General features: G+C 43.7%; 50 protein-coding genes and 1 pseudogene (2 of these 51 cut by a window edge). 16 read left to right on the top strand and 35 right to left on the bottom strand.

Annotated elements, in window-relative coordinates:
- From VIA_RS04095 to VIA_RS04085, 3 genes are all read right to left on the bottom strand, one after another.
- Positions 1 to 973: the 5' portion of an SLC13 family permease gene (locus VIA_RS04095; protein ID WP_004411288.1), read on the bottom strand. Its footprint begins 416 nt before the window's first position; only the first 973 of its 1,389 coding nucleotides appear in the window; it begins with the start codon at positions 971 to 973; the stop codon falls past the left edge of the window.
- A gap of 159 nt (positions 974 to 1,132) precedes the next feature.
- Entirely contained in the window at positions 1,133 to 1,984 is an 852-nt protein-coding gene (locus VIA_RS04090; protein WP_004411286.1) for an alpha/beta fold hydrolase, read from the bottom strand.
- A 103-nt stretch (positions 1,985 to 2,087) separates the two neighbouring features.
- On the bottom strand, positions 2,088 to 2,678 hold the full coding sequence (locus VIA_RS04085; RefSeq protein ID WP_004411285.1) for a TetR/AcrR family transcriptional regulator: 591 nt from the start codon (positions 2,676 to 2,678) through the stop codon (positions 2,088 to 2,090).
- A gap of 236 nt (positions 2,679 to 2,914) precedes the next feature.
- Here VIA_RS04085 and VIA_RS04080 point away from each other — a divergent pair, with 236 nt between their 5' ends.
- Entirely contained in the window at positions 2,915 to 3,937 is a 1,023-nt protein-coding gene (locus tag VIA_RS04080; RefSeq protein WP_004411284.1) for an acyltransferase, read from the top strand.
- A 41-nt stretch (positions 3,938 to 3,978) separates the two neighbouring features.
- On the opposite strand, the gene VIA_RS04075 is transcribed toward VIA_RS04080, so the two are convergent.
- From VIA_RS04075 to VIA_RS04050, 6 genes are all read right to left on the bottom strand, one after another.
- A complete protein-coding gene (locus VIA_RS04075) occupies positions 3,979 to 4,506 on the bottom strand; it encodes a hypothetical protein (protein ID WP_004411283.1) in 528 nt (175 codons plus the stop codon).
- A 16-nt stretch (positions 4,507 to 4,522) separates the two neighbouring features.
- Positions 4,523 to 4,909 carry an MAPEG family protein gene (locus VIA_RS04070; protein ID WP_004411282.1) on the bottom strand — a complete coding sequence of 129 codons (387 nt, stop codon included), beginning with the start codon at positions 4,907 to 4,909 and terminating at the stop codon, positions 4,523 to 4,525.
- Between the two features lie 181 nt (positions 4,910 to 5,090).
- The gene (locus VIA_RS04065) at positions 5,091 to 5,273 is read right to left on the bottom strand and encodes a hypothetical protein (RefSeq protein WP_004411281.1); all 183 of its coding nucleotides are present in this window, start codon (positions 5,271 to 5,273) and stop codon (positions 5,091 to 5,093) included.
- Positions 5,274 to 5,362: 89 nt separating this feature from the next.
- On the bottom strand, positions 5,363 to 5,770 hold the full coding sequence (locus tag VIA_RS04060) for a hypothetical protein (RefSeq protein WP_004418475.1): 408 nt from the start codon (positions 5,768 to 5,770) through the stop codon (positions 5,363 to 5,365).
- Positions 5,771 to 5,933: 163 nt separating this feature from the next.
- Positions 5,934 to 6,698: a carbohydrate deacetylase gene (locus VIA_RS04055; RefSeq protein ID WP_004411280.1), complete on the bottom strand. Its 765-nt coding sequence runs from the start codon at positions 6,696 to 6,698 to the stop codon at positions 5,934 to 5,936.
- 54 nt (positions 6,699 to 6,752) lie between these two features.
- Positions 6,753 to 8,084, bottom strand: a complete 1,332-nt coding sequence (locus tag VIA_RS04050) for a 6-phospho-beta-glucosidase (protein WP_004411279.1) — start codon at positions 8,082 to 8,084, stop codon at positions 6,753 to 6,755.
- Positions 8,085 to 8,206: 122 nt separating this feature from the next.
- Here VIA_RS04050 and VIA_RS04045 point away from each other — a divergent pair, with 122 nt between their 5' ends.
- Positions 8,207 to 9,088 carry a LysR substrate-binding domain-containing protein gene (locus tag VIA_RS04045; protein ID WP_004411277.1) on the top strand — a complete coding sequence of 294 codons (882 nt, stop codon included), beginning with the start codon at positions 8,207 to 8,209 and terminating at the stop codon, positions 9,086 to 9,088.
- 9 nt (positions 9,089 to 9,097) lie between these two features.
- Here the strand turns inward: VIA_RS04045 and VIA_RS22475 are convergent.
- The 8 genes and pseudogenes from VIA_RS22475 to VIA_RS04010 all read right to left on the bottom strand — a co-directional run.
- Positions 9,098 to 9,205 (bottom strand): annotated as a pseudogene (locus VIA_RS22475) (RNA polymerase sigma factor SigZ); the annotation flags it as partial.
- Between the two features lie 57 nt (positions 9,206 to 9,262).
- Entirely contained in the window at positions 9,263 to 9,952 is a 690-nt protein-coding gene (locus tag VIA_RS04040) for a glutathione S-transferase family protein (RefSeq protein ID WP_004411275.1), read from the bottom strand.
- Between the two features lie 110 nt (positions 9,953 to 10,062).
- The gene (gene sigZ / locus VIA_RS04035; protein WP_004411273.1) at positions 10,063 to 10,635 is read right to left on the bottom strand and encodes an RNA polymerase sigma factor SigZ; all 573 of its coding nucleotides are present in this window, start codon (positions 10,633 to 10,635) and stop codon (positions 10,063 to 10,065) included.
- Positions 10,622 to 10,915, bottom strand: coding sequence for an ArsR/SmtB family transcription factor (locus VIA_RS04030; RefSeq protein ID WP_004411272.1), 294 nt, complete (start codon positions 10,913 to 10,915; stop codon positions 10,622 to 10,624). The genes sigZ and VIA_RS04030 overlap by 14 nt, the downstream gene beginning before the upstream one ends.
- A gap of 425 nt (positions 10,916 to 11,340) precedes the next feature.
- Positions 11,341 to 12,942, bottom strand: a complete 1,602-nt coding sequence (locus tag VIA_RS04025; protein ID WP_004411271.1) for a BCCT family transporter — start codon at positions 12,940 to 12,942, stop codon at positions 11,341 to 11,343.
- Positions 12,943 to 12,951: 9 nt separating this feature from the next.
- On the bottom strand, positions 12,952 to 14,289 hold the full coding sequence (dddP, locus tag VIA_RS04020; protein WP_004418477.1) for a dimethylsulfonioproprionate lyase DddP: 1,338 nt from the start codon (positions 14,287 to 14,289) through the stop codon (positions 12,952 to 12,954).
- Between the two features lie 531 nt (positions 14,290 to 14,820).
- Positions 14,821 to 15,840: an aldo/keto reductase gene (locus VIA_RS04015; RefSeq protein ID WP_004411268.1), complete on the bottom strand. Its 1,020-nt coding sequence runs from the start codon at positions 15,838 to 15,840 to the stop codon at positions 14,821 to 14,823.
- Positions 15,841 to 16,045: 205 nt separating this feature from the next.
- Positions 16,046 to 16,930: a LysR family transcriptional regulator gene (locus tag VIA_RS04010; protein ID WP_004411267.1), complete on the bottom strand. Its 885-nt coding sequence runs from the start codon at positions 16,928 to 16,930 to the stop codon at positions 16,046 to 16,048.
- Between the two features lie 217 nt (positions 16,931 to 17,147).
- Between VIA_RS04010 and VIA_RS04005 the strand changes: the two genes are divergently transcribed.
- Positions 17,148 to 18,653, top strand: coding sequence for an aldehyde dehydrogenase family protein (locus VIA_RS04005; protein WP_004411266.1), 1,506 nt, complete (start codon positions 17,148 to 17,150; stop codon positions 18,651 to 18,653).
- A gap of 43 nt (positions 18,654 to 18,696) precedes the next feature.
- On the top strand, positions 18,697 to 20,037 hold the full coding sequence (locus VIA_RS04000; RefSeq protein ID WP_004411265.1) for a lyase family protein: 1,341 nt from the start codon (positions 18,697 to 18,699) through the stop codon (positions 20,035 to 20,037).
- A gap of 52 nt (positions 20,038 to 20,089) precedes the next feature.
- On the opposite strand, the gene VIA_RS03995 is transcribed toward VIA_RS04000, so the two are convergent.
- A complete protein-coding gene (locus VIA_RS03995) occupies positions 20,090 to 20,836 on the bottom strand; it encodes an SDR family oxidoreductase (protein ID WP_004411264.1) in 747 nt (248 codons plus the stop codon).
- A 117-nt stretch (positions 20,837 to 20,953) separates the two neighbouring features.
- Between VIA_RS03995 and VIA_RS03990 the strand changes: the two genes are divergently transcribed.
- Positions 20,954 to 21,838: a LysR family transcriptional regulator gene (locus VIA_RS03990; protein WP_004411262.1), complete on the top strand. Its 885-nt coding sequence runs from the start codon at positions 20,954 to 20,956 to the stop codon at positions 21,836 to 21,838.
- 68 nt (positions 21,839 to 21,906) lie between these two features.
- Here the strand turns inward: VIA_RS03990 and VIA_RS03985 are convergent, their stop codons facing one another.
- Positions 21,907 to 22,452, bottom strand: a complete 546-nt coding sequence (locus tag VIA_RS03985) for a TetR/AcrR family transcriptional regulator (protein ID WP_004411260.1) — start codon at positions 22,450 to 22,452, stop codon at positions 21,907 to 21,909.
- 307 nt (positions 22,453 to 22,759) lie between these two features.
- Here VIA_RS03985 and VIA_RS03980 point away from each other — a divergent pair, with 307 nt between their 5' ends.
- Positions 22,760 to 23,707 carry an NAD(P)-dependent alcohol dehydrogenase gene (locus VIA_RS03980; RefSeq protein ID WP_004411259.1) on the top strand — a complete coding sequence of 316 codons (948 nt, stop codon included), beginning with the start codon at positions 22,760 to 22,762 and terminating at the stop codon, positions 23,705 to 23,707.
- A 662-nt stretch (positions 23,708 to 24,369) separates the two neighbouring features.
- On the opposite strand, the gene VIA_RS03975 is transcribed toward VIA_RS03980, so the two are convergent.
- Complete coding sequence (locus VIA_RS03975) at positions 24,370 to 25,740, bottom strand: L-serine ammonia-lyase (RefSeq protein WP_004411257.1); 1,371 nt, start codon at positions 25,738 to 25,740, stop codon at positions 24,370 to 24,372.
- 13 nt (positions 25,741 to 25,753) lie between these two features.
- On the bottom strand, positions 25,754 to 27,295 hold the full coding sequence (locus VIA_RS03970) for a sodium:solute symporter family protein (RefSeq protein WP_004411256.1): 1,542 nt from the start codon (positions 27,293 to 27,295) through the stop codon (positions 25,754 to 25,756).
- A 348-nt stretch (positions 27,296 to 27,643) separates the two neighbouring features.
- On the opposite strand from VIA_RS03970, the gene VIA_RS03965 reads away from it, so the two are divergent.
- From VIA_RS03965 to VIA_RS03950, 4 genes are all read left to right on the top strand, one after another.
- Positions 27,644 to 28,939 (top strand): MFS transporter, encoded by a 1,296-nt coding sequence (locus tag VIA_RS03965; RefSeq protein WP_004411255.1) that lies wholly within the window; start codon positions 27,644 to 27,646, stop codon positions 28,937 to 28,939.
- 127 nt (positions 28,940 to 29,066) lie between these two features.
- Complete coding sequence (locus VIA_RS03960) at positions 29,067 to 30,083, top strand: nuclear transport factor 2 family protein (protein WP_004411254.1); 1,017 nt, start codon at positions 29,067 to 29,069, stop codon at positions 30,081 to 30,083.
- Positions 30,084 to 30,282: 199 nt separating this feature from the next.
- Complete coding sequence (locus VIA_RS03955; protein WP_004411253.1) at positions 30,283 to 31,359, top strand: porin; 1,077 nt, start codon at positions 30,283 to 30,285, stop codon at positions 31,357 to 31,359.
- 214 nt (positions 31,360 to 31,573) lie between these two features.
- On the top strand, positions 31,574 to 32,593 hold the full coding sequence (locus tag VIA_RS03950) for a LacI family DNA-binding transcriptional regulator (protein WP_004411252.1): 1,020 nt from the start codon (positions 31,574 to 31,576) through the stop codon (positions 32,591 to 32,593).
- A gap of 317 nt (positions 32,594 to 32,910) precedes the next feature.
- Here VIA_RS03950 and VIA_RS03945 read toward each other — a convergent pair whose 3' ends face one another.
- From VIA_RS03945 to VIA_RS03930, 3 genes are all read right to left on the bottom strand, one after another.
- Positions 32,911 to 34,296: a hypothetical protein gene (locus VIA_RS03945; protein ID WP_004411251.1), complete on the bottom strand. Its 1,386-nt coding sequence runs from the start codon at positions 34,294 to 34,296 to the stop codon at positions 32,911 to 32,913.
- A gap of 5 nt (positions 34,297 to 34,301) precedes the next feature.
- On the bottom strand, positions 34,302 to 39,233 hold the full coding sequence (locus tag VIA_RS03940; RefSeq protein WP_004411249.1) for an AAA domain-containing protein: 4,932 nt from the start codon (positions 39,231 to 39,233) through the stop codon (positions 34,302 to 34,304).
- Between the two features lie 646 nt (positions 39,234 to 39,879).
- Positions 39,880 to 40,725 carry an alpha/beta fold hydrolase gene (locus tag VIA_RS03930; protein ID WP_004418485.1) on the bottom strand — a complete coding sequence of 282 codons (846 nt, stop codon included), beginning with the start codon at positions 40,723 to 40,725 and terminating at the stop codon, positions 39,880 to 39,882.
- Positions 40,726 to 40,793: 68 nt separating this feature from the next.
- On the opposite strand from VIA_RS03930, the gene VIA_RS03925 reads away from it, so the two are divergent.
- On the top strand, positions 40,794 to 41,729 hold the full coding sequence (locus VIA_RS03925; protein WP_004411245.1) for a LysR family transcriptional regulator: 936 nt from the start codon (positions 40,794 to 40,796) through the stop codon (positions 41,727 to 41,729).
- A gap of 69 nt (positions 41,730 to 41,798) precedes the next feature.
- On the opposite strand, the gene VIA_RS03920 is transcribed toward VIA_RS03925, so the two are convergent.
- Positions 41,799 to 42,116 carry a helix-turn-helix transcriptional regulator gene (locus tag VIA_RS03920; RefSeq protein ID WP_004411244.1) on the bottom strand — a complete coding sequence of 106 codons (318 nt, stop codon included), beginning with the start codon at positions 42,114 to 42,116 and terminating at the stop codon, positions 41,799 to 41,801.
- A gap of 153 nt (positions 42,117 to 42,269) precedes the next feature.
- On the opposite strand from VIA_RS03920, the gene VIA_RS03915 reads away from it, so the two are divergent.
- The 4 genes from VIA_RS03915 (at position 42,270) to VIA_RS03900 (ending at position 45,781) form a co-directional block, all read left to right on the top strand.
- Positions 42,270 to 42,593 carry a hypothetical protein gene (locus tag VIA_RS03915; protein ID WP_004411243.1) on the top strand — a complete coding sequence of 108 codons (324 nt, stop codon included), beginning with the start codon at positions 42,270 to 42,272 and terminating at the stop codon, positions 42,591 to 42,593.
- 219 nt (positions 42,594 to 42,812) lie between these two features.
- The gene (locus tag VIA_RS03910) at positions 42,813 to 43,925 is read left to right on the top strand and encodes a permease (RefSeq protein ID WP_004411242.1); all 1,113 of its coding nucleotides are present in this window, start codon (positions 42,813 to 42,815) and stop codon (positions 43,923 to 43,925) included.
- Positions 43,926 to 44,083: 158 nt separating this feature from the next.
- Positions 44,084 to 44,353: a DksA/TraR family C4-type zinc finger protein gene (locus VIA_RS03905; protein ID WP_004411240.1), complete on the top strand. Its 270-nt coding sequence runs from the start codon at positions 44,084 to 44,086 to the stop codon at positions 44,351 to 44,353.
- Positions 44,354 to 44,617: 264 nt separating this feature from the next.
- Complete coding sequence (locus VIA_RS03900) at positions 44,618 to 45,781, top strand: amino acid permease (protein WP_004418488.1); 1,164 nt, start codon at positions 44,618 to 44,620, stop codon at positions 45,779 to 45,781.
- A 103-nt stretch (positions 45,782 to 45,884) separates the two neighbouring features.
- On the opposite strand, the gene VIA_RS03895 is transcribed toward VIA_RS03900, so the two are convergent.
- The gene (locus tag VIA_RS03895) at positions 45,885 to 46,532 is read right to left on the bottom strand and encodes a glutathione S-transferase family protein (protein ID WP_004411236.1); all 648 of its coding nucleotides are present in this window, start codon (positions 46,530 to 46,532) and stop codon (positions 45,885 to 45,887) included.
- Between the two features lie 126 nt (positions 46,533 to 46,658).
- Between VIA_RS03895 and VIA_RS03890 the strand changes: the two genes are divergently transcribed.
- Complete coding sequence (locus tag VIA_RS03890) at positions 46,659 to 47,489, top strand: LysR family transcriptional regulator (RefSeq protein WP_004411235.1); 831 nt, start codon at positions 46,659 to 46,661, stop codon at positions 47,487 to 47,489.
- A gap of 94 nt (positions 47,490 to 47,583) precedes the next feature.
- Here VIA_RS03890 and VIA_RS03885 read toward each other — a convergent pair whose 3' ends face one another.
- The 9 genes from VIA_RS03885 to VIA_RS03845 all read right to left on the bottom strand — a co-directional run.
- Complete coding sequence (locus tag VIA_RS03885) at positions 47,584 to 47,940, bottom strand: YibL family ribosome-associated protein (RefSeq protein WP_004418490.1); 357 nt, start codon at positions 47,938 to 47,940, stop codon at positions 47,584 to 47,586.
- A 200-nt stretch (positions 47,941 to 48,140) separates the two neighbouring features.
- Complete coding sequence (locus VIA_RS03880) at positions 48,141 to 49,559, bottom strand: alginate export family protein (RefSeq protein ID WP_004411232.1); 1,419 nt, start codon at positions 49,557 to 49,559, stop codon at positions 48,141 to 48,143.
- A 98-nt stretch (positions 49,560 to 49,657) separates the two neighbouring features.
- Positions 49,658 to 51,244: a PTS transporter subunit EIIC gene (locus VIA_RS03875; RefSeq protein WP_004411230.1), complete on the bottom strand. Its 1,587-nt coding sequence runs from the start codon at positions 51,242 to 51,244 to the stop codon at positions 49,658 to 49,660.
- A 3-nt stretch (positions 51,245 to 51,247) separates the two neighbouring features.
- Positions 51,248 to 52,654, bottom strand: coding sequence for a Sapep family Mn(2+)-dependent dipeptidase (locus tag VIA_RS03870; protein ID WP_004411229.1), 1,407 nt, complete (start codon positions 52,652 to 52,654; stop codon positions 51,248 to 51,250).
- Between the two features lie 59 nt (positions 52,655 to 52,713).
- The gene (gene rpiA / locus VIA_RS03865) at positions 52,714 to 53,418 is read right to left on the bottom strand and encodes a ribose-5-phosphate isomerase RpiA (RefSeq protein ID WP_004411227.1); all 705 of its coding nucleotides are present in this window, start codon (positions 53,416 to 53,418) and stop codon (positions 52,714 to 52,716) included.
- 2 nt (positions 53,419 to 53,420) lie between these two features.
- Positions 53,421 to 55,415: a transketolase gene (gene tkt / locus VIA_RS03860; protein ID WP_004411225.1), complete on the bottom strand. Its 1,995-nt coding sequence runs from the start codon at positions 55,413 to 55,415 to the stop codon at positions 53,421 to 53,423.
- An 11-nt stretch (positions 55,416 to 55,426) separates the two neighbouring features.
- Positions 55,427 to 56,380, bottom strand: coding sequence for a transaldolase (gene tal / locus VIA_RS03855; RefSeq protein ID WP_004418494.1), 954 nt, complete (start codon positions 56,378 to 56,380; stop codon positions 55,427 to 55,429).
- A 4-nt stretch (positions 56,381 to 56,384) separates the two neighbouring features.
- Positions 56,385 to 57,119 carry an HAD family hydrolase gene (locus tag VIA_RS03850; protein ID WP_004411221.1) on the bottom strand — a complete coding sequence of 245 codons (735 nt, stop codon included), beginning with the start codon at positions 57,117 to 57,119 and terminating at the stop codon, positions 56,385 to 56,387.
- A 20-nt stretch (positions 57,120 to 57,139) separates the two neighbouring features.
- Positions 57,140 to 57,671 carry the end of an iron-containing alcohol dehydrogenase gene (locus VIA_RS03845; protein WP_004411219.1) on the bottom strand. 626 nt of this gene lie beyond the right edge of the window, so the window shows 532 of its 1,158 coding nt (coding positions 627-1,158); the start codon falls outside the window, past its right edge; the stop codon is at positions 57,140 to 57,142.

Raw genomic sequence — 57,671 nt, 5'->3', positions numbered from 1 at the left:
GCAGTAATACGCCCCAATCAGCAGTTTTCTCGATATCTTTCCAATGCACGACCCGCGCAAAGTTCACGGCAACAATGGCACCGAGCGCGACAACCGTATCAAACTTAGCGTAGCCACCAAGCATCGCATTAATCGGCTTGCTGAAGATCCAAAGGCAGACTGTGGCAGCAAAAATAGCCAAGGTGACGACTTTGCCTTTATCCCAATCAACCGCTTCATTGTTAAGCTCAAACTGGCCACTGAGGTTCGGTTTCAGTACGAAAAATAGCACCGCAATCGAGATTGGCAGAAGAATAATTGCGGTTGGTAGGCCAAAACTCATCCACTCGGTAAAGGTCAAACCCACTTCAGCGGCAGCAATGGCATTAGGTGGGCTGCCGACAATCGTCGCAATACCACCAATACTGGCACTGTAAGCAATACCCAGTAATACAAAAACATACGTTTTATGGCCACTTTCTGAGTTCACTTTACTTAGAACACCCAAAACCAACGGTAGCATCATCGCAGTGGTCGCCGTGTTACTGATCCACATGGATAATGCAGCGGTCACACCAAATAGCATAAATACCGCCACACTCATCTTGCCTTTGGCAATGATCAGTACCTTATCGGCGATAACTTTATCCAGCCCTTGTCTGTGCATTGCAGCAGCTAGAGCAAAGCCGCCTAAGAAAAGGAAGATGATGGAATTGGCAAAGTTATTGAGAGCGGTCTGGGTATCAAAGACACCAAACAACACCGCCATGATTGGAACTAGGATAGCCGTCACGGTGACGTGCAGAGCTTCGGTAAGCCACAATATCGCCACGAAGGTCAGCATACAGATCCCCAAGACAACTTGAGGATCAAAAGGTAGGGTGAAGTACATAACCGCAAACAGAGCGATATCAGCAAGGATAATCATACTGTTGCGGTTAAAGAACCATTCTCGGGTATTGTTGGGTAAAGGGACACTATCATTTCTATTCATTATTATATTTCCTATTGAGGGCCTAGTGGCATAGCAAATGATCCCACACAAGCTCGCTAAAGAAATATTTTTTATTGCGAATTTGTTAACCACATCATAAACGCGGTTATAATTGTTAACTCAATGAATAATCAAGATAAGTTTCCTTTGTCATTTCGATTAATTTGCAATCAATTCATCAAAACTCTGCATAACTTCAGAGCACTTCATTACTCGTCCGTGGCCTTGGCCTTGAGTTGCTACAAGCTTCACTTTGTCCATTTCACTCGCTGCACGTTCAGACACAGAGAACTTGGCAAACTTATCCCCTTCATCATGAACAATAATAGTCGCTGCTGAGCGAAGTGTTAGCTTATTGTAAGGATCGACTGACTGTATTGGGTAGCGATACTGCTCTTCAATCTCAGAAACAACCGCGTTGAACAGCTTCATGGAATATCCAGAGCGAGCGACACTACCAAACAAGTTTTCGAGATAATCCAACACTGGCGCAATCAATAGGAAAGGTTTGCCGACGAGTTTCTGGTGATGACACTCAATCGATGACGCAGAACCCATACTGTGAGCGACCAAACCTGCCACTTCATCGACACTGTCTAGGATCGCTTCCAAACCGTGCACAAAAGCAGGGATATGACCATAGACGCCACCACTTTGACCGTGCCCTGGATGATCATAAGCAAGCGCAGTGAATCCTTTACTCGCAATGTGCTGCATCAATGGATAGAACTGACTCGCGCTTCCTGACCAACCGTGTGCCAATACCCACACTGGCCCTTCTCCCAGTGCGTAGGTTTTAAGCGTGCCTTCTTTGGATTGAACTTCTCCTTTCACCAAACCTGTAGGCTCAGCATTCTTTGGCTTAGCCCGCGCCGGAGTCAGTAGTAGTTTACGTGCTGTCTTTTCCGCATGCTTTGGAGCAATCGTGTGGTGAAGTCGAGTCGTTAAGTTAATCAAGCTCTTCTTTACACTGAATTTTTGCGAAGTATTAAAGTAAATCTTCTCACTCATGGTTCTATCCTTTTGGGCTCGATCTGTTCTTACTAAAAAATCGAACGACCGTGCTATTTTTATTTAAATAATAAGCCAAACTCAAGCTTGGCTTAGTAAAATTCTATTGTTTCCAGCTAGCGATTTGACGCTTCACACCTTGCCAGAAATGCTCATAACTCGCTTGCTCACCATGAATGGAATAAAACAGGTGCGCACTTAAATACAGGCCGTATAGCTCGAAGATCGCCTGTTTCGGGTCGAGGTCAGGACGGAATTCACCGTTCTCTACCCCCTTTGCCACTTGAATGGTCAAATAACCAATCCAAGTCTCAATGGTTTTTTTCAGTACCACTTGAGTTGGCGGTACTTCCGCGCCAGTTTCTTTCCAAGCATCAAGGAACATACAACTGCCTTGAAAAGAGTGGTTCCAACCTAGCCAGTTATCGAGCAACATCGTCAGCTTCTGCTCAATCGAGATTGATGTATTCAACCTCGCAGGCGCTATCACTCGCTCAGTAAAAATCTGATTAGCATGCTCCAACACCGAGATTTGAAGATTGTCTTTAGAATTAAAGTGCGCAAACAAACCACTTTTAGACATCTCACACTGCTTGGCTAATTCACCAATCGTTAGGCTTTCTAGCCCATTCACACTCGCGAGCTCAAATGCCTTATTTAAGATGTTTTCTCGGGTTACTCTGCCTTTACTCATACAGCTCTCTCATTGGTAACATAACTATTTTTAGCACACTCGTACTTTTTTGCAATCATTGCTTTTAATCAAGGGCGATTTGTCGAGAGCTGAAATGTAAATATTGTTGCTGTATGACGTACCTCTCAAACTGAGAAGAATGCGACTCATACTGACTAAGAAGTTGATTTTTAGTGGTAAAGCAAAAACAAAAAGCTGTTATACCTCACCTACTTTTATTTATTTTATTTGTCGTTATGGAAAGTAAGAAAATTGCGAGCATTGAGCTCGGTCGAGTCGTCGCAATACTGGCGATCGTTGCAATGCACTGCCAGATGTTCCTCAGTTATTGGCAGTTCAACGAGGTGCCTTGGGTTGGGTATATTTTTAATCAATCCACCCGATTTGCCGTACCCCTATTCTTCCTCATTTCTGGTTATTTGATTCAACCTAAGCTTGTCGATGCACCTATCGAGACACTCAAGCGTTATGTATCACCTCTGTTGCGCGTCTTCATTGTCTGGAGCATTATCTGCTTGGCCATGCCGTTTAATTTGGCCACAGTAGCCGAGTCCGGCTACCTTGCCGAACGTCAAGGCTATTGGGGCTATTTGGCACAAACGCCACTCAATACTCTGTTCGAAGGTGGCTTAGTTCATTTATGGTTTATCCCTGCTTTGATGTGCGCTGCAGCAATTACGGCTCTTCTCGCTAAGCTAGATAAACTTGATCTTCTGATCCCGCTTGCCTTTGCACTGTATGTCTATGGCGCTTTAGCGGGCAGCTACCAAGGTTTAACAGAGTTTTGGGCGCCGATTTTTACTCGCAACGGCCCGTTCTTTAGTACGCTGTTGTTTGCTATTGGCTTTACGATTCGCCAACAAAACATTCAAGCGACCACCAAGCAAGCATTGACGTTAGCCTTGCTGGGAGCGGCGATGCATTTCACCGAAGCTTTGCTGCTCAACCAGCATGAACAACCATTTAATGCCAATGACTTCTTGTTTGGTACGGTACTATGGGGCACGGGATGTTTTATGTGGTTGCTATCAAAACCAACACTAGGACAAAGTAGCTGGCTGGCTCGTCAGTCTAAGTATGTCTTACCTTTGTACGTCGCCCATTTGCCTATCATCATTGTGATGATGAATGTCACTGGCATCTATCAAATCACTGGATTTGCAAAAGATATGGCGGTGCTCGCTGGCGCTATCGTTGGTACATTCCTACTGGTTAAACTACTTGATAAAACGCCACTCTATCGTTGGCTGTTTAGGTAACCCCAATAAAAAAGCGATGGCCAAAAACCATCGCTTTTTCTTTATTCTGGTTTTCGAGCTAAATCCCGAGCCAAAATTAGCGCTAAGCCAAACACCTGAAGAAACAATCCAATATTCTTATACCAAGCGATCTTTTCGTTAAGAGTCACCATCTTCTCACTGAGGGTAATATTGTTTAAGTAATGCTCATCGATTTGATTACGATAACTTTGCTGAGTTTGATTTATCAGCATCATTAACTCCGGCAACGTACTGTGGCTTATTACAGGTACAGGCACACTGACCCAGTCACTTAACTGACCTTGTAGCATTTGACCTATTTTATCAGTGATAGGTTTGCCGCCACTTTGACTAAGATGAAGTAACACCATTTCACGCTTTCGCTCTAAAGTTTCCACGCTGTTCCACGCCAATTGAATCGAATAGATATTGTCGTCCTTTTGTTCAGACAGAGTCGCAATATCACCGCTTAAACGATCCAATACGATACTCGACATCAGCAATGCCAATACATTGAGTATCAGTCCTGTTAATACCAGTAACCATGCCGGAGGAGCAGCGAACTTCATCACCAGAGCCTATCCATCACCAAAGACGCTCAAAGGGTAAATAGACAATGTTGAGCACAACCAGTGCCGCCATCACTGCAAACGTTAATTTCATACCTGAGATTCGCCCTTTTAGTCTGTCAGCTAAGATCCCTTTCGCATGTAAACCTCGCCCTACCACAAACGCAATACCACATAGGTGAATCATCCAAAGCTGTGCACCATTATGTTCGAGCAGCGCCATCAATATCAGGGTTATCGGCACATAATCAACCGCATTACTGTGAGCACTTCGTGCGATAGTTAAGGCATCGACACCGCCATCGGCATATTTCACCTGTGCTTTTCTACGTTGTTTGATCACTTGAATGGACAGCCAAATCATCAGAGCTGCCAAAATTGCTGCATAGAGCGCAGTTACCATTGTTCTTCTCCGTATGTGTCAGATAACTAAGACCTTATCAGTGTAGGTAATCTTTCAGCGATACCAAGTCTCAAATAGTAAAAAGCCCCGCAAATTCGCGAGGCTCCGCCGAATTGTTACAAGTTTACGAAGTCACGCTCGTCGTAAAACCCAAATGTTCGTAATACTCGCATTGCTGCCGTTACACCTCCTTTAAATCAAGAGGTCTAGTAACGTCTTCCAAGATCATTTTCTGTTCAATATCGATAAGGTCTTCTTCATTAGGGATGATAAACCAAGCAAATGCAATTGCAGCTAAAAGCCAAGCACTGCACACCGTTATTAGAACAGGCAACTCTTTAATTTTCTTTTTGAAACGCAGCATAATTACTCCTTCCAAGCGCTTTGCCCTTTTTATAACAGACTAGAGTCATTTACTTACTCACTCCGCCAGGGCTGCTATTTGTTATTGATTCACCTATAAGATTTAAAGTCGTAGGTGCATCTTTCATTTACATAGTGTTCTTCAGTAACATTCCACAAGTTCCCCTGCTTTATATGAGACATACTTTCATAGTGGCTATCTCTTTCTCCTGTAAACGTAAGATCCCAATAAATGGTCGAATCCCCACGTTCTGCAGAAAATTTAACTTTGACCTCTTGGTCATTCTTGAAAATTGCAATTGGACCTGAAAAAGATTGATGTCCCGTTAAAGTTGAAGTTTCAAATCTCCCGGTATTTTTTAGATAATCGAATGTAAATACCGAGTAGTTTTCAGGAGTGATACAGAATATTTTTTCTGGAAGAAAATGGTTTGCCGATACTTTCGTACAAGCTGTTACCAAGGCAAAAAACACAACTGCTAACTTTACAAGTCTCACTGCGTTCTCCTATCGTATGTGCGGAAAAACATCTCTGATGTAGCTGGATGTCGGGTAAGCAATAATGAATACTATTGCCATAAATAGGACGGCTATATAGGTCTTATCTCATAGCTAGCAGCTTTTATATTTTAAGCTCGCTAGATGTTTACTATTCACTTGATTACCTAAGAATGTCGAAACCAACCGTTTCTACATTATGCTCTGCTAGCCAGTTTTTCATCTCCGGAGACGTCAAAATATCGCGCTCATTTACTCGCTTACCGACATAGCCTGTTACATCGTAAAGTTCCTCGATATTTTCTTCCGAGCTGGGGTGACACATAAACTCGACGAGCCCATCTGGGTATTTTTCTTTGTGCGCCAAAATCATCGTTTTCAGATTGTTCTTAGTCGCACCTTCATCAAAAAAGCCAAGGTCAAACGCATCGGTTGTGGGTACTTGAAGCGCACTTTGGCCACGCACAAACATATCCACCCTACGGACAGGGATTTTGAAATCATTTGAGAAACGAACAAATGCCGCTTTGAGCGGTGCATAAACGCCCGCAAAGTGATGACTGTCAATATGATTAATATCTAAACCCGCTTCTAGTGCAGCGTTGTACTGCGCTAGAAGTTCTTTGTAGACTTCGGTTTCACTGACGGGATGATCCATCAACTTAACTTTATCGATAAAATAGCCACTATCATCAATTAAGCTTGGGACTTCTTCTGGAGGAGACAATGGTTTGCCACTCGTCACAGTAAAATGCAGACCAACCTCAGGCACAAGGCCCTGTTTGTATAAGTCGATTGCATGGTCGACGCCTTTTTGGTTCATCATGATCGTGGTCGACTTAACAAGTCCAGCTTGAAAGCATTCGACAATGCCATTATTGACACTTTCAGACAAACCAAAATCGTCTGCGTTAATAATGAGTTTCATAGTTTTCTCCAAGAGATATGCAGCCCCTAGGGGCCGCAATATTGAGAGGTGTTATTACTTGTTTAGTACGTGTGCGAACTTAGGCATAAATTCGATGTTCTCGCGAACTGTCTCTTTTAGCGCTGCATCGAGGTGTGAGCCACTATCTACGATTGGGTTGAGGATTAGAGCTCGGTGCGCAGCATTTAGGTCCCCATCAATAGCCGCTTTCACCGTGAGCGTTTCGAACTGCTTCATTAGCTGAATCAGAGCAAGCGTATCAGACGGGAACGGCGCCACGTTTAGAGGTAGAATCTCAGTACTAGTGATAACTGAGCTCACTTCTACTGCGCAGTCATCTGGTAAACCAGCAATTGCGCCATTGTTGCGAGTGTTAACGTGCATAATTGTACGCTTGTTGTTATGGATTGAGCTCATAAGCTCACAAGCCGCTTCTGAGTAGTAAGCACCGCCACGTTTTTCAAGGATCTTAGGCTTAGTCTCAAGCGTTGGATCGCTGTAAATCTTAAGTACTTCTTCTTCGATACGAGCAACTTGAGCAGCGCGGTTATTTTCGCCCTTAGCATCTTCGAACTCTTCATCAATGATGTCTTTAGACTGGTAGTAATAACGTAGGTAAGCACAAGGGATCATGCCCATGTTAGCCAGCAAGTCTTTGTCCCACTGGAACGGCTTGATGTTCTTCGGCGTCATAGCCATGTTGCCATCGTTAAGCATATCGACGACTTCAGATAACTTGTCTTTACCTTCATGTAGAACCTTACGAGCCCAAACCATGTGGTTAAGACCTGCAATCTGAAGCGTTACGTCTTTTTGCTCAGCTTTAAGCATTGGAGCAATGTCACGCTCCATGTTTACTGGGATGTTACATAAGCCAACAGTACGGATAGTTGAGTGCTTAAGCAGTGCCTCTGTCACCATGCCTGACGGGTTAGTGAAGTTTAGTAGCCAAGCTTTAGGGCAAAGCTCTTCCATCTCTTTAGCGATTTCTAACGCGATTGGGATAGTACGACACGCGTTAGAGAAGCCACCCAGGCCGTTCGTCTCTTGGCCAATCATGCCGTATTTTACCGCGATACGCTCATCACGTAGACGCGCTTTAATGCCACCTGCACGGAATTGAGAACAAACAAAATCAGCACCTGCAAGAGCCGCTTTACGATCCGTTGTTACAGTGACTTTGATGTCACAACCGGTCTTAGCAATCATACGACGAGCAAGATCACCAATGATTTCAGTCTTGTGCATGCCTTCATCGATATCAACAAGCCATAACTCGCTAAGTGGTAGTTCATGGTTACGCTCAAGAAGACCTTCAACAAGCTCTGGTGTGTAGCTAGAGCCGCCACCGATTACCGCGACTTTAAGTGTTTTTTTGTGTGTCATATTCAAGGGCCTTTTAATCTGGTTTCAACATTTAGTTTAACTGAGCTTATTAAAAGAGATTTCACGCTTGGCGACAAACGACTATACTCCCCTTATAAATAAGCTCACCTTATGTAAAAATGATGATTGAGAATAAACAGCTACTCCTTTCGCACTTACACACTTTTAGCGTAGCGGCTAAGCACCTTAGCTTTACCGTTGCAGCAAAAGAACTATTCATGACTCAAGCTGCGGTGAGTCAAAGAATTAAGAAATTGGAAGGGCTCCTTAATTTCATGCTATTTGTGCGTAAAACAAGAAAGCTTGAATTAACGCCAGAGGGATCTCGCGTTTTGGGAATGCTCAATACTTCCTTCGAACTCATTTTTTCCGAGCTCTCTGATATACAAAAAGGGGAGTTAAGTGGCGAGATTTGCGTGGGAACATCTCCCTATATAGCGGGGGCGTGGATCATACCGAACCTTAAGGAATTCCGCGCTATGTATCCAAACCTAAGTATAAAACTGATCACTAAACAGAATGAATCAGACTTCCAATTTGACCCCCTTGATATTGGGATCTACTACAGTAACGGGAATCATCCAGATCATTACAGTGAAAGATTACTTAGGGGGAGACGTGTACCTATTTGCACCCCTGAGTACGCGAGAAAGCATAAGCTATTTGATAACCCACATAACCTAAGACACGTTAACTTCATTCACAGTGGTGGGCATACCGCTTGGAAAAGGTATTTAAGAGAGCTAAGGCTTGATATTGATTGTACCGTTACGAGTGATCTAATCACACATGAACACACGACGAGTTTAGCGTTACAGTCAATGGGGGTCGCGTTAGGACGAATGGAGTTTGACCGTCACCTGCTAGAAACAGGTGAACTCGTCGCTCCATTCGCAGTCATCGACTCAGATAAAGGTTATGATGTGGTTTGCCCTGCGGGAATGGAAAAAAGACCAAAATTTCAAGCGTTCTTACTTTGGCTAAAAGATATAATTGGACAATAGAAAACGTAACAGATTTTGACGCGCCTTGATGAGAATCTTTTGTTGTAAGTCATCAACATCCTCTGGATTGCTGACTTTAGAGTGCAGGAATTTCTTGATTCCTTGCTGTGATACCAAGTCTCAAATAGCAAAAAGCCCCGCAAATTCGCGAGGCTTCGTCATAATCTCAATTAATTAACAGCAGTTTGTGCCACAGCCGTTGTTTGGCTTGCAGTCTTCACCTTTACCAAGGAAGGTTTGCTCAGATAGGTAGAAACCGGTAAATGCCGCTTCAAAGTCTTCCGCGACTGTTTTCTCTACTAGGCCAGTTTCCATAAGCTGCTGTTGCCACGCTTGAACTTTTGGAAAACCATCGAGCATATCAAAACAGGTGTGCGCTTTGATGATGTAAGCGCGGTGCAGCAAAGGTAACCACGCCATATCAACGTTGCTAAGTTGCTCGCCTATAAAGAATGGGCCAGCCACTTGCTTTTCTACCTTAGCGAACGCTTTAGCGAGGTTGGCTACCTTCTCTGTCAGTGTTGCTTGGTCACTGCTGCGCATAGTGCCACATTGCGGCAAGTAATGTTTAGAGCCTAAGTAGCTCCATGCGCGGTCGAGTGCGCGTTGCTCGTTAGTCACGCCTTGTTCTAGTGGCCCAAACTCATCTTCGATGTACTCAATGATCGCATCAGACTCAAACAATGCTGTGCCCGTTTCCGTCACAAGCAACGGTACTTGACCATTTGGTGAGATATCTAAGAACCATTGAGGTTTATCACTTAGGCTGATGTATTCAATCTCGTATGGGATCTTCTTCGCTTCTAACGCCGCCGTTACACGTTGCACGAATGGACAAATTTTAAAGCTGATAATCTTAATCATGTTGCTACTCTTCTCATTTAGGGTGGATGCCTGTTTTGCATCACTTACATCCTTAAGACGGGTAGATTTTTTAAAAGACGACGATCAGACGATTTTTTTTGACATTATTTTCAGCACTTTCCACAACCATCTGATTTTACTTCACAATCAATCACGCTGCCGTTTTTATCTAGTTGTAAAGTACAGCAATCTTCAAACAGTTTTCTTAGCTCAACGCGGCCTTTTTGAACTCGCGACTTAAGCGTCGAATAGCTTAATCCAACTTTATCTGCGAGCTGCTTTTGACTCGCGCCTTTAAGATCAACCTCTGACAATAGAGAAGCTTGCTCTTGCGGTAAGGCATTAACAAATGGCTGAATACACTTTGCCATCTCTTGCTCGATCAGATCTTCTTGCTGTTCAAACCATAGGTCTTCTGCTTGTATCTCACTCTCCCGTTGATAACGAGCACGCTTGCGGTAGAAGTCGATAATAGTGCGGTTAGCCAGTTGAAATAGCCAAGACTTAACGCTGTCGGCATCTTTCAGAGTATGCAGATTTTGATGAGTCTTAATCAGGATCTCTTGTTGCAAGTCATCAACATCATCTGGATTGCTGACTTTAGTGTGCAAGAATTTCTTGAGCCCTTGCTGATATTGAGCCCAGACCTGCTCTAAATTGAGAGAGGAACTAGCAGCGCTCATCAGCACAACACTCATCTTGTAGGAAGCCAATTACCCCTTCAAGGCATTGATACTCGGCGACACAAAATAGTGTGCGCCCTTCACGGCGCTGACTCAACAACCCCGCTGATGCCAGGCTAGATATATGGTGAGAAAGCGTCGAACCGGGTATACCAAGCGCTTCTTGTAGGCTCCCGACTGCAATACCTTGATATCCCGCCTTTACTACTGACTTGTAAATCGAAAGACGTGTAGGATGCCCTAGCTCTTTGAGCGCTTTAGCAACAACTTCAAGTTCCATTAGAAACTCCATAGCAAATAATATATTTCCAAAATAATCGAAATATAGCGTATTTGCAAATAGAAGGTGTGCAAATAGATCGCTTCCAACAGCAGTCTTGTGTAGGAACTATTCCCGCTAAGTTGAAACTCATAAGATCCGATTCGTTGCTTCCAGACAACACTACTTCCAAACGGTGTAGCATGTTTCTGGACAAAAGTGAGTCAGTGACTTTTCTAATTTAGCAAATCATTGATAACCATAGGTATGGAAAGGCGGTTAACTGGGTGTCTAATCTTTATGATGTAGAAATATAAGGGAAGGATGGAAGATTGATTGCTCTCCTCACTTTCAAGTATCCCTAACGAGGTACTTGAAAGTGAGGAGAGCCGCATAATCATTACAATATCTATGATGTTGATCTTAAAGAATCTAACTCAATATGATTACTTTCCACCATGGATGACTTGAGCTTTCCTATATTCAATCTCCGTTTGCTCTGCTTTTCTAATCACTTCATCCAATTCTGCTCCTCTCGTTTTGGTTGCGGGTGAATAGACTTCAATATACACAGACTTCATAAACCCATAACTCATCATCGTGACCATAATGGCGAAAGGGCATCCCATAATAACGAGTAGCGATTGAATGGCGGTCATGCCTCCACTCATTAGTAACAAGCTAGTGATACCAGAAATTGCTATTACCCAGCCAATACGTTGTGAAATCGGAGCATTATCTTCATCTTTTGACGTCAGAGTATTGATAACAAGCGTGCCCGAATCGGAGGTCGTTATAAAGAATACGAAAATACTGAATAATGCTAAGTAACTAGGTAAACTCCAATCAGATACCAACTCAAAAAACTTAAACAGCGCCGATGAAGAGTTTGTCATTACAGCCGCACTTAGCTCCTCAACACCTTGGTTATGAATAAGGTCCAACGCACTATTACCGAATATTGTCAGCCATGCGAAAGAAAACCCTACCGGAATAACAAGTACACCTACCACGAACTCTCGTATTGTTCTACCACGTGAAATTCGAGCAATAAACAGTCCAGTTGGTGCAGCAAAAGCAATCCACCACGCCCAGTAAAAAAGTGTCCAACCATAAAACCAATCTGGGTTGGTAAAAGCGTAAGTATCAAAAGACAGTGGTACAAAGCTCGCTAAATAGTTGCCAATATTCTCAACGGTTGAATTAAGGATGAAGGTGGTATTAGAGGCTAAAAATACATACGTCATTAGTCCAATTGCGACACAAATATTGATGAGTGATAGAGCTTTAATCCCTTTCTTTAGGCCAAGTACTAGCGAAATACATGTCATTACTCCAATGATTGTAATCAGGACAATTTGATTGCCTGTGCTAATCTCGACGCCAAGTACATAGTTTAAGCCTGCGTTGATTTGCTGTACACCAAATCCAAGGGGGGTAACGATACCAACCACTGTTGCAAGTACAGCAAAGACATCAATGGCTACGCCTAATGGTCCGTTGATTCGCTCGCCAAAGATTGGATAAAACGCACTTCGCATTTCTAGTGGACGGCCTTTACGATAGGCTGCGTAAGAAATAACAAGCGCGACAATGGTGTAAATAGCCCATGCATTGATTCCCCAGTGAAAGAACGTGATGTTCATTGCTTCCCTAACTGCAACATCTGTCTGAGCCTCAACGATAGGAGGATTCATGTAGTGCATGACAGGCTCGGCGACGCCGAAAAATACAAGCCCAATACCCATCCCTGTACTGAATAGCATCGAACCCCACGCAAACCCAGAAAACTCCGGCCTCTCATTATCTTTGCCAAGCCTTAAGTCTCCGACTCGGCTACAAGCACTGAAAATCAAGATAGTGATAAACAACGCCACACTGCCCATGTAAAACCAGGCAAACTTATGTGCGATATAGTTCTTCAGGTTTGCGAACATGTCAGTGCTTGCTTCTGGAGCAAGTAAAACATAGACAAAGCACAGAGTTAAAATTACCCCAGCCCCTGCGCTTACTAATAATTTATGAGTGTTTTTAGGTACGGATGTCATGTGCTGCTCCTACTTTAATAACTCTTTTTCAAATGGGTAATTCGTTAGATTCTCAAACCCATCTTCTGTAATAATGACTTGGTCTTCCAATTTGACCCCTTCGTTGCCTCCGACAGCGCCAACATATGCTTCAACACAAAGTGCCATGCCTGGCTCTAATACACCGTCATACCCATGACCTTCTAAATCTTCTGGATAACGTATTGAAGGATATTCATCGCATAAACCGACGCCGTGCATCATTACGCCATAGCGTTGTGGTCGGTATTTTTCAGGAAGTAAAAGGCCTGAGCGCGTTACTTCTTCAAATGTCATACCTGGCTTTAGTATTTCCATGTTGTGTTGGATATGCTCATAGGCCACGCGGTATAAATGTCTCTGTTCTTCGGTGGCTTCTACATCACCGATTAACCATGTGCGTGATAGGTCTGCACAGAACCCGTAAGGACCAATGAGATCGGTATCAAACGCCAATAGTTCTCCCTCTTTTACTACGCGAGGGCCACACTCTTGAAACCATGGGTTTGTGCGAGGACCTGAAGATAGAATTCGACACTCTATCCACTCACCACCGCGTTTGATGTTCTCCGCATGTAGCACCGACCAAATGTCGTTTTCAGTAACGCCAGGAACAGTCGCCTCTTGCATCTTCTTCATTGCTATCTCTGTCGATGCAATCGAACAGCGCATCGCATTAATCTCATCGATATTTTTAACCGCTCTAGCTAACTCCATTACTTCTTGGCCATCAAAGAGTTCAAGGCCCTGTTTATCGAGTTCACGCAAGCCGACAATCTCTATCTTGTCTACGGCGATACGATTGCTCCCACCACCGTACTGCTTAACGATGTCTGCAATCTCTTTTGCAAAATGATGGGCGTGCTCATTGGTTCGATTTCCAGTTTCAAAGTAGAAAAACGAGGCTCCGTTACGTACTTCTTTTACAAGCGGTAGGTGTGCGGATAAATGTTCACAGTTATGGAAATCCCAAAGAATCATGTAGCCTTCTGCAGATACAAAACAGGCACGAGCATGGTTGTGAGCTATCCAAAGCTGCATATTGGTCGAATCTGTTGCGTAACGAATATTTAGGGGGTCAAATAACAAAACTCCGGCCAAGTCACGAGCTTGAAGTTGGTCAACGATACGTTTCAATCGATATTCCCGCATCTGATGTAGATTGGGAGGTGTGATACCTAGGTCTGCCCACTCTTGGAATGCTAGAGCGGTAGGTCCAATCTCAACTCGATCGTTATCGTTCACGCTTCCATCTGGTTTTAATTGTGTTGCGCGTCGACGCGACGGATCTATTTTTCGGTTGGATCCAAGTACAAATTGGTTTGTCATTTTATTTCCCTTAATAAACTACCGTATTTATTAGGCTCAATGTTACAACAATGTTATTAGTGAATAATGGAAATAAAGTCCCATACGTAAGAACAAAATTCATGCTGTAGCGAATATCACGACTTAACAAACAGTTAGGTAAAATCGTTCTCAAATACTTATATGTCAAAAGTGATAGGCATCAAGAACGCGTTGTTAATCCTCTGTTGCAATTCGGCTAAATCCCCCTTAGTTATGTGAGCTCTGTGTGATTTATCAGTAGCGCGGGAATACGGGAGATTATTTTAGGTATCAGTAAGTTAAATGAAACGACTTAACATCGGTAAGAGCAGAGAAGTTTTAGAGCGAGAGAGATTTGTAGTCGAAATAACTCAGTCGTTTTTTGACTGTACTCAGGAATAATAGCCAGAAGCATTCATGAGGCTGTTATATTAAGGCTGAAGAAGTAATACATACAAATAACAAAAAGGAAGATCAAAAAATGGCACGTTACATGCCATTTAAATGCAGATTAAATTATATACCTAATTATTATTTAGCATATATGCCTTTAGGAAGACGAGCAGATCGAGGAATACGATTGCCTGCAGTATAATCATTAATTATATCGCAAGGCGTGTAATTGCGTTCTAACTCAAATATATCATCTTGATCTAGATTCATCTCCAAAGCAGCTAAGGCGCTATTGAATTGTTCAGGTGTATCGGCACCAACCAACATCGATGAAACGTATTGTTTTGATAGTACCCAAGCTTGGGCTACCTGAGCCGGGGCTACGTTGTGCCTTTCGGCTACACGAGCAACAGAAGTAGAAACATCAAATGAAGCCTTGTCGTTATACATTTCCGCAGTAAAGAAATCAGTCTTGTTTCGGTTAGACTGCATATCATTGGTGAGGATACCTCGAGCAAGAGGACTAAATACCGACACCCCAATACCTTGGTCTTGGCAATATGGAATCATCTCTCTCTCTTCTTCTCGGTAGGCGCAATTATATTGCAATTGCATGTTGATTGGCTTTACCCAACCGTTTTGATCACATACCTGAATGATTTTGGCGAGCTGCCATGTATACATGGTTGAAACACCAATATAGCGAGCCTTACCTGATCGTACGATATCATTAAGAGCGCACATTGTTTCTTCAACAGGCGTATTTACATCAAAGAAATGAAGCATGTAAATATCTACATAGTCCATCTTCATGCGCTTTAGCGACGCATCAATCGAGTTCATTATATGCTGGCGAGAGTGGCCTTGCGCGTTGATGTCATCATTCATTTGGTAGCCAACTTTAGTCGTTACAATCAGCTTGTCGCGTTGTCCAATGCGATTGAGTACATTACAAACAACTTCTTCACCAGCTCCATACGAATAGAAGTCTGCAAGGTCAATGAAGTTAACACCATTATCAATAGCATGGCGAATGATTGGTTCGCTCTCTTTCTCATCAAAGATCCAAGGTTTCCATTCCTTAGAGCCCATATTCATTGTACCAAGGCACAAACGAGACACCTTGAGGCCAGAGTTACCCAGTTGTACGTATTCCATATTCACCCCTCGCATTATGTAAAATAAATGTTTGATTTTTGTTTCTCGACCTAAATATTTAGATCCAAAAACCAACAAAACACGAGTGAATATAAGTTAGGGTTACATGAGTTTAGTTCTCAAAACCTTACCATGAAAATTAAAACTGATAAAAAACAACACCTTATAGTTAAGACATAAAATATGATTGTTTAAAAAGTTGAAGCTAAGACACGCTAAGGCATTCTTCTTTCAACCAAGAGAGAAATGCCTCAACTTTACTCGTGCCGACTTTGGGAGTCGGGACATGAATGAAGTACCCATATCTGCTGCGACACTGCAAAGGATGGAATTGAATCAGTTCTTGTTTTTTAAGTGAGTGATATACCATGTTCAAATCAACAACCGCGAACCCTCCACCAGCGATAGCGGTATTGATTACCTGCTCTTGAGTACTCATCGAAATGCCTTTTCGATGCCCCTCTACCAATTGAATATTTGCTGAGTCAAGCCAGTCTTTCCATGCAGGGAGATTATGACCATGATGACGAATATGGAGCATTTTATGTGTATGGGCCTCAATATTCATGCTCTCGGTAACTAGGTCTTGATTGCAAACCGCAATGTACTTTTCTTTAAACAACAAGTTGTCTTTTGCATAGAACTCACCAACTTCATCAAAAAGGATCTCAATATCATACAGAGTACTTTGCTCTCGTTTGCTGTAGATCTGTAAGTCATATTGAGGGAATGCTTTAGCAAAGTTAACGAGGTGAACACTCAACCAACGGCTGGTAAAGGTGGGAGGGGCAAGAATAGCCAATCGTTGCTGGAGATTAGGGTTGCGGATAACCTCTAGCCCTTTTTCTACCTCAGAAAGAGAGCGAGAAATCGTGCTAAGCACTTGCTCCCCGATTGGTGTTAATTCCAATAGACCACGAGTAGATGTGCGTTTGAAAAGCGGTACACCCAAATACTCCTCGAGTTGTTTTATCTGTTTGCTAACCGCCCCCTGCGTAACATTTAAGATGTTTGCCGCAGCAGTGAAACTCAAGTGGGTGCCTGCAACTTCAAATACTCGAACGGCATTAAGCGAGGGTAGTTGTCTCATTATCTTGCTCCTGGTCACAAATACAGCGACTTAGAACTCAACTCCTGTCACTGTGATTCACATTAACTTTCGACATAGCGCGCTTGCGTAGATTCTGCTGCATTCTAACGATTAAAACTCATATGTTAATTACTTTAATTCAGTTGTTGTGAAATTGTGACACCTGTAAGTTTTTAAGGACTGACCACAATGACAAAATGCGCTGTTTGGAGAAAATATGGAAACCCAATACAACCTTGCGATTACTGCAGCCAAAGAATGGCTGAGCAAAGACAAAAAACAATTTATTGGCGGCCAATGGGTTCTTGGTAACTCAGAGAATAATTGGATGGTAACCAATCCTAGTAACAGAGATGTGTTGTGTAACATCCCTTTAGCTGATGAACAACTGGTTGAAGAAGCGGCGGCTGTTGCCTCACAAGCTCACCAATCTGGCGTATGGAGCCAAATAAGTAGAACGGCGCGTGCCCAAGTTCTTAGCGATATTGCTCAAGTTATTCGTGACCATACTGAAGTTTTAGCGGTGCTAGAGACGCTTCCAAATGGCAAACTCTTAACAGAGTCATTAGCAGACGATATTCCAACTTGTGCTGACATCTTTGAGTACTATGCCGGTTGGACTGATAAGTTTTATGGCGAAACGTCACCTGTCGATCCTGAATACCTTAACTTCACGAATAAAGAACCGGTTGGGGTATGTGCACTTATCGCACCTTGGAACTTCCCTCTTTATCAGGCTGCACTGAAAATCGCTCCGGCTTTAGCTATGGGGAATACGGTCATTCTTAAACCATCCGAGTTTACACCTTTGACCTCTCTATACTTGATAGAAAAGATTGTTGAAAGCGTTGATATTCCAGACGGTGTTTTAAACCTAGTTATTGCTGATGGCGCAGCTTCAAATCAGCTTACAGTCAGCAATAACGTCCAAAAAGTCTCCTTTACCGGAAGTACACCTATTGGTCGCAAAATCATTGAAAATAGCGGCCAATCAAACATGAAATCAGTCACGCTTGAGCTTGGCGGTAAGTCTCCTTGTATTTTCTTCGAGGACACCGAAAACCTAGACGCTGCGATCGACCGTGCTTTTACTGTGATGTTCTCTCACAAAGGTGAAAAATGCTCCGAACCAACGCGATTTTTAATCCAAGAAGGGATTTACGATTACGTTCTTGAGAAGCTAATTGCCAAAGCTGAAGCGGTAAAATGCGGAGATCCACTAGACCCTGAAAGTGAACAAGGGCCTCAGTGTAATGAAGCTCAGTTCAATAAAATCATGTCTTACATTGAGATCGGTAAAACAGAAGCAAAACTGGTAGCTGGTGGTGAGCGAGATACATTAAATGGTAATGAACAGGGCTACTTTGTTCGACCAACGATTTTCTCGGAAGTGCCTGAAGATGCACGAATCGCACGAGAAGAGATCTTCGGCCCGGTACTTTCTTGCATCAAATTCAAAACCGAAGAAGATGCAATTAGGATAGCCAACAACACTGAATATGGGCTTGCGGCAGGTATATACACGTCTAATGTCACTCGTGCGCACCGAATGGTTGATAAGATTGATGCTGGTATGGTGTTTGTGAACAAATATGGTTGCTATGGACTTGCTAGCCCATTCGGCGGCTTTAAACAAAGTGGTTGGGGTAAAGAGATGGCCATTCATTCGCTATCTTCTTACACCAAAACGAAGAGTATTTGGGTTTATTACGGCGAAAGCTAATCACATATGTTGGGCGGTTCTATCCGCCCAATTAAGGAAAATCATGCAATACAGAATCGAAGTCGATAATATTGGTGAAGTGAGAATCCCGGTATTACTCCCTTATGGTGCTCAAACACAGCGAGCTCTAAATCTGTACCCCGTAGACAATCAAAAAACACTTGGCGACTACGCTTCACTTATCAACGCTGTTTTACGTATCAAATTAGCTTCTGCTCGTGTAAACAGGGAAATCGGAGAAATGGATCCAGTGCTTTCATTGAACGTTGAAAACACCTGTCAGTCCATATTAGAAAACTACCAGAGGGAACTATTCCCCGTTCACGCTTTTCATGGGGGTGGTGGGATTTCCGTTAATATGAATGTCAATGAGGTCGTCGCTAACATTGTCAATCATAGCTATTATGCCCAGCCCTACGGCACTTATTCTCCTGCTCATCCGAATGACGCCATTAACATGAATCATTCAACGAGCGACTGCTTGCAAACAGCAAGTCATTTGGCTGCTATTGAAGCCCTTGATCGCTTAGATACAACCACTGAGCGCTTGATATACGCACTTGAGTATTTAATGGCGAATCACAGCGACAGTTCCAAACTCGCCAGAACCTGTATGCAGGATGCAGTCACGATTGAGTTTAAACAATTTTGGGGTGGTTACTTAGCATCACTACGCACCTATCAAATGCACCTTAAAGCGTGTCGCAATGACCTTCAGGCTGTTAATTTAAGCGGTAATATTATTGGGCGAAGTGGCGACTGCTCAACGGCTTATGCCGAGCGTTGTATCGCAGTACTTTCAGATGTTATTGGTATAGAGCTTCGCAAGAGCGATAACTTATTTCAATCCAGCCAATCATTTGATGCTCAAATTCATTGTGTAAGTCAGGTGGAGAACTTAGCGGGCTTTATTATCAAGATAGCGAAAGACCTGCGTTTAATGTCTTCCGGTCCCGAGGGCGGTTTATCGGAAATTACACTTCCAGCGGTACAGGCTGGTTCAAGTGCTATGCCAGGAAAAGTAAACCCTACGATTCCCGAGTTTGCCATTCAGTCTGCTATGCAGGCACAAGGGCATTGCTATTCGTCTAAACAAGCACACATCCATGGAGAGTTAGATTATAACCCGTGGGGAATGCTACTGATTACCAATCTACTCGATGCCATAGATCACCTAGAAAAGGGAATCTCGGTACTCACTGAAAAGTGTATTTTCGGAATAGAAGTTAACTCAGAGACACAATCGCGTAATGAGTCTGCCTTGGTGCCACTCGTCGTGCGGGTCAAGTCAAAAATTGGATATAAAGCGACTTTAGACCATGTTAAAGAGGCTAAAAACTCAACTGAATTGAAAGAGACGTTACAAGAGATACTGAAGCGGTAACCTGTAATCTATAGACAATAGCCAAGTCGATTACGCACTCCAGCTATGTGGCTCAGGCTCCTTGCGTAGGCTGTAGTACAATTCGGTCTATCATCACGCCAGGTGGTTGTTCCAGTGAAAAACAAATAGCGCGTGCGACATCGTCCGGTGTTAGTCCGGTCGGGTAGCTATCAATAAAAGCGTCCGCCGCAGCTTGATCACCCTTGTAGCGGCTTAATTGGAATCCAGTCAGCACTACCCCAGGGTCGATCTGTGTGACGCGGATTGCGGTGTTAGCCATGTCCATACGTAGGGATTGGGTAAAGCCATCTACGGCAAACTTACTGGCACAGTAGACTGCTGATTTCGGATAGGGCGTGAATGAGCTGATCGACCCTATATTAACGATATGACCCCGATTTCGATTGAGCATCCTTGGTATAACATGTGATGTCATGCGGATCAGGCCTGTGACGTTGGTGTTGATTACATCATCGCTTGCCGTACGATCGAGATCCTGAAATTCCTGCCAACCGCCAGCATCATGGCCGGCATTGTTTACTAGAATGTCAATCTCACGCCACTCGGCGGGTAAGTCAGCCAATGCGGCAGCGACAGCGTCTTCGTCACGAACGTCGAGTTCGATCATCAGTCCAGTTTCACCTAGCTCATCTGCAAGCTCTTTTAGTCGCTCAAGGCTGCGTCCAGTGCCAATCACACGTAGTCCGCGGGCAACCAAGTGTCGGGCAGTAGCGGCGCCGATTCCGCTGCTAGCGCCTGTGACCAATGCAACGCTGCCTGATGATAAAATGTCACTCATGATGTTTTCCTTAACTCTTAGTGTTTGCTTATTGAACGCCTCTATACTAATTACTTTGAATTTAAGTGATAATACGTTTATTCAGGAAAACATTATTGCCAAATAGCAAAGGTGAGCATGGAAAGTTTTGAGGGCATCAACGAGTTTGTAACGGTTGCAGAAAGCTCGGGGTTTTCTGCTGCAGCAAAACAGTTAGGTTGTAGTACTAGCCACGTTAGCCGTCAAGTCACAAGGTTGGAAGAGCGACTAGGTGTTGCGTTATTAGCGCGTTCGACAAGAATGGTGAGCTTAACGGAGGCAGGTCAAGCCTATTACCAACAGTGCAAAGAGTTAGTGATTGGACTTCAACAAGCCAATGAGCAACTGAGCACCCAGCAGACGCAGTTACGTGGTGTGCTACGAGTCAGCGCTGCTGGTGTATTTGCAGAAAACTATGTTGCACCTGCTTTGATGGAGTTTGCCAAGCAACATCCCAACCTCACGGTCGAATTAAACTTCAATACCAGCATGGTGAACTTTATTGAAGATGGCTTTGATTTTGCGATTCGTTACGGACGACTTAATGATTCAGGGCTTGTCGCTAGAAAGCTAGTCGACCGACCAATGATGGTAGCAGTAAGCCAGAATTACATTGATGAGCATGGTTTACCGACTCATCCTGAACAACTTAGGCATCACAATTGTATTGTCTCCAATACAGATGTTTGGCTATTTGAAGCAGATGATAAGCCCTTAGATGAAGTGAAAGTTCAAGGTCGATGGAAAAGTAATAATGTCCATACTGTCTTGCAAGCTTGTGAAAAGGGGTTAGGCATAGCGTATCTGCCAAAAAGTAGCTTTAGAGATGCAATTTTATCTGGCCGTTTGGTTCCTATTCTAGAGCCTTATTGGGGAAGTGGTAATAGCAGCTGGATTGTGTATCAGAATCGACGCTTCCTACCGTTAAGAGCAAGACTCGCAATCGACTTCTTAATCGACCATTTTTCAAAGTGGCAGGAGTGATTTAGTTACAATAGCAATGACTTAGCAGAGTAGGAGAAACAGCCTCATCCATTTGAATACCACCGACCCTAATCATTAACGGGTTGAGTCAACAGAGTGTGAAGCGTTTCTGAGAGCAGTTCAGCCATCTGTTTTTTATCAACAGGCAAAGCTTTGTGTTGAATAGAGTAACCCTCAACATAAGGCAGGAGCAGTGATGCTGCTTTTTCTGCATTTGCTCTGTCATAGTCACTCCAAAAGATACAAGCTCTATCTATTGAGGTTACGTAAAATTGATTGAGTTTATCCTCAAGTTCTGTGTTTCGAGTCGCAACAGCCCAAAGCTCTCTAAAAACAAGGCACGCATCACTAATGTGCTCAGATTGCCCTAATATGAACAGGACAAACTCATAGAGCACTTGTTTTGGCTCGTCTACTCGATTGCTGGGTGAAAACTGTGCAATATCGTCATAGCATTGAGTAAAGTAAAAATCCGCTAAGTTATTCAACAATATCTCTTTATTCTTGAAGTGATGCTGGACATTGTTAAGACTCTTACCTGCCATTGAAGCAACTTTTCTCATCGTCACCCCTTCTACACCAGAGACTTTCAAGATAGCTAAAGTGGCTTCCATAATCTGGTTTCTTGTTGCAATACTACGGTTGTTCAATCGTATATCCCCATATAGCTAGATCTTTGCCGGAATCTCGAATTATACCAACTTGCACTATTGGGTCAACCGACCCACAAACCCATTGACAGGTCAATCCACAACCTTTAGCATGAAAATCATTGGGTCAACCGACCCAATATCTACCGTAAAAAGACAGATTAGACATGGTGCTTCCAGTAATAGTGTTGACGACCATTTGAGTGTGGCAGAACCTTGGTAAGGGGAATCTATGACATTCGGTACACCCAAGTAACCATCGGAGCGAAGAATGATGAAAGGTATTGTAACAAGCAATAAAAAGACTTCCCTTAATACCAACATTGATATCCCAACGCCTAAAGAAAACGAAGTTTTAGTCAAAGTACAATGTGCCTCGGTTAATCCCACCGATATTGACTTTATAAACGGAAAATATGATTTATACCTGAAGTTATTAGGTGGCTTTCATGACGTAAGAACGGGCTTGGAGTTCTCTGGCATTGTTGAAAAAGAGGCTGGAAATTTTAAAGAAGGCGATAGGGTTTTTGGATATGTTGATTTGATGAAAGGCATGAAAACTCATCAAGAATATATTTGCATCAATACCGATTATATTGCCTTAATGCCAAAAAACCTGAATTTTGAACAAGCGGCTGCTTTACCTTTAGGCGCACTAACTACCTTAACCGCGTTCACTGATGTTAGTGACGTGCAACAAGGCACAAAGCTGTTAATCAATGGTGCTTCTGGAGGGCTAGGTGTTTATGCCGTACAGCTTGCAAAAATTTTGGGCGCTCAAACTACTGCCATTGCGGGGCCTGGTCAGAAAGATTTTCTTTTACAGCTTGGCGCTAATGAAGTTTATAACTATAAAGAAACTGATATTAATGAATTACAGACCAAATTTGATGTATTTCTAGATCTGTCTAATAAAAGGCAATTTAAAGAAGTTAAGCCCGTTCTTGCAGGTAACGGCCAATTTATACCACTTGAGCCCGATAAACAGCTCTTAGGCTTTGTGACAAATCTTTTCAGTTCCAAAAAAATGAAGTACCTGATGGTTAGTAAAGGTGATCATCAAAAATTGACGAAAATTGCAAAATGGGTTGAACAATCAGAGCTGCAAGTATATGTCGATAGTGTTTACGACCTCTCTGATTACGAAGAAGCTTTTAAACGTTTAAGTAATCAAGGGAAGCAAGGCCGAGTTGTTATAAAAGTCGCACAGGATTCTTAAGTGATTTAGGCTTTCAGAATAACCTTGAAAGCCTAACAAATACGCTTCCATCTTGGGTAACCAATGAAGGTATAAGTAACTTTTTCATCGAACTAATTTTTGCTCTCTGCTTGTTGCTTCAATAGTTCTTTTAGCTCCCCAACCTCTGCTCTCAGATCATTGACTTCTTCTAAGATCTGCACTTCCATCTTGCGCTCGTTAGAGGTGTCCATGCTCCACGAGGCGAGCACAGCGGTAAAGCTACCAAACTGACCGTAACATTCAGAAGCAAGAACTTATCTCTGTAGGTCTTGATGCTGATGAAGGAATGCGTTGGCTCGATGATCCGCAGCGACGCAGTGCGATACGTAACGCAGAGAAGCAATAGCAGCAAATGGGGGTTTCAACCGTGAGTCTAGCGTTTCTGGTGCGCCCCAAGTTGAAGGCTATAAACAAATCCTATCTGAGCTGATGGCTAAGGCGGATGCAAAGTAGCGCTTCAACTCTTGCTATTAATATTCTACATACCGCTCATAGGAAGTCGTCAGATGTATACAGTGAAGAGCAGAGTGAGGAGCAACCACGTTAGCAAGTGATGAAGTTTTATATGAGTCAGCCGAAGGACAAGCTGACTCATCGGTGAAGGTTTTCATCAGAGCGTAGGCTTTGATAGAGCAACCTTTCTATTCGCAAGGTGCCGCAAGGTGAATCAGGGCTAATCCACCCAGTGACGTTTCCCGGTATTTCTTGTTCATGTCTTTACCCGTTTGATACATGGTTTCAATCACCTTATCTAACGAGATCAAACATTTACTATTGCGCTTTAACGCCATACGAGATGCATTGATTGCTTTCATTGCGCCCATCGCATTACGCTCAATACACGGTACTTGCACTAAGCCACCGATCGGGTCACAAGTCATGCCCAGTGAATGCTCCATAGCAATCTCGGCCGCAATGCATATCTGCTCATTGCTACCGCCACGTAGCGCGGTTAAACCAGCCGCCGCCATGGAAGAAGACACACCGACTTCGCCCTGACAACCGACTTCAGCACCAGAGATAGACGCATTGGTTTTGTACAAAATGCCAATCGCGCCGGACACAGCAAGAAAGTCTTTAAGCTGTTTGGTATCGAGCTCTTTGATGAAGCGATGGTAGTACATCAATACCGCAGGAATCACACCCGCAGCACCATTAGTTGGCGACGTCACTACTTGGCCGCCTGCGGCATTTTCTTCACTAACCGCAAAAGCGAACAGGTTAATCCAATCCATGATTTCCATTGGATCATTCTCAACAATTGCATTTGCTTCCAGCTTTTTCAGCAAGTTTGGTGCTCTACGAGTCACGTTCAAACCGCCATCAAGAATACCTTCGGTTTCAAATCCGCGCTCCATACAACGCGTCATCACACGCCAGATCTGTTCTGCACGTTGATTGATGGCTTCCATATCCTGAAACGCTTGTTCGTTTTTCAGAATCATACCGCCTAGGCTCATGCCGTTCTTCTCTGCTTGTTCCAACATTTCGTCTGCGCCAGAGAATGGGAATTCAACCTTTACGGGTGCAGTCGCACTGCCATTTTTCAGTTCATCAGCCGTCGCGATGAAGCCACCACCGATAGAGTAGTAAGTTTCAAAACCAACCTGATTGCCCTGCGCATCTAACGCAGTAATCGTCATGCCATTCTCATGCAGAGGGAGGCTCTCTTCATGGAACAACATATCCGTTTTGTAGTTGAATTCAATTTCATGACGGCCATCAACAGACATCATGCCCTCTTCAATCGCCTTGCGCATAGCTTTGTTCGCAGAAGCGATTTTGATGGTATCTGGTTTGTTGCCAAGTAAACCAAGAATGGTCGCACGGTCAGTATGGTGACCAATCCCCGTTAACGATAGTGAGCCGTATAAATCGACTTGAATCCGAACCACTTTAGCCAAGTTCGATTCAATCAAACGAGTGAAGTGGTAACCCGCGATCATAGGGCCATTGGTGTGAGAGCTGGAAGGACCAACCCCAATCTTGTAAATATCAAAGATGGACAGCATAAAAACTTACCTATTACGACAATGCAGCATAAAGCCAATCAGGGAGGGCCATACAAGCAGCGATGGTCGCCACAGCGAACACCAACAACCCGTAGTGGCTTGCGGTTGGCTTTGCAAAAAGATGTTTTTGATTATTGATAAAGGTTTGTTGCTCGGCAGTCACGGAGCCCCAACGACGGCTCACTAACGCACCAAGCAAAAGGAAGACAAACGTACCGATTGGCGCGAACCACGGCCAAGCCACGTCGAGATACATAGCAGTAAACACCGCAATCACACTCATGATGCTGCCAACGATCACGCCTTTTTCGTTTGCTTTCACCCAGAATAAGCCAAGCACGAACGAACCCAAGCGTATGCCAACGAAGATGGAAGTCAGGCTAGCAATGGTTTTGAGTACTGATTCATTCGATACCGCTAGAAGAGCTGGCACTACCACCATGGCCGCAGCAAGCAAACTCATCTTTCTTGCGACTTTTTCGTAGTGCTCATTATCGGCACTCTTGCGGAGAAATCGTTTGTAGATATCGAACGTTGCGACCGTTGCCATTGAGTTGTAAGTCGAATCCAAGGTTGACATCGCGGCCGCCGCCAATGCGGAAATAATCAAACCAACGACGATTGGGTTAGTGTGGTTGAAGACGAAATCCAAAATCACTTCGTTGCTATTTTCAAACGATTGATCTTGGTAGAAAATACTTAGAAGAACACCCATCACCGCGAAGAATAAGTACACGAAGAATGCACCGTAGCCACACAACAGCATCGATTTCTGTGCGGTCTTTTCACATTTGGTTGCCAATGTACGTTGGATGATCAATTGGTTGGTGCCGTACACACTCAAATGCAAAAAGCTCACCGCCACAACACCCGCCCATAGTGTGGTATCTACCCCCAAGTCAAAGTCTAAATTGATGATATTAAGGTGATCACGAGACAAGTGGTCGGCAGCGTTAATCTCTGTCAGTAACATGGCAAAGATGGCAACACTGCCCGCGACCAAGACAGCTGATTGCAGCATATCGGTCCATATTACCGTAGAAATGCCCCCCGCATAGGTATAGCAAGCGGTGAAAATACTGATGTAGATTATGGCCTCTGAAATACTGATGGGCAGAACTTGCACCATGATCAACGCCACTGCATACAAAATCACACCCGCCGAAATGCACTGAACCACAATGAACACGATAGAATTGATCGTGCGAGCCACAACGCCAAAGCGGAGCTCTAGATATTCATAGATAGAAGTCAGGCCAAGTTTGTAAAACACTGGAACAAAGAAAATCACAGCGAAAAAGATCACTATTGGGTAATTCAAATGAACGCTCATCGCTTCCATACCTGAACTGTAAACCCAGCCAGGCATACCGACGAACGTCATCGCACTGATGTAGGTTGCAAGAATCGAAACACCTGCCGTAAACCAACCGAACTGCTTTCCACCCGTTGAAAAATCGCCACCAACACTAAATTTCTTATTTACTAAGTAGCTGATAAATAAAGTAGTAAGCACATAAAGAGCAATAACCACAAAACTTGAGTACGTAACCATTTGTAGATTCCGTTTATTGTATTTCGCAAATCATTCGCTGCCAATATTACTCAAAACTGGATGTTTTCCCTCAAAAACCCACTACAAGTGTGAGTTTTGTCACTAACATTGATGAATAAACACTCAAAACATGCAAAAACTCGCCAAATCACCATCTAATGAGATCAAGATCACCAAAACACACAAAATGGGTACGCACTCATTTTAAAATTGACTTTGATCACGGATCTAATAACCACAAAAAATCTATTATCTCTCCCGAAACGAAGATAGCCCAGTGGACACCAATAATCACAACGCTGTCATCAAAACTAAAACCACCCTATATAAAATAAAGGTTTATCGGTCATGACGAATAAAAAACACATGAGCGAAGTTCCTATGATTCAAAGGGTAGCTGCATATCTAGCAATTCTAGTGGGCTACTTTTTCTATTGTTATAACTTTGTAATTATTGACTACGTACGCCCATACATCGTTGATGCGTATGATGGCATTAACCTAGCGGATACCGCTCAGTTCTACACATGGCAGTCGGTTGGCGCACTTATTGGTGCTCTGAGCTGTGCGTGGGTGGCTTCAAACTTTGGTAAGAAATCGACTCTTATTGCCATCACTGCACTGAACGGCGGCGCGACCATCATCAACATGATGTTTACTGACTACGCTATGTGGGCAGCAATGCGTTTCATCATCGGTATTTCTTTGGGTGGTTACTTCACGGTAGCGGTAAGCCTAATGATTGGCCTATTCACGCCTACCGTTCGCGGTAAGTTAACGGCATTTGCTTCTTCAATGTTCTCTGTTGCTTTAATGGCAATGGGGGCTTATGCAGCATTTATCTCAAGCATTGACGCGCCTTGGCAAAGCCTAATGTGGGTAGGTGGTATTCCTCCTCTAGCAGCGGCCGTAATAATGATCTTTATCCTGCCGAGCGACAAAAAAGTGATCGCTTACGGTGAAGAAGACCAAGCAAAAGCGGAAGAATCAAACGCACCAGCGAAAAAAGGTTCTTGGGGCGAAATGCTTAGCGCGCCTTACCGCAAGCTAACTATCACTTGTCTATTGCTAGCTGGTCTTAACTTCTACGGTTACCAGTTCTTCTCAGGCTTTGTGACAACGTACCTAAAAGAAGTTCGTCAATTCGACGGCGCGACTATCGGCATCATCTTCTCTATCTCGGCATTCGGTTCTCTATTCGGTGCTTGGGTATGGGGTGCGATTGCAGACAAATACGGTCGTAAGGTTAACGCATTCGGTTTCATCCTAGCGGGCATCATGGCATCGGTATTCTTCGTTGCTCCAAGCGACGTGATGATCGGCAGCCTTAACATGCTGGCTATCCTAGGTCTTATCTACAACTTCGGCCTATCAGCTTCAGCAGTATGGGGTGGCTACTTCTCAGAACTGTTCCCAGCTCACCTACGCAGCTTCGGTGCAGCGCTATTCCACGGCGGTCGTATCATCGGCATGTGGGCACCAATGGTGCTGGTATTCATCCAAGAGCGCAGCGACCTTGCAACAGCGATGTGGGGCTCACCAATCGTATGGATTGTGGCTGGTCTACTGTGGCTATCTCTACCTGAAACGTTAAAGGGCGGCATCTTCGACAAGAGCAAAAAAGCGGAAACAGCAAAAGCTTAATCCCCTTTCGTTGAAAGCCAGCCAAGACACTAAATAAACATTAATCCGGCTGATCAGTCAGCCGGTGACAAAATCCCAATCGAGTCCTGTTCCGAATGTTGACTCGACAACAAAAAGAGAATGAATTATGTCTAAATATCAAGAAGCTAAACGCATTGTTCGCGAATACTTTGATGCAATGGAAAACGCAACTCACGAGAACGTGGCTGAAGTATTGAAAGCACACACTTCTGAAGACTACTTGTGGCGCGGTGTTTACCCATTCCGTGAGCAAGAAGGTGCTCAAGCTGCGGCTGACGTATTCTGGTCTCCAATGATGAAATCAATGACTCGCATGCAGCGTCGTCAAGATATCTTCATCGGTGGTAACAACGAAATCAACCCAGATGAAATTTGGGTAATGAGCATGGGTCACTTCATGGGTCTATTCGACGCTGAATACCTAGGCATGCGTCCTACTGGCAAAATAATGAACGTTCGCTACGCAGAGTTTAACTGTGTTGTTGACGGCAAGATCACTAAGACAGGTCTGTTCCTAGACCTACTAGGCATGATGGATCAAGCGGGTTGCTACCCATTACCACCATCAACAGGTAAGCACTTCGTATACCCTGGTCCACGTAACCACGACGGTCTACTGTTTGAAGATGCCGCTCCAGAAGAAGGCGTAGCAACGCTTGCTCTAGTGAACAAGATGGTTGATGACCTTTCTGCTCTGAACGACAGTGGCGCAATGGGCTGCCCACCAGAAGTTCTAGAGAAGAGCTGGTCTAAAGACATGATCTGGTACGGCCCTTGTGGTATCGGCGCGTCTTACACCATTCCTCGTTACCAACAGCAGCACCAACTTCCTTTCCGCAACAACCTGAAAGACAAGAAGTTTAACGGTCACGTTTGTCGCTTCGCTGAAGGTAACTTCTCTTGTTTCTTCGGTTGGCCAAACCTATCAAACACGCCAACAGGTGGCTTCCTTGGCATGACTGGCGGCGAAGTTCGTGCCGACATGCAAGTGGTTGACGTGTACTACCGTGACGGCGACAAGCTATCTGAAAACTGGGTACTGATCGACCTTCCTTACTGGCTAAAACAGCAAGGTCTGGACGTGTTTGAACGCACTTCATCAATCCTAAACCCAACGCTGTAACCTAGTCCATTGTCTATCTAGATCTTACCTACGCTAGGTAGATATTACTGCCGAGGGCTCCTTCTCGCCCTCGGCAACTTGCTCCACCCAAGATAATTCAACTTGTGCCTCACGGATGGGCACACCCTGCAAAACCATTACTAATATAACGGGCTTGAAAGCACGGTGGCTTTCTACGGCCTGAATAAAGAGAATTACAATGAAAAAGTCGATTCTTTCTGCAGTGATCCTAACAGCACTTACTTCGGGTTCTGCTTTTGCTGCACATACATTTACCAATGACGCGGGCGATAGCCTTACTCTAGATGGTCGTTTTGATGTTCGCTACCAAGATAAAGGCGGTGAACACAATGGCGAATGGAATAGCGGTAGCTCTCGTTTTGGCCTAAAAGGTCAAATGGGCTTAGACAACGGCTGGACTGGTTTTGGCCATGCCGAATGGGGTTACAACTCAGGTGCTAACGGCAACAATATTTACGATCGACTTCTATACGCAGGCGTAGAGCACGACAAATACGGCAAGATAGCCGCGGGCACCAAGCAGTGGTCTACCTTCTACGATGTAGCTTGGTTTACCGATATGGGTCGTGTATTTGGCTCGCGTGGTTCTGGTTACTACAACCTGTCTGACTGGGGTATTGCTTCAGGTACAGGTCGTGCTGAGAACTCAATTACTTACCGTAACAACATCAGCGACAACTGGAAATACGGCTTCACGTACCAAACCACTCGCGAAGATGTTGACCTAGCCGATGGTTTAACAGCAACACTGAAAAACGGTATGGGAGCATCAACGCTCTACACCATCATGGATGGGTTAACCATTGGTTTAGCCTACCACCAGAATGAGTTTGACGATGTTGATGCGGGTGTTCAGAACATCAAAGACGGCGATACACAGCGCATCGGTTTATTGGGTGTGAACTACACGAATGATGGCCTGTTCGTTGGCTTCACTTACAGCCAAGGTTCAAACTGGGAAACCACCAACCAAGCCGAATTCTACGACCACCGCGGTGCTGAACTCTTCACGTACTACCACTTTGAAAATGGTTTGCGCCCTACCTTTAACGTTAACTACTTAACGGATACCGACGACAACGCAAATGGTTATGAACGTCAGCTTATTATCCCTGGCCTTGAGTACCACTTTAAGAAGAACAAGTTCTTAGTGTGGACGGAATACCAATTCGATAACGGCAAAGATTCACACAATGGCGTGAAGTATGAAAATAGCGATGACCAATTTGCCGCGGGCATCCGTTACTACTTCTAATCACGAGCGACACTGCTGATTAATCAGCCCCCTAATTAAAAGCTCTGCGGCGTTATATTTTAACGACTCAGAGCTTTTTGGGTTATACCCAGCCAAATACCCAATATTACAGACTACCCCTTGTTTTTCATGCTATTCTTACATACAGACTTTTTGAATACGTACCTATTCATGATACTCTGTAGTCTGTTATTTTGGCTCAAAAGCATGGTCTATGAACTCTTCAAAACACGCCTCGGCGTCAAAACCTACCGTCACCTCTAAAGATGTCGCTAAATTGGCTGGCGTTTCTCAATCCACTGTCTCTCGCGTATTTGTACCGGGCAGTTCGGTATCAGACAAAACCAAGCAAAAAGTGTTTGAAGCCGCAAAAGCACTCAATTATCGCCCCAATGCCTTTGCCCGTAGCCTAACAACAAACGAATCCAAATTGATTGGCTTAGTTTTCCCAGATGCAGACTACCCTATTCACATGAAAACCCTGCAGCTCATCTCATCTGAGTTACAAAAACAGGGCTACTCAGCCGTGCTTATTCCGTGGCAAGTTGATGGCAATGACAACCATTCGATCCCTAACATCTTCCAATACAGAGTCGATGGCGTCATCGCCGCATCAGCAACGTTCAACAAGTCACTTTATGAAGAATGTGAAGAGTTCGATATCCCTATTGTTCAGTACGCTCGTGTAGTGGAAGGAACTAAAAGTAGCCACGTTGTCAGCGATAACTACGAAGCTGGTCAACAAGCGGCGCAACTGCTGCACGAACGTGGAGTGAAAAACGCGGTTTACCTGACGGGAGAAGTGCCAACCTTTACCAATGACGAGCGCCAAAGCGGCTTCAGCTCTGAGTTTGAAGACTTAACGGGTAAAGCACCACGCCTCATTGAAGCGAGCTACGACTACGCAAGTTCACTGGATAAAGTACGTGCTATGCTGGCCGATAAGGATCGTCCAGAAGCCGTGTTCTGTGCAACCGACAACCTTGCAATGGCGGTAATGGACATTGCACGTATTGAGTGTGGTATTCGTATCCCTCAAGATCTGAAAGTCATCGGCTTCGACAACATTCCACAAGCAGAATGGTTGAGCTACCAACTGACCACTTTCCACCAAGACTTCCGTCGTCTAGCGCGTGAGTGTGTGAAAATTATCGTTGATCAAATCAACAATAAAAACAGAAGCTTGGTGAGGATGATGGTGCCAACTAAATTGGTAAAAAGAACTACTGCATAATTAGGTGTGAGATCCGACATTTTGGATATTATCCTGCCTAGTGCTTCAGCCAGTAAGCTCGGATAAGTTTTTATAGTGCGTAGATGTGATGCCAGGAGCCTAATCATAATTTACACTAAACAACTTCAAGGCAAAGACGTGTTTGCCGAGAGCGGTGTCAGCACGTCTTTGGACAAAAGCGAGTTACACTCCTTAGGATACACTGTCTTTTTAGATTACTTTTAGTACTGCAAACAGATTGTATGCAACTGTTCTAGATAGCTCATCCACTATACTGCTAAAATCAGATGTAACACTTCCCAAAATCAGGCTCTAACTTACAATTTACCGATTAAATTCGGCTTTCCATGAGATACTGAGTCTTTTAAAAACTCATTAGCAATGCTAGCTATTTTGGCAACCAACTTTTGGTCTGTAGTGAAAAAACCTAGCGGAATATGAACAGGGCTAAGATCAGGCAGTGATAAATGGTAACTTACCGCAGCAAAGTCATTATCTAAGAGTAAAACCTCAACGCTACCATCAAATAAGCCGTTTCTAATACCTTCACAAAACTCAATGCTACCTAATTTGTGTTTCCATGCTCTACCAGCTTGCCTTTCAACATTCTGATGGTCATCACAAGGTAAATACACCTTCAGCTTATAATTTGTGTTTTTTCCATTCATTTTATAGTTAATGAGGCTATCTTTAGCTTTATTAAAGCCTTCACTCATTCCCCAATAACGAGTATTAGCACCAAACCAGCATAGCTCTCTTGGTTTTTGCGTCTTTTTCTGGGTCTTGAGTTTCTTTAATTTGCTCTCAATAACATTCCAAGGTTGCTTGCCATATAACGGACCAACCAAAAGCTCATACGGCTTATCAAAAGAGCCTGCTACCATTTCCGCGAGCATTCCACGAAAGTCGATACTCTCACCTTTAACAAAACGGCTAACAGACATATCTTCAAGAGCATCCCATGCAGCAGCAATACTATCTAGGTTGTTACCTAATCTGATGTTGTCAGTTTCTTGTGCAATAGCCTGTGTAATTGCCTCATCATTCTCATAAAGCTTATCAACGTAAAAAGGCTTAATACGACTGTCTAAATCTATCTCAAATTTCCGTTTAACTCTGTGAGCGATAGTTTTCTTTCTAGATACTTTATCAACAGAATAAAGGCTAGGTAACGAGTTATCATGAGTCTTAATTACACCTAGCTCACCTTTCTCTACTAGCCGCTGAAAGTGTTTAGTAAACATCGCTCTTGCATGCAGTTCACTTAAGCTTTGCACTTCATGATTAACATTTAAACGAAGGCCTGTATGCCAATTTTCATGCTGATTTTTGACTTTATTAAACCCAGCGAGTTCAAATGAAACAGAAGAAGTCCTAGACTGTGGCTTTTCGAGCATAGGTTTATCATCCAATGATGAAAAGTACCCTTTCGCCAATGTGGTTAGAAATAACTTCCCTTCGTCAGAATATGCAACTTCACCATTACTGACTGGTTCCTCAATAGCAGCCGCTAATTCACGCTGATTAAAGCCAAAAAATGAGGATAGTTCAAACTTAGAAAGCGGTGAAATATAAAGTGCTTTAAGCAAAAACTCTTTTATGAACGGAAAACCTTGCTTACTTAAGTAAGAATATTCAATGCCAAATGTTTCAGTAGGCACAATATAATCTACTTCATTAAATTCAATCGTTGTGTTTTCCATAAGAGTCATACCGCCTTCTTAAGTTTTTTGGTTGTAATGTCTACAAAGCGATACAAGTCTTCACTAGCGTTTTCTTCCATAAACTTAATAACCTCACCAAATGGAAATTGGCTATTCTTTCCTTGCCACATTCTCTTATCACCAACAATCACCAAACGATCCATTGCTCTTGAAAGACCAACATTAATTCGGTTGGGTAGTTTTAAAAAACCTGAACCTTGCTTTGGCTCTGAACGTGTTACCGATAAAATAATGACGCGATTTTCTTTGCCCTGATAACTATCTACGGTATCTATTTTCAATAATTTTGTAAGTTCATCAGACAAAGAGGCCTTTTTAACTTTCTGTCTGATACGCCTTTTCTGTTCGGCGTACATACAAATCACACCAATAGCGGCTTCACCTTCTTTTACTTGCTCAAGTAATGAATGAACAAAATTTGCATTTTCATCAACCTGTTTGAGCAAATCGACAATAGCATCAGCTTCTGCATCATTGTAAATGCTTCGACCAGAACCTGTTTGATGATATGCTTTTTTATTTAAATTTGATGTATCAAGCCACGTTGTAGCTGAACTCAATGCTTCGGGCACATCACGGTAAATATCAGGGATCTTTCGTTCACCATTTTCTAACTCACCACCATAGAAACACTGAGAGACCAAAGTACCAATAGCAGGAGCCATTCGATACTGTACCAGCAGTTTCGCACCTACCTGTTTCCCATAACCACTTTCAAACGCACGAGCAAAATCACTTTCAATTAATTCATCGATATCATTCGATGATTGAATACCTAAATGTCTCGCCAACGCTTTCTTATGAGGATCGGTATAAAGAGGAGGTAACTGTTTGTGATCCCCCACTAGTAGCACTCGTTTGCCAACCTGCATCGCAATTGCTAGCTCACTTGCAATGGAACGAGCCGCTTCATCAATAATGATCCAGTCATATTGATTACTTGCGATATCAATATTCCAGTTGCCAATACCAACACAAGTACCTGCAACCAGTTGTTTTGAACGAGCCAAAAATTCATCCATATTGGCATTTCCAGATTGCATAACTCGTATCATATCTTTCGACAATTTCACTAGTCGTTGAACTGAGCTAGAGATATTTAGCTCAATAGCATACTCTTGATTTAACTCTTTAATTAAGCCGTCATGAACATCTCTTAAGTTATCATGCCAATCTTTGTTGGTACGTATACTCGGAGGCAATCTACTGTTAATTAATGACTTTCTTTCACCAATTTGTTTTTTAAGCTCTTTCTTCTGTTTAGCTACTAACTCTTTATCATCAAGTGCTATTAATGCACTTTGCTGCTCGGTAATGTGTGAGAGTATTTGCTTATCTAAGGTTAAATAGGCATCTAAATAATCAGTTGGAGCTTTTAATGACTTAGCTAGGTTCAACACTCGATATTTTAATTGAGTTTCAAATTGTTCTACTTTTTGACTAACAATATTATCAGAATATGCGTCACGTAATGAGTGGGAAATGGTTGACTCACTTCGACTAAAACGCACAACATCAAGCTCCGTTTTTAAACGGCCACAGTGTTTTCGAATTCGTTCAGCAGCAGTATTCACGGCTTCATGTGACTGACTTACCAATAGAATTCGCTCAGTGCCTTGTTTTTCAATTAAGTAATGAACAAAAGCAGCAATAAACTCGGTTTTACCTGTGCCCGGGGGACCTTGCAGCATTGAAAGTGGGCCAAACCTTAGAAGCTTTTGAAAAGCTATTCGTTGTTTATCATTGAGCTTAATAGCATTACCGTTATCATCTTTTCGATCATAACGTTTAAAATCTTTATCGGTGACAGTTAAGCCATAGTCTGTAGGCGCTAAGTCACAGTCAGGCTCAAAGTAATCTGATAAATTTTCTACAACTGAGTCTTGTTCAAGAATACGAGTTAATGCGTTCTTTCGTTTATTGAAAGAAGACTTATCAGCTTTACTGCGAAAGAAAATGATATCGTCTTCAGTTAAGCGGTGAGCTCTCTTCGAATAGCGGGACAACTGCACTCTATTCAATCCTGAGGCCGATAAATTAACTTCGCCAATAAAGTAGTCCTCTTCATCATTAACGATAATTGCTTCAACCTGATCTTTAGCGGTAAAGCCATCAAGTGGATCTTTTTCAGCTTCGTATGACAGTATAAGGATATCTTTATCATCTTTATGTGTTCTTGGCTCGCCAATAAGCTCTACATATGGATGAGATTCAGTCTCTGTTTTAAGAATTGCCTTCCAAAGATCTTTGGTCGATATTGGCTTAACACTATGTTCAGCCTCAATAGTATCGGTGGGGTGCTCAACTGAAAGAGGCTCTACTTTTCTCTGTTTTAATTGAAATTGTTTAACTGCGTTTTCGAAACTATAAAACTGTCGAATACGTCTATTGAGTGCTTCTAGATTACTTGCTCTACCTTGAGTGATACGAATAGCAAAAGGAAGTTCTAAAACAGCATTTTCGATATCTCTAGGATAAATACTATCTCTTGTTTTAGGAGCTAAGCCATGTTCAAAAGTGAAACTTACTTGATCGAAGAAAAGCCTAAAGAAGCCACCTAATCCACAAAAGTTCATTACCAAACCCGAGGCTTTTTTATCACTGTCTTCTATCGAAACATATAACTTACCGTTATCAGGGTATATTGTTAGAGGATCAAAGCTTTCTCTTGCTCCTCCTATTTCAATATCAATCGTTTCAACCGATGGTTGTGCTGTTTTTTCTGGGTTTAAAACAGCATCTTTAAAACGAGTTAATTCTCTAAAGCCAAAATCAACATCTTCAAGTTCGTGAATAATAGCTTTGCTAACTGCTTCAAAGCTTGAGCTCTCAGTTCCCCAGTCAATTTCCAGTAGCTCTGCGCTTATTTTCATTACTGCATAATTATCACGTTCAAAGGCTGAACTGTTATCGATATCCGCAGGGCTATATTCAGTATTAAGCAACCCTTCTGCATCATGATGAAAATCTAAAACATCAATAATAAAAACGTCACCATGTTTATCTACCAGAACGTTCTCCGGTTTTAAGTCGCCATGTGCAATGCCTAACGAGTGCATATGCTCAATATGGGCAACTAAGCTTTTCACAATATCGTTTCTGCGATTACGCATACGGTAAGGTTCTAAAGTTTCCCCTTCAATCCACTCATTGACCAAATACAGCGAGCTATCTCGTGCGGTAATACCATAATCAACAACGGTGGGAATAAAACTTAAGTTAAGGCTTTGCAGTTTTTCTACTCGCTCTAAAAACGATAACGTGCGAAGACCAAGGCCAGCATTAATGTCAGTAGGATTAATATTATTCCAAACTTTTACTACACCAGTGATAGCTTTAAAGACTTCTTTTGAATCGTTTGCAGAAATTTCTTCTAACTCAGGGTGCAATTTGCTTATTTTGCTAGCCTTAACAAATCGCTCTAGCTCTTGCGTTGAAAAGCTAAAGGCAGCTTCTTTACTTGGTTCTTGTTCAACCAAAGCATCTAAAAACTCACCAGCATTAGCAAAATCTTTACCGTTAAGAGCTCTTAATAACGTGTCGCCATACCACGCATCACATTGCGAAAGGTCAACCTCTAACGATTTTTCAAGCGCAGGTGTTAATCGTTTGGCTTCAAGAATTGACCACGCAATAATTGCAAGGCGAGAAACATCATAATGATAGGGAGTTAGCGAAGGCGTAGCTTGGTTGTATACCGATAGCTCATCTCGAACGTCGCCCACGGTTTCTTTTTTGCGAACAAAGGCCGAAATAAAGTTTGAAAGCGCAACGCGCTGCCCAGTACTTAACCAAATACTGTGTTTACCAATGTCTCGGTGAGCGAGTTGTAGGTGGTGCAAGTCTGCAACACGAGCGATTAACACCCTAACTAGGTTAACACGCTCATCAATAGATAAGTTTTCACCATAGGTAACAATAAAATCATTAAGGCGTTCATGGCCATGAGGAAGCTCAACAACCTCGTTGTATTGTGAGGTTATCTTCTCTTTAGTCGGTATTGTTAGTGAAGAAACACAATGCTCGTATAACTCTCTATTTTCTCTTTTTATTTTATTGAGTACTTCACGTTCACGAGAAGCAATTTTTATACGTCCATCAGGGGTTTTAGCATCATGATTTGATAGTTTATCAAAATCCCAGCTGCGGATAATGGCACGATCATTCTTATCTGCCTCACTTTGAGCAAAGTACTCTTTATATACTTCATTAGGGTGCTCAAAAATCTGCTCTTGCCCTAACCAACCATCAACGGATAACGGCCTTGCTTCTACTTTCTTATCATTTAGCAGCAAGCTTTTCTCTAGCAGTGGGACATCATTTAACAAAACTTCGGACTTAGAATGAGGGTCAAAGCGTTCATTAAATAGTTTCTGATTAGTGCATAACTTACAAAAGTCATTCAAGCTAAGTGTTTCAGCGAGTTCTTTTTGGTTTAAGCCAGAAAAGTTACTGTTGCCAGTCATCACGACTAACGAATATACACGTGGTGTGAAGTTAGCGTTGCTAAATTTTCCTGCAAATGGTTTAAGTAAATTTCTCAGTAAGAACTCTTTATTCCGAGTGACCTCAACAGGCGATTTCCCTCTATCTTCATTACCCCAAAACCACTTCCCTTTATTTGAAGTGACAGGTTTGCCGTTCCAGTGTTTAAGTTCAACAATAAGAATATTGCAGTGGGTTACTATCAGTAAATCTATTTCGCCTTGCTTATGTTTATTGACAAAGCGAAAACCTGCATAACCTTTCCAGCCCTCGTTAAAGGACTTTTTTAAAACTTGCAGGGCTTCAAACCCCTGTCCTTTATTTGCGCTTTTCTGCTTTTGCACATTTGGGGGACTCAGCACATTTTCAATTTTTTTAATTGCATCGATTTCGTGGCGTTCAAGGCCACCGTCCCAATATTTGATATCCATATTTACTTCTTATTCTTTTTTTAATCCAATTAGAAAAGCTTACTTACATAAAGATGCGACTCTGGAGGTCTATTTTGCATCAGTATTAAGCAAAATAGACCTTATATTGTTGTGATCAGACTTAAGACTTGAAACGGAATCTTTACGCTATTGCTTTTGATTAATACTCCACCATTGGCGTAAGCAACTCAAGTCATACTGGCAGTTAATGTGATTAGGATATGACATGAGGAAGCACAAAGTGTCATGCCAATTAGCTTAGTTAGGGACTGCCGAGCTAATCTTTGAACCCATCGGTTGGCTCTCTGTACAAAGAAAATAGTAGGGTTAGGTCTTTTTTTGCCTGTATTAGCTCAAGTACTCCAAAGTATGACCTCTGCAATTCACTCTGGTTTTGGTCGATCGCCCTTTGTAACGCAAGCACACAGAGGATAAGGTTTCGCCTTTTGCCCCCATTAGCTGAAGTATCCCAAAGTCTGAGGTCTACCAATCGATTTCCTATCAGTCTCAACTCATTTTGGGGCACTTTTGAGTTACGAAGTGCCAACTGTGAAGGTTCTGGGCAAAGGCGAGTTAGATTCTGAACCACTCAAACCTCTGCCCCTTATTATTTGAACCATCAATTGCGCATAACGATGAACTTTGTCTAACGCTTAAATATACTCAGGATCGTATCAACAAACTTTTCTGGTACTTCTAGCATCGGCGTATGTGATACCCCCTCTAACTTAATCAGTTGTAGTGAGTTAAATGCGCCTTCAATGCTTTCCCACACCTCAATCGGAGCAATGCTAAAATCTAGCTCCCCATTAATGACGATGGCATCCAAGTTTGATGAAAACTGCGTAAGTTCGATATCTCTGAATATTTCTCCCCAAAGCGTATCTAGTAGCGATGTATTCATTTCAACATCATCCCACAAAGAAAACTCATCAAATGATGCATCTTTCCATCTCATTGGGCCGAATCTACGACAGATGTGCGCAAACTTACGCTCAGGTTGTTTGGCAATATCACTTTCTAGCTTAGCCATACTTGTATCTAGCAACTTTTTTCGCTGTTCAGAGGCGTTTTCTAACCAATGAGCAAACTGCTTTTCTTGCATATCACCTGACAGACTTGGTGCAGCACTAACGACAATCAACTTTTCGATATTTATTTTCGTATTACTTGCAAAATGCATTGCCATATAAGCATGGCCTGAATGCCCTAATACACTAATTTTAGTTAGATTTAGGCTGTCGCATATTGCTTGGATATCACGAGTAATAGTATCTAAGCTGACTGATTCAAGAGGATGTGAAGCATCACATTTGGAGAACCCGCGATGATCCACATACACACAAGTAAAGTAATCGTGCAAAGATTCAGGAATTACTTTCTTGTAGTAGTTAACACTACCAATAATTAACAAGTGTGGGCCTGTGCCATGCTGCTCGACTTGTAACTGATAGTTGTCACGATGGACAATTAAGGGGTTTCTATCGTTCATTTATATGCTCACTCTGGTTGCTATGGAACAATCCTATGACATGGTTTAGACCGATTAAATGAGCTAATATGGGTTTCTATGGCTCAATTTTTGGGATAATCATGTTAGATAGAATTGATAATGTTTGGTTAAAGTCATTTTTTTCCGTTTATGAAAACCATAGTTTTGCTAAAGCCTCTGAACACTTAGCAATTCCCAGTTCTAACGTCAGTCGACATATCCAACAACTAGAGTCGGTATTGGGTGAAAAGTTATTCTATCGAACAACTCGAAAAGTGACCCCAACACTAATGGGTGAGCGTCTTTACCAAGAAATTAGAGAACCTTTATACAACCTCAATCAGTCACTACAACGACTAAGTGAGGCACCAACCTCTCTTAAAGGAAGTGTTCGACTAAGCTCTCCAGACATACCTATTATTGGGGAGGTTTTGGCGGATTTTTTAGCCACGTATACAGACATCACATTGTACTGTGAGCACAGTACTGCGATTGGAAATGCTGTCTCAAACGACCCTGATATTATTATTAGTTTTGAGCGAGGAGAGCTCGATGATCGAGACTGGGTGTCGAAGCCGCTTTGCCAATGGGACACTACTATCTTGGCTTCTAAAGAGTGTATTAACCGCTATGGCTTACCAAAAACTCTAACTGAACTGGAGTCAATGCCTTGTATATCAAGCTATAAATCCTTTGGAGGTGATCCTTGGGTTTTCACGATTCCAGAGTCAAATGAATTTAGGTCACTATCCCCAAAATCAAGAATAAAAGTAGATGGTGGATTTACAGCAAAAGCTTTTGCCCAACGTGGGCTTGGGTTTGTCGCTCTGCCCACGAGCTTCTGCTCAGATGAAATAAAACAGGATGAGTTACAACAGGTTTCTGTGGATTATGATTTATCTCCACTGACAATATTCATTCATTACCGAGCAATAAATTTTCACTCGCATATATCAAAGTTACTTGTAGATTTTATCACCACCAAAATGTCTTCTAGCTCCTAATGGAGCAAAGGTGACTTAGTTCAGAACTTGTTAAACTCGTCTTGTCACTTATGGCCGATGGACACTTAGTTAATTTTTAAATGATTTAGAGACTTGTAAGATGAAGCGAATCAGTAGTAGTTTCGACTCTTTGTCTAGCAACCGAACGGCTGATACAAGGTCATCCGATTCGATTTTCCGGACCGAGAGCTCATCCATTGCGACATCTAGGTGAGTCATGCCTAACGACCGTAAGATTGAGCGATATTGTGACAACTTAAGGTCTGACTCCCCTCTTTCGATTCGCTGATACGTTTTGGTGCTCATACCTGCAAGCTTAGCGACTTTTTCTTGTGATAGCCCTGCCTGCTTTCGTCGTTCCATGATCACGCTAATGATAGGATCCATGAGCTCCCTCCTTGAAACAACTGGACTCATTTGTCCTATTTGGAGCAATAACTGGACCATCTTTACCGCACTACATTTACCCCAAAGAAGTAGCTCAATAGAATCAACCCTATACAGACATTTGGCTAGCCAATCGTTTACGCAAGGATAAGAATGCGCAATCTACTCAGCGCAGATTGCAAAGTTCACACTCGCAATTTGCAAAAATTCATCGCCATCGACAGCGATAAGCAGGGGCAACTTACTCGTCCCTTGTCAGCTAACGCGATGAAGGCTTTGTACCAAGCCCAACAGCGCTTGATGACCTACAAAGAACTCAAACTGCATGAAGAGATGATCGCCTTAAGTGAAATCGAGAGCGTCTTGATACATATGTCTGAACCTGAAAGAGAGATCGCCTTGTGCGGTGAAGTCTGTATCGATTTCCATATTCGACTAATTGATGCTTGGTTAGAGCAGCACTCCGCCTTCGCATAGCCCTATAAGTCTTCCTTGTTGCGCGTGGTTTTCTTTCACTAAGTAAGCCTCTCCTTTATTTTATAAAAACCATTTAAATAAGAATCAAACACTTAGCTAATTATTTCGATATTTATCGAAATAATTATTGACCTATCGGTATATATTTCTATAATTCGAGAAAAGTAGAAATGAATTTGAATGCTCAGATTCATTGATTTTCGAATTTGGAGTTACATTATGAATACCGTTTTTCCAAGCAATGATTTAATGTCGATGGCAAGTGAAGCCTTAGATATGTTCGCTTTTCTCGCTGCTGAGCTAATCATTCTATTTCTGGCGATCAGTTATATCGTCGGTGTACTACAAGAGTTTCTGACACCGCAAAAGATTCAGTCCATCTTAAGCTCGCGCAATGGTCAAGGTTACATCGTCGCGGCTTTGCTTGGCGCCATCACCCCATTTTGTTCTTGTTCAACCATTCCTTTCTTAAAAGGCTTACTGCGTGCAAGAGCTGGCTTCGGCCCAATGATGGTGTTCCTGTTCGGTAGCCCGCTGCTTAACCCAGTCATCATTGGTTTGTTTGTCATCACCTTCGGTTGGCAGGTCGCCCTATTTTATTTCTTAGTGGCGATGACTGTATCAGTAGTGGCTGGTTACACGTTAGAAAAGCTGGGCTTTGAACGTTATGTAAAACCAGAAGCTTACCAAGCAGCAGAAGCATCAAGCTGTGGTACTAGTTGTGGCGACAGTAAACCAGCGCCGAAGAAAGAGTCGTCGTGTGGTACGTCTAGCTGTGGTGAAGCAACGTCAGTTATGGCAAAAGCTAGCGCAACGAAAACAGACTCATGCTGTGGCAGTAAAGAAGAACCAAAAGTTGAAGTTAGCTGCTGCGGTTCTGACGGTGCGGCAACCGCGACGATTGTTGAAAAGAGCGAACCAAACCGCTGGGTACGAATTTGGCACGCAACATGGAAAGATTTTAAACAAGTTTTCCCATACTTGATGTTAGGTATTGCGATTGGTTCATTTATTTACGGCTTTATTCCAACTGAGTTGATTGCGCAGTACGCTGGCGCTGGTAAGTGGTATGCGATTCCGGTTGCCGCTGTGATAGGTATTCCTTTGTATATTCGCGCAGAAGCTGTGATTCCATTAAGCGCTGCACTGGTACAAAAAGGGATGGCTTTAGGTTCAGTAATGGCGTTGATCATTGGCAGTGCTGGAGCAAGCCTAACAGAAGTAATTTTGCTCAAGTCTATCTTTAAGAACCAAATGATTGCTGCTTTCCTTACGGTCATTTTAGGAATGGCAATCGGTGCTGGCTTCCTATATAGCTTTATCTTTGGCTAATTCCATAAGATCTTTGGTTTACCCCACAAATAATAAAAGCCCTTTTTAAAGGGCTTTTATTACATCTACGTAATAGTAATTCACGATTCTAATTATTATCAACACAGGCTAAATAATCGATAATGCTCTCCTAGTCATTCATTACATTGGAGACCATTATGGCGAATGGATTTACAAAAGATGGTGGCGTTCAAGATCAAATCGATGCCACTGTTATTGATGCAATTAACCGCGCTCGGGCGCACCTTCACCACGAACACAATGACAGCAAATACTGCCTAGAGTGCGGCGAGCTGATCCCAGCAGCACGCAGAAAGATCCTCCCCGGTGTTGAACTCTGTATCGAGTGCCAAGAGAAACAAGATGCACGCGAGAAGGCTTTTAGTTCTTACAACCGCAGAGCCAGTAAAGATAGTCAATTACGATAGCAATAACGGCGAAGCCATAGGGCTTCGCCTGATATGAACATAAGCACTCATTTCACTCACCCACCACCACTCCTACATTCACCATAAGAATCCTCTGTCGCACAAATTATTCACACGGTAATTACCAGCAAAATATTTTAGAAAAAATCAATAATTCTTATAAAAAACTGACTTCGTTTTAAGTTCAATTTTGTTAGGCTTGTGGAAATTTTTTTTTACAGCTCAAGCTGTAATTATTTTCAGGTAAGGTATTTTCTTTTGAATATGAAGTTATTTGGCAGTTCCTTGATCTTAGCAGGAACCGCTCTTGGGGCAGGCATGCTTGCTATCCCCATGGTATTGGCCCAATTTGGTTTTATCGTCAGTTCCGTTTTAATGCTGTTTATCTTTATCGGCACCACTTTCTCTGCGCTTCTTCTCGCCGAGGCTTGCAGTAAAGCCAAGCAAAGCAACAGCATGAGCAGTGTGGCGTATTTAACCCTAGGTAAAGCTGGCCAGCACTTCATTAATATCTTGTTCTACCTGCTGCTCGTTTGTATGTCGATTGCTTACATCCTTGGCATTGGTGACATCCTCAGCAAGCTGTTGAGTGATGTGGGTATCTCAGTCTCTACCACGACCTGCTACACCCTATTTAGTTTATTAATGGGTGTGATCGTTGTTGCGGGCAAAGGACACATTGACCGCCTTAACCGCGGCTTATTCTTAATGATGGTCGCGATGCTGTTTATCGTCATTTTCTCGTTGCTCAATAACATTAATCTCGATTACATCACTCAAGGCTCAGAATACTCAGTCAACGATATCGTAAAATACAGCGCAATTATCTTTACCAGTTTCGCTTCTATGGTAGTGATTCCATCCTTGATTGATTACAACCGTGAAGCAAGCCAAAAAGAAATCAGAAACATGATTTTGCTAGGCTCACTGATCCCTCTATTCTGTTATCTGGTATGGCTGTTTGCCATCATCGGTAACCTTGGTACAGAGGCCATCAGCCGCTTCCATAATATTTCCGAACTAATCAATGCGTTCAGCGCATCGCAGTCGATGATCAAGACAATTGTGGCTATATTCTCTGCTCTTGCACTTGTGACCTCTTTTCTTGGTGTTTCTATGGCGCTTTACGACCAAAACCAAGATGCGATTACCAAGAATAAACCGGTCGCTTACTTATTAACGTTTGTACTACCACTGGCGTTGGCAAGTCTGTTCTCAAACCAGTTTGTCAGTATGCTCGACTACGCAGGAATGGTACTCGTATTCTTAGCGATTTGGGGACCACTAATGATGGTGAAAAAGGTACGTAAGCCAGATTTTCCTGACCTGTGTTTAGAAAGTTCGTATACCGCAGGCGGTGGCACTTTGGCACTCAATGTCACTTTCTTGTTTGGTGCTTTGATCTTCGTTTCTTGGTTTATGAGTTAACTCATACATACGAAGTAAAATACACCGATATTAAATAGCAAAAGCCGCCCGAAAAGGCGGCTTTTTCATTGGCAGCTCAACGGTCCATTAACAGTACTAAACGCTATATTTCTGTGCCTGCCTCATCTTCTTCGACAATGCTTGTCTCCAACGCTGCTTCATCTAACCACTGCTGCAAAGACTCACTCGATAACACTTTTTGCTGGTAGGCGCTGGCCGCTGCCGATAGCTCAATCCCATAGGTCTGAAAGCGTAGTGCAACTGGCGCATACATCGCATCGACTATCGACCACTCTCCAAACAGCCACTCATTCGGATATTTTGAGGCTTGCTCCGACCATATTGCGTCAATACGAGCAATGTCTTTCAAGGCACCTGAGCTGAGTTGTATTTTTCGGCGAGCACGAATATTCATCGGAAGCTCACTTCGTAAATCGAAAAATCCAGAGTGCATTTCAGCCGTAATAGCACGCGCTTTTGCACGTTGTTGGGTGTCACTGGGCCACGCTTTTCCGTCAAGGTATTGCTCATTGATGTATTCTAGGATAGCAAGTGAGTCCCACACAGTGACGCCACTGTCCAACAGGGTTGGAACTTTTGCCGTTGGTGAGATCGGCGCTAAGGTATTGTAGAACTGCTTAGTCCCTAGCCCCAGCTTTACTATCTCCACATCTAACTGATATTGAGAGAATATTAGCCACGCTCGAAGTGACCAGCTTGAATAGTTTTGGTTACCGATAAAGAGTTGCATTGATGCCTCCATGCTGTATTTGCAATAACTGGTTAAGGTGCAAGTAACAATATCTGATTGTTTTTTATAGGACTAACAGATAGTTTTGATGGAAGACTTTAATAAAAACGATGGATCACATTAGATATGGATATCGAAGCGCTACGTAGCTTTCTGGCATTTATCGAAACCGGCAGCTTTACCCGAGCAGCCAAACAGATTAATCGAACTCAGTCTGCTTTCAGTGCTCAAATGCGCAAATTGGAAGATGAGCTCAATGTCAGTTTGTTCGTCAAAGAAGGCCGAAATCTTGTGTTGAGTGAAGCAGGCATCGCGCTGCGCTCTCACGCAGAACAATTGGTCGGCTTACACAACAATGCGCTCAAACAAGTTAGGCGATACGAGAATAAACGTCCTCTCCGCTTAGGCTGTCCGGAAGATTACAATGAGAGAGTGTTACCCAAAGTCATCCGCGTGTTACAGCAAGCAGAGCCCACTTGTTCTATTCAAGTTTTTAGCGAACCAAGTCCAAGCCTGAGAGAAAAGCTTGATAACGGTCAGTTAGATGCTGCGATTGTCTCCCGCGCTGCAGGCAGCGAGGAGGGGTATTTTCTCGCCAGTGATAAAGGAGTTTGGATCAGTCACTCAGAGTTCGAACTCGAACAATACAACTCTATCCCTCTCGCATTATTTCAAAGAGATTGCCAATATCACGCAGCCGCGATTGACGGTCTAACCAAGCAAGGGACCTCACATCAACTGTTGGCTTGTTGTAATACCGCTTCCGCTTTGCGCGCTATCGTACGTTCTAAAATGGCGATTGGTGCATTGGGTGGGATGAGTGTAACCCAAGATTTGAAAGTGCTCGATAACATGCCGGTTCTTCCCGCCGTTGATATCGTTTTAATCACCAGTATTGAGCCTCACCCGATATTAGATAAAAAGTGTTTAGCGCAGTTACTCAATCTAGATCGTTAGCGAAGAAAGCCGCATATAAAAATAGAGCTTATTGAATTTTAAGATCAAAAAAAGCGCCAATAGGCGCTTTTTGTTTATTGGAATTGACCAACAATTAGAATTTCTTCGGTGCGTAACCTGTCATCACCTGAATTTTTAGCTCTTTACCCAGCTTCGTCATTGGGTGCACAACGACTAGACCGCGTACTGATTTCTTAAGCTTACCCATATCTGCCTGTTCTGCTTTAGTAATTTCGCGAGAAAACGGCATGTCTTGCAAGCTTTTACGCTCTTTGTTCATGTCGTACTGTTGCTTGTGCTTCATGGAGCTTACTTTTTTGTTTAGCTTATCTAGCTCATCAGTAAACTTCTTGATCATTTCACCATCACCACGGCCCTTTGCAGCATCAAGTTTGCGATTGCAGTTGTCGATACGGTTGTTCAGGTTTTGTAGTTCTTTCTTAAGGCTCATGGTCATTTATCTCATTGAAACAGAAAAGGGCGGCGAGTGTAGCACAAGGCGATTCACTGCCCTAATTATAATCCTCATTTGAGTGAAAAATGTACTCTATTTTCAGCATATAAAAAAAACGCCCAACCATTAGGCTGGGCGAAAAGACAGAGGATTATTTCTGAGTCTTTCAACTCTCATAATCAAATAGGACAGACAATTTAGAAGTTGTAAATCAGCGCCAACTCTACACGCGCAATATCCTTGCTATCAGGGCCGACAACGTCATCAGTGTAATCACTAGATAGAGCATAATAAGTGTTCACTTCTGTTTTTAGGTTGCCAGTAATGTAGTTATGGAACTGTAGGTAGAACTGGGTGTAGGCGTATTTCTCATCGGAATCTTCACCAAACAACACATCTTGGTTAAGGGTGTAGATCGCATCATCGGTATTAGCGCGCCACGTCGACATGAAACCCGTAATGATTGTCTGCTTAGGCGCGTACTCAATCACAGAGTAACCACCCACTTGCATGGCGTTGCCGTAAGCGCCATCATGCGCAAAACCGAGTGGGTCACCCGTCCATAGTGGGTTGAAGGTATTAACCTTGTCACTGTCAGCGTCAGAACCTGATGCGTAGTGCAGGTTCATACCCAGACGATAGTTCCAATCCGCTTTCCAGTTGTAGTTCAGATCCGCATAAGCCATGTAAGCTGAAATATCTTTACCTGCATGATCACCAAACTGGTAAACACCATCGACCATGTAACCAAAGCCTTCACTGACAAAATCATGAGCATGTAGGCCAAGCACTTGAATATCGACATCACCGTCTGGGGCATTTACAAAACTAGAGTTGGTTAGCTGATTGCTCATCACATAAGCTTGCATCGCGCCAAAGTCGGTGCGCCAGTTAGCAAATAGACCTGTCGACTTTTTGCCATTGGTTTTGTCATCCCAGTTACCGCTAAAGCTGCCATCGTCAAATAATGGGAAGACTTCTTCGCCGTAGTAAGCGTCAAAGTTGATCCCGCTGACACTGTATTTAGCACTGACCGCGTTCCAGCTTGATTGAACCGGAGTGGGTTCACGGTTCATCATCTGCCATTCATTCAAGTAGATTTCTTGGCGGCCAAGGCGGGTAGTTAAATATTGCTCGCCGTCATCCAATAACTTGAATTCGGTGAAAAGTTGGTGGAAATCCGTACCTGCATCATCCACTGGACCTGGCGCGTCTAGATTGGTGTAGTTGGTACGAATTTCACCAAATACGCGCATCCAATCTTGGTAAGTCACATCGGTAGAAAACTGAAGGCGTGAACGCAGTTCATTATGCTTACGAATATCTGGGTCATACATATGATTCCAGCGGTTATCCAGAGCCACTTTGACGTTACCCGCGAAAGAGACTTTCCAGTCACCATCATCGGTAATATCTAGGCGCTTTAGCTTTTCAGAGAAGCTCTTTTGGCTTTCATCAAGATTATCGACATAGCTCCAATCTTCGTTAGCGCGGTCACCCCAGAACACGATTGGGTTGCGCTCAGACCAAGTTGAAGTCGTTACATCACTCGCATGCAACACGCCAGAAATCGATAACGCCAGCAAGCTTAACGTACATTTAGTTATGGTTTTCATTATTGTATTTCCATATTTTGGGCACAAGGAATCCTTCCTGCGGCCCAGTGGCCACAGGAGGACTTTGTTGTTATTGGTAATTTTTTAGTTGAGGAGAGTTACGAGTCCACGCCAAGCGCTTCTTTAATACCTGAAGCAATCGTGATCACGTTCGCGCCATAGATGACTTGGATTCCCTTAGGCATACGCACTACGCCGATAGCGTTCAACTCTTTCTTCCAGAAGTCATCACTTGCGGTAAGTGTGTCATCATGTAGAGATACTCGCAGGCGAGTCGCACAGTTGGATACGTTATCAATGTTATCCGCGCCGCCTAGTGCCTTGATAATCTCAACAGGTAGACCAGCCGTGTTTTGTTTCTGCTTCTTCTTGAAATCGTCTTTGCTATACAGCGCAATATCACCCTCTTCAGCATCTTCTCGACCCGGTGTTTTCGAGTCGAACTTCAAGATGAAGAACTTAAAGGTGTAGAAGTAAATGACGAAGTAAAGTGGAATGATCCATAGCAGCGCCCACGCGTGTACCTTCTCAGGTTGTAGCAGGTTTGGCACCATGAACAGTAACTGGTTACCATGGATAGACACGCCCATCATTTCAGTAATCACATACGCAAGACCATTTAGTGGCACATGCACAGCAAAGAACAGGAATGGTTGAACAAATAAGAAGGTGTACTCTAGAGGCTCTGTAATACCGATAACCGCTGCAGTAAACACCGCAGGAACCATTAGCGCTGCCACTTTCTTACGGTTTTCAGTTTTCGCTGTCACGTACATTGCGTACGCAGCGCCTGTTAGACCACCGATCTGAATTGGAATACGACCACTAGTAAAGTTATGCGTGATGTAGCCAATTGCATCAGGTGAGCTCATTTGACCGTTCATGATGTTACGAACACCTTCGTAAATCACGCCATCAATTTCCATCACACCACCAACACGAGTGTACTCGATAGGGAACGCAATCAGGTGATGAAGACCAAATGGTAGTAGACCTTTATCAAACACACCGAACAGGAATGAACCAAAGATACCCGAGCTAGTGATCAACGTCGTAATTGACTGTAGACCGCCAGCAATAGGAGGCCATGCGTGGTAAGCAACCAAACCTACTGGCATGATCGCCATGTAAGAGAAGATCACCACAGCGCGAGGGCCCGAGAAGAAACTCAACATTGATGGCATTTCAAATTTGTAGAAACGGTTATGTAGCCATGCCGTCAAACAACCCACGATGATACCGCTGAAAATACCCATGTTGTATGAGAATACGCCTAGGTTTTCACCCCATAGTGAATTGAAGTTTTGTGCGTCAACTTTGTCGTAACCTAATGTGTTTACTAGGTAGTCCACGCTGGTTGTTTCTGGTGTCCAGCCGTTGAATGAGGCAATCGAGCCAATCGCAACGTTGAAACACATAAACATAGTGAAGCCAGTGAACGCCGCCCACCCTTTCTCTGATTTAGAAAGTGCGAACGCCAAACCAATGGCAAAGAATGGTGGTAGGTTACGCATCACCATCAAACCGAGATCCAACATCAGTTTGAAGAATGCATAGATAACAGAGTCTTGAGCCGACATTTGGTTTACAACGCCTGCACCAATACCAATGTAAATACCTGCAATTACTAACACGATGATAGATACCATCATGCCGCCAGCAAGTGCTTGAACCTTATCTCTCATAATTTACTCCTGAAGTGATATGAGAACTTTCACGTATATTGTTATTGCTTTTCTCAATGACTCGAGGCTGAGCTGTTCGTTTGGCTCATGCACTTTCGTCACATCACCTGGAAAAGTAGGTCCGAATGCCACACCGTTGTTTAGCGCCCGTGCATACGATGCTGCACCTTTGCTAAAGCATTGAGCTTCCATTCCCGTAACTTCGGAATACGCTTTTCCCATCGCTTGGATAAGGTCACTTTCGGGTGAGAGGTAAGATAGAGGTAAGTACTGCTGCTCGGTGAAACTCACTCCATACTTTTGGGATAAGTGTTGAAGTTGGGTACGAGTTTCTTCGATGCTCAGTCCTTTAGGAAACCGAAAATCAAAATCCAAGTTATATCCATGTTCATCAAGGTTAATTGAAGAGACGCAGCAACTGGTGCCTCCCATCTCATCATCCATATGTGCTAGCCCTAATTTTGCTCCGTCGATTGAGTCTGCAAAACATGACTCTAACAACTCGATTAAGCTTTTTGAGTTAGCATCTAACCCTTCAACATGGCGCATCACAGCCATAAACTTGTCCATACAATTTTGGACGCGATGCGGGTTGCGAGATTTCTCCCACGGCGTTGTCAATACAACGCGGTACAACTCCTTCTGTTGAGTTACGTCGGCAACGCCATCAAAGCGCTGCGCCACACTTGCTGCCTGTTGGCCTGAAAACCAAATTGAAAGGTGGTGACACGTTGACGTTCGGTCTCGCTCACTTTCAATTCGATAAATCTGACACACTCCTAAGTCACGTAAAGTTTGGGATTCTTTTTGTAACTCGGCATACAAGATACCTTTTTCTCCATTGACGATTGGGAAGTCGCCATCGGGAGAAAAGCCAAAAGCCGGTTGTGGCTGATGGCGGAAATAATGCTCTACACATTCCCAAGTTGTCTCTTCAGCGCCACCGATAATCACGCGAATTTTGCGTGTCATTGGTGTGTTGAGCTGCTTAAACATCTTGAGGATGTATAGCGAAGCCATAAGAGGCCCTTTGTTATCCGTTACGCCGCGACCGAATACTAGGTCTCCTTGTTGGTGAAGCGTAAATGGATGGGTAATCCAATTCGCTTCATCGCCTGCGGGCACAACATCAACATGGTGCAGAATACCAATTTCTTCTTTACCTTCACCGTAGCTAATATCGAGCGCATAGCCTTGGTGATCTCGTACTTCGAACCCCTCACGCTTTGCCCAGTCAATCAAGTAATCAAAGGATTTTCTGATACTTTGACCAAACGGCGCGTTGACTGATTTAGTGCTTAAATCACGAACTGACGGAATGGCAATTAATCCAGATAAGTCGTTGAGTAATTCATCAGTACAGTCATCAAAATACCCTAACATTTGTGTGGAAAAATTGCGTTCCGTCATCTTTTAAACCTAATTCATTTGTTGTTGATAGAGATATAATTAGAGTTGTTATCTAAGTCTCAATTTCGCGCTAACCAATGCACACCACCATCATCAGAAAACGCCATATAGTCAGCTTTTCGGCGGGCAAAAATACCGTTTTCAACCACGCCAGGAATGCTGTTCAATGACACTTCTAAAGCCTGTGGTTCGCTTAAATCCAGCCCAGAACAGTCAAGTATGATGTTGCCATTATCAGTTGTGCACCCTTCTCTGCGCACTGGCGTTCCACCTAGACTTTGCAGTGCGTGCGTAACCGCTAACTCTGCCGCTGGAAGCACTTCAATCGGCAGCGGAAACGTCCCTAAAGCAAGTTTTAAACGCCCACTGTCAGCGATAGTGATAAAGCTCATCGCCATGGTTGCTAGAACCTTTTCACGCGCTAACGCTGCCCCGCCACCTTTGACGGTTTCGCCGCTGCTTAACCCTTCATCGATACCATCAACATAGACATCGACACGCTCGCAAGAAGAGATAGGCTGCTCGCTTAAACCTGCTTGTTGAAGCGCTTTGCTGGAACGCTCTGAACTCGACACGCAGTGAGAAAACTCTGCGCCGCTTTGTTTAAGCAATTGAATAAATATCTCTACCGTCGCGCCAGTACCAATACCGATCACAGACGATGGCGTTAACACTCTCAGCACTTGGTCTAAGGCCGCTTTCGCAGCCTTAGTACGCAGGCAATCTGAGCTATCCATTTCGATAAATCGCTTTGCCATGCTCATGATTACTTCTCCAGTAACGCGTGTGCTTTCGCGACGACGTTCTCTACCGTAAAGCCGTACATTTCAAAGAGCTGTTCTGCTGGTGCAGACTCACCAAATGTCGTCATACCGATGATGTCGCCATTAAGGCCGGTGTATTTAAACCAGTAGTCAGCAATACCCGCTTCAATCGCGATACGTTTGCTCACCGATGCTGGTAGAACCTGCTCTCGATACTCTGGCGTTTGCGCTTCAAACAGGTCTGTCGATGGCATAGACACGACACGACAACGCACATTAGAAAGCTGTTCTTTCGCCTGCATTGCCAGTGCCACTTCAGAACCTGTAGCAATCAAGATTAACTCTGGCTGACCATCGCAATCCGACAAGATATAGCCGCCTTTTGCGACATCATTAAGCGTTGCTTGGTCGCGCTCAAATTGAACAAGATTTTGACGAGAGAAAATCAGTGATGTAGGGCCATCTTTGCGCTCAACTGCTGACTTCCAAGCTACTGCGGTTTCCACTTGGTCACATGGACGCCATGTGCTCATGTTTGGCGTTAAACGCAGTGACGCAATTTGCTCGACAGGTTGATGCGTTGGGCCATCTTCACCTAAACCGATCGAGTCATGGGTGTAGACAAAGATGCTGCGTTGCTTCATCAATGCTGCCATGCGCAGTGCATTACGTGCGTATTCCATAAACATCAGGAAGGTGCCGCCGTAAGGGATAAAACCACCGTGCAGGGCAATGCCGTTCATCATTGCTGACATAGCAAACTCACGTACCCCGTAGCTTAGGTAGTTACCTGACGCATCTTGCGCAGAGATAGCTTTAGAACCAGACCAGTTAGTCAGGTTTGATGGCGTTAAATCTGCCGAACCACCTAAGAATTCCGGTAAGTGAGCACCGAACGCTTCAATCGCATTTTGTGATGCTTTACGCGTTGCTATCGTTGCTGGGTTGGCTTGCAGCGTCGCGATCACATCTTGGCTGATTTGCTGCCAGTTTTCTGGAAGCTCACCTTCTACGCGGCGCTTATATTCTGCCGCCAGTTCTGGGAACGCTTGCTGATAAGCATCAAAACGGTTTTGCCATTGTGCTTGAGCATCTTTGCCCGCGTCTTTACCATCCCACTCAGAGTAGATATCCGCAGGAATCTCAAACGGCGCGTAGTCCCAACCTAGGTTTTCGCGCACTAATGCCACTTCATCTTCACCCAATGGTGCACCGTGGCAGTCATGGCTTGCTGATTTATTTGGCGAACCAAAGCCGATAATGGTTTTACAACAGATCAATGTCGGCTTATCGGTCTCTGCTTTCGCTTCTAGAATCGCTTTGCGGATTGCTTCGGCATTATGACCATCCACATCGGCGATAACATGCCAGCCGTACGCTTCAAATCGTTTTGGCGTATCGTCAGAGAACCAACCTTCCACTTCACCGTCAATCGAAATGCCGTTGTCATCCCAGAACGCAACTAGCTTACCTAAGCCGAGTGTGCCAGCGAGTGAACACGCCTCATGAGAAATGCCTTCCATCATGCAGCCATCACCCATAAACACATAGGTAAAGTGGTCAACAATGTCATGACCCGGACGGTTAAATTGCTCACCCAGTACTTTTTCAGCCAGTGCCATACCAACACCATTGGTAATGCCCTGACCTAACGGCCCTGTCGTGGTTTCGATACCCGGCGCGTAGCCGTACTCTGGGTGACCTGCTGTTTTAGCGTGAAGCTGACGGAATGATTTGATGTCTTCCATCGTTAAGTCGTAACCCGTTAGGTGCAGCAAGCTGTAGATCAGCATTGAGCCGTGGCCATTAGACAAAATAAAACGGTCGCGATCAGACCAAGTTGGGTCTGTTGGGTTGTGTTTTAGAAAGTCACGCCACAACACTTCGGCGATATCTGCCATACCCATCGGGGCACCTGGGTGACCAGAACCTGCTTTTTGTACTGCGTCCATGCTAAGAACGCGAATTGTATCTGCGAGTTTAGAACGAGTAATCATAGCCAAACTCCTTACAGACGCGCTTCAATCATGGCTTCAAGTTTGCCCTGATCGACTGCAAAATTGCGGATACCTTCAGACAGCTTTTCAGTCGCCATTGGGTCTTGGTTCATTTCCCAGCGGAACTCAGCTTCTGTCATCGCTTGAGGCGCAGATTTCACTTCATCACGCCCAGCAAACAGTGTTGGCTCTACCTCGCCTTGCTGCGCTGCAAGCTCATCAAGAATTGCAGGACCGATGGTTAAACGGTCACAGCCCGCCAGTGCAAGCACTTCATCTGCGTTACGGAAACTCGCACCCATAACCACAGTGTTGTAGCCATGATCTTTGTAGTAGTTGTAGATGTTTGAAACCGAGACCACACCTGGGTCTTCGAACGGTGAGTACTCTTTCTTATCGGTATTAGTTTTGTACCAATCAAGGATACGACCGACGAAAGGTGAAATAAGGTAAGCGCCCGCCTCTGCACACGCCTTTGCCTGCGCAAAGTTAAACAGTAGTGTCAGGTTACAGTTGATACCCTCTTGCTCTAACACTTGCGCCGCGCGGATACCTTCCCATGTCGACGCCAGTTTGATCAAGATACGCTCTTTCTCAATCCCGGCCTCTTGGTACATAGCAATCAGCTTGCGCGCTTTCACTAAGCTAGCTTCTTTATCAAACGATAGACGCGCGTCCACCTCTGTTGAAATACGGCCCGGAACGGTTTTTAAAATCTCTACACCAATGTTGACGGCAAGCTTGTCGCTAGCATCAATCAGCTGCTGCGCCTTGTCATCACTTTGTTGTTTTGCCCATGCGATAGCATCAACAATGAGGTGGTCGTACTGTGGCATTTCCGCTGCTTTGAGTACCAAAGAAGGGTTGGTGGTTGCATCTTGAGGTTGGAAAGCAGCAATAGCATCAATGTCGCCAGTATCGGCGACAACTGTGGTGTACTTTTTCAGTTGTTCTAATTTGTTCATGGTTTCATCTCGATAAACGTTCAATTAAATTTGCTAGCGATAACTGGCTCATAGACGACAACTCCACATTGGCGTGAGACACATCCAGATGCCGGGTTAATAGGTTGGTTACCGCAACCGTTGAAATATCTGCCGATCGAGCCGCTGTGATTCCGGGTGGGGAATCTTCAAAGGCAATGGCTTGATGGGCAGAAACTCCCAGTTTTTCGAGGCTGGTTAGGTAGACATCAGGGCAAGGTTTACGGCGCATTTCTTCAATCTCCTCCGCCCCCGTAAAACAGTCAAAGTAATGGTCTAGATTCAAGCGTTGTAAGATTGGTAAGTAGTGTTCGCGCTCAGAACTTGTTGCCAACGCAAGCTTAAGCCGTTTTTGTTTGGCAAAATTGAGATAGTCTCGAACACCTTCACGCTCAGGTAAGGTTTCGATCATTTGATAGGCGAGCTCCAACACTCGGTCACGGATTTGAGTGTCATTGTGGTTCAAGCCTGAATGGTGACGATAGAGGTGGTAAAGAGCGGTTGCTGGCGCTGAGCTCCCAACTAGTCCAGCAACCTGGAGAGGCGAAACGTCTACACCGTATGGTTTCATCAAAGCTTCCCAGGCTCTGAACATACAGCTTTCCGTATCGACTAAAAGACCATCGAAGTCAAATATCAGCGCTTTAAAGCGACCACAATCAATGTCCTCTCTTTCCACATTGGTTAGGTTTGGCTTTGTTACGCTGAACTTGTCTTCCATGTTCTAAACTCCTGTTTTCTTTACACTAAACTTGCATGAAGAATTGACTTCATCTCTTCGCCCGAGGTCAGTGGTAGGTCGAAGCAAAATGCGGGTTCTAACGCTTCAACATCTTGCTTACTGACGCCAACCTGAGTCAGGTTTGACTCCAAGCCAATCTCTTTTAAGAAAGTAACTAGGTGCCCTGCTAAAGATTGCGCTTTCTCTTCAGTGCTTCCCACGGCACCAAATAGTTCGGCAACTTGAGCGTAGCGCTGCGGTTGTTTGCGCCACTGAAGCTGAACATACGCAGGGTAAACCACCGCAAGTGTTAAGCCGTGTGGTAAATTGGTTTTCTGGCTACCTAATATTTCACCCAGTGGATGAGGCGCGCCCGCACCGCCGTTTGCTAGCGAAATACCGCCTAGCGTATCTGCAGTAGCAAGGTCACAGCGGCCTTGAATATCCGAGCCATCGGCAACCACTTTTGGCAGGTTATCTACCACTAGCTTCATCGCTTGCAGCGCAAGTTGGTCGACAAATGGTGATGGACGAGTACCAGTAAATGATTCA

The sequence above is a fragment of the Vibrio orientalis CIP 102891 = ATCC 33934 genome (assembly GCF_000176235.1).
Taxonomy (GTDB): Bacteria; Pseudomonadota; Gammaproteobacteria; order Enterobacterales; family Vibrionaceae; genus Vibrio; species Vibrio orientalis.
The sequence above is the reverse complement of the archived record's forward strand: the minus strand, read 5'-3'. Positions and strand labels throughout refer to the sequence as shown.

Excerpts from the sequence above, each read along its gene's own strand:
- VIA_RS04090 (WP_004411286.1), bottom strand. The coding sequence starts at position 1,984 with ATGAGTGAGAAGATTTACTTTAATACTTCGCAAAAATTCAGTGTAAAG.
- VIA_RS04085 (WP_004411285.1), bottom strand. The coding sequence starts at position 2,678 with ATGAGTAAAGGCAGAGTAACCCGAGAAAACATCTTAAATAAGGCATTT.
- VIA_RS04080 (WP_004411284.1), top strand. The coding sequence starts at position 2,915 with ATGGAAAGTAAGAAAATTGCGAGCATTGAGCTCGGTCGAGTCGTCGCA.
- VIA_RS04075 (WP_004411283.1), bottom strand. The coding sequence starts at position 4,506 with ATGAAGTTCGCTGCTCCTCCGGCATGGTTACTGGTATTAACAGGACTG.
- VIA_RS04070 (WP_004411282.1), bottom strand. The coding sequence starts at position 4,909 with ATGGTAACTGCGCTCTATGCAGCAATTTTGGCAGCTCTGATGATTTGG.
- VIA_RS04065 (WP_004411281.1), bottom strand. The coding sequence starts at position 5,273 with ATGCTGCGTTTCAAAAAGAAAATTAAAGAGTTGCCTGTTCTAATAACG.
- VIA_RS04055 (WP_004411280.1), bottom strand. The coding sequence starts at position 6,698 with ATGAAACTCATTATTAACGCAGACGATTTTGGTTTGTCTGAAAGTGTC.
- VIA_RS04050 (WP_004411279.1), bottom strand. The coding sequence starts at position 8,084 with ATGACACACAAAAAAACACTTAAAGTCGCGGTAATCGGTGGCGGCTCT.
- VIA_RS04045 (WP_004411277.1), top strand. The coding sequence starts at position 8,207 with ATGATTGAGAATAAACAGCTACTCCTTTCGCACTTACACACTTTTAGC.
- VIA_RS04040 (WP_004411275.1), bottom strand. The coding sequence starts at position 9,952 with ATGATTAAGATTATCAGCTTTAAAATTTGTCCATTCGTGCAACGTGTA.
- sigZ (WP_004411273.1), bottom strand. The coding sequence starts at position 10,635 with ATGAGCGCTGCTAGTTCCTCTCTCAATTTAGAGCAGGTCTGGGCTCAA.
- VIA_RS04030 (WP_004411272.1), bottom strand. The coding sequence starts at position 10,915 with ATGGAACTTGAAGTTGTTGCTAAAGCGCTCAAAGAGCTAGGGCATCCT.
- VIA_RS04025 (WP_004411271.1), bottom strand. The coding sequence starts at position 12,942 with ATGACATCCGTACCTAAAAACACTCATAAATTATTAGTAAGCGCAGGG.
- dddP (WP_004418477.1), bottom strand. The coding sequence starts at position 14,289 with ATGACAAACCAATTTGTACTTGGATCCAACCGAAAAATAGATCCGTCG.
- VIA_RS04015 (WP_004411268.1), bottom strand. The coding sequence starts at position 15,840 with ATGGAATACGTACAACTGGGTAACTCTGGCCTCAAGGTGTCTCGTTTG.
- VIA_RS04010 (WP_004411267.1), bottom strand. The coding sequence starts at position 16,930 with ATGAGACAACTACCCTCGCTTAATGCCGTTCGAGTATTTGAAGTTGCA.
- VIA_RS04005 (WP_004411266.1), top strand. The coding sequence starts at position 17,148 with ATGGAAACCCAATACAACCTTGCGATTACTGCAGCCAAAGAATGGCTG.
- VIA_RS04000 (WP_004411265.1), top strand. The coding sequence starts at position 18,697 with ATGCAATACAGAATCGAAGTCGATAATATTGGTGAAGTGAGAATCCCG.
- VIA_RS03995 (WP_004411264.1), bottom strand. The coding sequence starts at position 20,836 with ATGAGTGACATTTTATCATCAGGCAGCGTTGCATTGGTCACAGGCGCT.
- VIA_RS03990 (WP_004411262.1), top strand. The coding sequence starts at position 20,954 with ATGGAAAGTTTTGAGGGCATCAACGAGTTTGTAACGGTTGCAGAAAGC.
- VIA_RS03985 (WP_004411260.1), bottom strand. The coding sequence starts at position 22,452 with ATGGAAGCCACTTTAGCTATCTTGAAAGTCTCTGGTGTAGAAGGGGTG.
- VIA_RS03980 (WP_004411259.1), top strand. The coding sequence starts at position 22,760 with ATGATGAAAGGTATTGTAACAAGCAATAAAAAGACTTCCCTTAATACC.
- VIA_RS03975 (WP_004411257.1), bottom strand. The coding sequence starts at position 25,740 with ATGCTGTCCATCTTTGATATTTACAAGATTGGGGTTGGTCCTTCCAGC.
- VIA_RS03970 (WP_004411256.1), bottom strand. The coding sequence starts at position 27,295 with ATGGTTACGTACTCAAGTTTTGTGGTTATTGCTCTTTATGTGCTTACT.
- VIA_RS03965 (WP_004411255.1), top strand. The coding sequence starts at position 27,644 with ATGACGAATAAAAAACACATGAGCGAAGTTCCTATGATTCAAAGGGTA.
- VIA_RS03960 (WP_004411254.1), top strand. The coding sequence starts at position 29,067 with ATGTCTAAATATCAAGAAGCTAAACGCATTGTTCGCGAATACTTTGAT.
- VIA_RS03955 (WP_004411253.1), top strand. The coding sequence starts at position 30,283 with ATGAAAAAGTCGATTCTTTCTGCAGTGATCCTAACAGCACTTACTTCG.
- VIA_RS03950 (WP_004411252.1), top strand. The coding sequence starts at position 31,574 with ATGAACTCTTCAAAACACGCCTCGGCGTCAAAACCTACCGTCACCTCT.
- VIA_RS03945 (WP_004411251.1), bottom strand. The coding sequence starts at position 34,296 with ATGGAAAACACAACGATTGAATTTAATGAAGTAGATTATATTGTGCCT.
- VIA_RS03940 (WP_004411249.1), bottom strand. The coding sequence starts at position 39,233 with ATGGATATCAAATATTGGGACGGTGGCCTTGAACGCCACGAAATCGAT.
- VIA_RS03930 (WP_004418485.1), bottom strand. The coding sequence starts at position 40,725 with ATGAACGATAGAAACCCCTTAATTGTCCATCGTGACAACTATCAGTTA.
- VIA_RS03925 (WP_004411245.1), top strand. The coding sequence starts at position 40,794 with ATGGGTTTCTATGGCTCAATTTTTGGGATAATCATGTTAGATAGAATT.
- VIA_RS03920 (WP_004411244.1), bottom strand. The coding sequence starts at position 42,116 with ATGGATCCTATCATTAGCGTGATCATGGAACGACGAAAGCAGGCAGGG.
- VIA_RS03915 (WP_004411243.1), top strand. The coding sequence starts at position 42,270 with ATGCGCAATCTACTCAGCGCAGATTGCAAAGTTCACACTCGCAATTTG.
- VIA_RS03910 (WP_004411242.1), top strand. The coding sequence starts at position 42,813 with ATGAATACCGTTTTTCCAAGCAATGATTTAATGTCGATGGCAAGTGAA.
- VIA_RS03905 (WP_004411240.1), top strand. The coding sequence starts at position 44,084 with ATGGCGAATGGATTTACAAAAGATGGTGGCGTTCAAGATCAAATCGAT.
- VIA_RS03900 (WP_004418488.1), top strand. The coding sequence starts at position 44,618 with ATGAAGTTATTTGGCAGTTCCTTGATCTTAGCAGGAACCGCTCTTGGG.
- VIA_RS03895 (WP_004411236.1), bottom strand. The coding sequence starts at position 46,532 with ATGCAACTCTTTATCGGTAACCAAAACTATTCAAGCTGGTCACTTCGA.
- VIA_RS03890 (WP_004411235.1), top strand. The coding sequence starts at position 46,659 with ATGGATATCGAAGCGCTACGTAGCTTTCTGGCATTTATCGAAACCGGC.
- VIA_RS03885 (WP_004418490.1), bottom strand. The coding sequence starts at position 47,940 with ATGAGCCTTAAGAAAGAACTACAAAACCTGAACAACCGTATCGACAAC.
- VIA_RS03880 (WP_004411232.1), bottom strand. The coding sequence starts at position 49,559 with ATGAAAACCATAACTAAATGTACGTTAAGCTTGCTGGCGTTATCGATT.
- VIA_RS03875 (WP_004411230.1), bottom strand. The coding sequence starts at position 51,244 with ATGAGAGATAAGGTTCAAGCACTTGCTGGCGGCATGATGGTATCTATC.
- VIA_RS03870 (WP_004411229.1), bottom strand. The coding sequence starts at position 52,654 with ATGACGGAACGCAATTTTTCCACACAAATGTTAGGGTATTTTGATGAC.
- rpiA (WP_004411227.1), bottom strand. The coding sequence starts at position 53,418 with ATGAGCATGGCAAAGCGATTTATCGAAATGGATAGCTCAGATTGCCTG.
- tkt (WP_004411225.1), bottom strand. The coding sequence starts at position 55,415 with ATGATTACTCGTTCTAAACTCGCAGATACAATTCGCGTTCTTAGCATG.
- tal (WP_004418494.1), bottom strand. The coding sequence starts at position 56,380 with ATGAACAAATTAGAACAACTGAAAAAGTACACCACAGTTGTCGCCGAT.
- VIA_RS03850 (WP_004411221.1), bottom strand. The coding sequence starts at position 57,119 with ATGGAAGACAAGTTCAGCGTAACAAAGCCAAACCTAACCAATGTGGAA.